Consider the following 57,671-nt stretch of genomic DNA (forward strand, 5'->3'; position numbering starts at 1 on the left):
GGGCAGAAGAACGATCAAGCGGGAAACCGTTCGGTCACAGTGGCTTCCACACCTACAACCGCTCACGACACCGCGCCAGTTCCCGACCCAACCACGCCGGTCACGATCGGCCCGACGGCTAAGCCGAGGCCCGAGCTGCCCGCCCAGATGCTGACGGCCTCGGTGCGCTCGCGTGGGTCGGCGAACGTATGTGCCAGCACCGCCAGGCTGCTGGGCAGGATGGCCGCACCGCCGATACCGATGATCGCCTGGCCGACGATCAGCAATGCTGTGTCGTTCGCAGCGAAGGCGACGACGCTCCCACCGGTGAAGAGCACGGCGCCGACCATGAAGATGACGCTGCGGCCCACGATATCGGCCAGTGTCCCGGCCGCCAGGATCAGGCTTGCGACGATGAGGCTGTAAGTACTTGTGATCCATACAGTTTCAGTCGGTGACGCGTGCAGCTCGTCCTGGATCCGGGCTAGGCCGGTGATCGTCGAGGATACGTTGACGAAGGCCGTCATCGAGCCCAGGCAGAGCACCGCCAGTGTGAACCAGCGTCTGATGTTCTGGCCCGATCGCCGCTCCCGCCTTCGTTCGACAAGAATCTCGATTTCTGCAACCACGGGTGTGTTCCTTTGCTCGAACTTCTGAGGAACGAAGTCGGGCTCGACGATAGCATGCTGACTATATCAAGTAATAGTCAGACGGATCGCTGATCCCGGTCCCACCAAAACGCGGCGGCCCGAGCGAGCACGAGGCACACCAGTAGCAGGTGCGGCTGCACCCCGCAGGGAGAACTAGATCAGGAGGCAACAGACGCCGAAGGGGTGTGTGCGCTTGCCTCTGCGGCTAATGCGGCATCGAGCAGTACCTCTGCGGCCGTGCGCGCCTGTGCTGCTGATTCCTTGAAGATCGAATGCATCTGCGCGCTGACGAAGACACCATTCATCAACTGGCCGGCAAGAGAACAACGATGCCATCGTCGAGACAACCGTCGGCACCATGGTCTCCATTCGCGACAAGATCGACATGGGAAAGAGGCTCACCCCGGGAGTGTCCCCGCGAGTGTGACGCATCGCTGGTAGTGATATTCGGGGACAACGATTCCCAGTTCCATCTCCAGATACAGCGGCCCGTTCCCGTGGAAGCGCGGATCGGGTTTGTAGCTGTAATTCCAGACGTGATGCGGGTGATCACAGGAATCGCAATCCCCGCCGACACGCGCAGATCAACGTGTGTCTTTCGAAGGACCCGTCGGTCCGTCCGTGCCGGTGGTGCGGCCCGTTCCGCGGCAGCGCCCACCAGCCTGCACGGGGTTGTGACCTGATAGGAGCATGTCGCGCCGATACCGCCGTCCCCTGACTGGCCTGTCCAACCCCTCTTCGGGCAGGTCGACGACCGGAAGGACAGCAACGAGTTGACGACGGCCACACAGCAACCGATCTTCGTGGGGGTCGATACCCGCGCCGACACCCATCACGTAGCGATCGTCGACGAACACGGCAAGAAGCCGACAGATCGCGAATTCCCCACGACCGCAGCCGGTTACGCAGGGATCGAAACTTGGCTCCGCTCATGCGGTGAGGTTGTTCGCGTCGGTGTCGAGGGCACCGGCTCCTATGGCGCGGAATTGACCCGCTATCTTCGCCGACCGGGTTACGACGTCGCCGAGGTGCCGCGGCCGAATAGACAGCTGCGCCGCACGCAGGGCAAGATCGACATGATCGATGCCTACGCCGCCGCGCGCCGGCTGCTCGACGGATCCGATGCCACGCCGCCGAAGAACCGCGATGGCGCCATCGAAGCCGTCCGTGCGTTGCGCGTGGCCCGCAATAACGCCGTCAAGGCCGTTACCGCCGCGCTCAACACACTGCGATCATTGATCACAACCAGCCCGGAAATTTTTCGTAACCAATTGCGTTCGCTCTCCCGCGCCAAACTGATCGCGACCTGCGCCGGGTTCCGGCCTGACTCCCTGCCTCACCGATCCGGTGCAGGCGACCAAAATGGCCCTGCGCTCGCTCGCGCAACGCGTTCTCGACTGCCAGGTCCACGCCGACCAACTGAAAAAGCACCTCGGCGACTTGCTCGAGCGGGTAGCTCCCCACACCATGCAGCTCTTCGCCCTCGGACCGGATACCGCTGCCGCCCTTGCTATTTCGACTGGCGACAACCCGGATCGACTCAAATCCGAGGCATCATTCGCCCGCCTTTGCGGCGTCGTGCCGATCCCGGCATCTTCGGGGAAGACCAACCGGCACCGCCTCCACCGTGGCGGAGACAGGCAGGCCAACCAGGCCCTGCACACCGCCGTCATCGTCCGGCTGCGATACCACCAGGACACGAAAACCTATGCGGCACATACCGCGACCGTCAGCAGCTCATGATCAGCGATCCGACAAAAGCCAACACGCAACGGATTCACGGCCCCGGTCGGCCGGTAACGGGAGTAGGTGCCTGCCGCGACCAGGCCGGTCGACAACCAGACATGCACTGCGGCGGCGGGTACGGCGACACCGATGACGAACGTCAGCCACAGGGCGCCCGTACCGTATCCGATCAGGACTTCCCGGGTTGTGGACGTGGGCCAGTTGATGTAGCACCAGTGCCCGAAAAGTATTGGGCTTCTGCTCCTGCCCACTCTGTCCAGCCCCTCCTTGATCGGATCCGCGCCGAGACAGATCGTCGGTCGGCCCGCACGGCGGATGGTGACAGCATCCCTGCTGGGATCGCAGATCGCGACGACAAACTACTGACGCAGATGGAATCACTCTCGGGCGGTGCGAGTCGGTTGCGGTCGTCCGATGCTTCCACGGACAGCCAGAGGGGAACGGGAAAATTTCGAAACAGAGTGAACCATCATGTGGTGCACAGCGTTTCTTCTGGTAAGCCGTCGACGGTGTGTCAATAGCGTCGAGCGCTGTTCGGAGATCTTGCGCTACCCGCGTACGCGAGACTGCACGTCAAGAAGAAGAGGTTTCTACGTGATCAACGCCAAGAAGACAATTGCCGTGTGTGCGAGCGTAATCGGAATCACTGCCGGGATGGCGGTATTCCTCCCCGCGACGGCATCCGCGGCCACCTACGGTGGTCAGTGCGGTAAGGGATATGACGTGATCGATTCGCACGACATCGTCGGTGGCACCGCCTTTCTGACCTTCAACGGTAAGAACAATTGCGTTGTCACCGTCCGGGACCGGCCGGGGAAACCTGTGCGGATGGGCGCCGGGCTCCGGCGGTCAGGGGATAGTCGCGCCGTAGTCGTCGACGACGCTGAATACACCGAGTTCGCGGGTCCGGTGAAGGTCGAGGCAAAGGGCGATTGCATCGACTGGGGCGGCCTCATCGGTGATGACGAGTGGCAGGTATTCAAAGTGCACTGCGGCTGAACGGCACGTGCCCGTACCTGCTCATATCAGGCCGGTACGGGCTCGTGCGCAGGGGTCTGGCGGCAGCACCGATGCGTACTAGCGCCACACGGACATACTCAATTCGGCATGTGCCTGCGTCGCCGGAGCTGGCTCTGGCAGTGTCCGAGATCGGTTGGCGGACAACCGCTCCACGGGTGTGTGTGAGTGTGCGCTTTGTCGTCCTCGAGCCTGCAGTGAGGCAGCAGTCGGCGAGCAAGAATCATGGCAGGCGTTCACGATGCTGGATGAGGAACTCGACCTGATCGCCGTCGGCGCGGACCACCGGCTTGTTTTCAAGCCGGCGATCCTATCGCCGCCACGTAGCCCTGGCCTCCGAACCCGCACGGCGCCAACGCTTATGTAATCCGTGTCCAAACAATACTGGGTTCAACGCGACGGTCACGAATTCATCGACCAAATGCTTGTACGCCTCCCCAGGCGCGGCCCGGTAGCGGGCGAGCTGGTCGGGCCAGCTCGGCACCGACACGAAACAACACTGGCGGCAACACGATTTCGGCCACCACACCCCGAACAACCCGAACAAATAGCCCTGACACCGTGCGCGGGACCAGTTCGCGGTGTGAAGCGGATAGATCGGGTGACGGCGCCCACCCATCGTGACCGAGGTGTCGCGGGCGATCCGCCCGGTCTCCTCGACATTGAACCCGACCGCGTGGATGTAGGGTTGGTGACCCAAATGGGTTGCGCGCCAGGCATCGAGTGGTTGCCCCTTCGCCTTGGCTGAGCACGTGCACTGCCCACTCAGTGTCGGCATGACACCGTTGCGGTGGTGCTCGGCACTGAGCGGGTAGAAGCCGTTTTCGTCCGGGTCGGGATGCAGCCGTAGCGGTGTGCGGGTGTCCTGCAAGACCACGATCCCGTCCGCGATGCTCGGACCCGCTCGCGCGACTTCGACCAGCCGCACCCGACGCTGAGCCAGCAACGGCAGGACATGCTCGGCGACCAGATCGCAAGTGCTCGACCACTCATCGCCGGTCTGGGCGACCATCACGATCAGATTCGACAGATCCTCCCGCAACTGCGGCGGCCGGAACCCCGGATCCAACAACGTCCGCACAACCGCTGCGGTGCTCTCCACCCCGAGACCGTAGGATCAGCAGACCGGCTTCGCGTCGTCATCGAAAAGTGAAGGCAAAGAAAACAATCCATCGACGTCGTCGAACATCGGCGCGCTCCTTTCATCCGCTAGTCCGATCCGGGTCAGGGGTTCCAATCGGCGATCGCGGGTATCGTCGTGCTGGCATTGGCTTCAGCGATGACCTCGGCCATGGACACATCCAGACGGAATCGGTGGCCGATGTTGTGCTCGACCGTGGCGTACTGAGCCGCCAGTTCCGGCTGGAGTTGGGCGGCACGCACGAGCCCGCTGAGAAGATGCGCAGAACACACACGGGGCCCTGGGAAAGCCAGCGGAGTAGGCAGGATGCGGGCGTGTGCCTGCGGCGGCGATGCGTGACCAGACGGTTTCGAGGTTCCGGGAATGGATCGGCGGAGCGCCCGTCGCGGTCCGTGTGTGGCGGGCGCGACCGTGTGGAGTACGAACCCGCTGATGCACCTGTCGGACCTGTTCGAGGCGCTGGTGCGGATGCTGGCGACTGTGGCGACGCTGGCTGCGCTGGATCGCGAGGGCGGTGGGGACGGCGGGCTATAGCGTGGCGGCGGCGCGGATCAGCGCGGACAATGCGTCGAAAGTCGTTGTCACGCGTACCACCGAACGGTGATCCGCACGGTCTGAAGGCCACCTCTTCTGCCACGGCAGGTCTCGAGATCCCACTCCGCCAGCGATGCCTGTGATATTCGTTACGGCCACAGGGACGCGATTCGACGACCGAGGGGCTCGATGAAACCGCATTACGTGTATCGGTGGGTGAACAATCATGGGTTGATCCGCCTGTTCAAGAAGATACCGCTCCGCCGTGGTGATCTGTTCGCTCAGTTGATCGGCAGCGCGAAGGGTATCGAGAATCCGTACGCTCTGATCGAGGAGATGCGCGGGGAGGGTGGGTTGCACCGTGCCGTTCCGGTATGGATCACCTTCGATCACGATATGGTCCGGGAGATACTGCGCGACAACCGTTTCGGTGTCGGTATACCGACCGTGTTCGGTATACCGCAGCCTGTTCTGCGCGCGCTGGAGCGTCGGCCCCTCCCGCCGACCCCTGTCGATCCGCCATCGATGCTGGTGATCGACCGACCCGAGCACACCCGGATGCGCAAACCGGTCAGCGCGGCCTTTAACCCGCGTGCCGTCGCTCGGCTGCGCGACAGGATCGAGACGGTCACCGAGGAACTGCTCGCGACGCTCCCCGACGACGGGCCCACCGATCTGGTGGCGCGATACGCGGCGCAGGTGCCCATCGCCATCATCTCCGAGATGCTCGGCTTCCCGGACTCTGACCGCGAGATGTTTCTGCGCTGGGGCGATGACATCAGTCCGTTGCTCGACCTTGGAATCTCCTGGCGCACGCACCAGCGGGCGATGGAATCCTCGGAGCGGGTGCACCAGTATCTCGTCGAGCACGTCGAGCACCTGCGCGCCGAACCCGGCGACGATATTCTCAGCAGCCTGGTCACCGCAGGCGATCTGTCCACCTACGAACTGTGCGCGTCGGCGACCCTGCTGATGGCCGCAGGCTTCGAGACCACGGTCAACCTGATCGGCAAGGGCATCATCTGGCTGCTTCGCCACCCCGATCAGCTGGACCGGTTGCGCGCTGAGCCGGAACTCTGGCCCAATGCGGTAGAGGAGATTCTCCGGATCGATCCGCCGGTGCAGACCACCGCTCGCACCACCCGGACAGCGTTGGAGGTCGGCGGTGTCCGGCTGCGCGCGGGGTCGACGGTGGTGCTGTCGCTGGCCGGTGCGAACCGCGACTCTGCCGTGTTCACTGACCCGGCACGTTTCGACATCACCCGGGACAACGCCAAGAATCACCTGTCCTTCAGCAACGGTAGCCATGCGTGCCTGGGCGCCGGTCTGGCCCGTATGGAAGCAGCGCACGCCCTGCGCGCACTGTTCGAGGCGTTTCCGGACCTGCGATTGACCGATCCGCCTACGCGGCGGCCGCTATTCACCCTGCACGGTTACCAGCACCTTCCTGCACACACCGGTCCGCGCGTCCGCAGCCACCAGCCCATCAGCTGATCTGCACCTGCAGCGCGTGCTCGCGGCAGGAAAAGGGTTCGTGCGCCGACGATCTGATCGCCGAGCTGACCCAGCTGTCGAGCTACCACACCGACCTAACCGCCCCGGGAACCATGTGGGGTCGGAGCCGAGTCTCGTGCACACGTCCGGGAAGGACGATCGAGGCTCGGCTCCGCCGGATCCGAATGGTGCGGTCAGGCGTAGGTGAAGGGTATCCCGGCCCTTGTGCCGACCGTTGTGGTGACTGTGACTTGCACCGTGCCGGTCCCAGGGGGAGTGACCGCGAGAATCAGCGTGTCGGACAGCACGAGATACAGGGTCGCCGGGGTGGTGCCGAAGGTTACCGCGGTGGCGCCGGAGAATCCGGTGCCGGTGAGAGCCACGGACCCGAGGACGGTGAGACGGCAGTTATAGCAGGCATGATGGTGCCTCCGTGTCGGTCAAGAGGGTGCGCAGTGTGCAACGGGTTGCTCTGCGCTGGGGTCGGCCGACTCTTGCCACGGTGCGGCAATATCCAGTAACGCCCCTGAACCGTCACTGGCGCAAGACATCTCGTGATCCGCTTTGGTTCGCTTTTCCGGATGTGCTGCCGGGCAGCCGAAGCTGGGGATCGACAGCCCTGAACACCGGCGGATTGCTGTCGACATGAGGGCGGGACGATGGAAGCGCGGTCGGTTGCGAAGCAGTGAACACGGGTGTCGGACGCGGATAGGAGAACTCGAGGCCACCGCGAGATCGGCTCGTTCACGGTCATGATGCGCGGCCTGCGCGGCGAGCAACTCTCCGAGTGGATCGCAGAAGTCCGTGCCGATGCCCCAGTACTACACTCGTTCGTCACCGGCCTCCAACACGACTTCGCGGCCGTGACGGTCGGATTGATGCTGCCGTGGAGCAACCGTCCAACTGACGGCACCGTCAATTAATGAAAGCACCTCGAGCGCCAGTGCTTCGGCAGGGCGAAGCTGGACTTGCGAAGCGGATCTGCCCATGCACCCCATGCCGGAGAACAACTGCGGCCGAGTTGATCACACTGTTTGCGCCAGAACCCATCACCGTGGCTGGTGACAACGACACTCCGATCATTGAGCCAGCCACCCCTCCGCACACCCGTCACCGGATGCAACCGCTTGCGCGACATGCAATTAGCTTATAGTGTGCCCGCAGCGCAATGATGGTTCGTATAGCGTTGCCCTTGCCTCAAAGAGAACTTCACGCGTCGCCGCTTCCAGCTCAGAGCTGAGCATGCCCGGGACTGTAATGGCCGCGCTCGATGTGTGATGCGCTGGATCGAATTCTACTGAGCATCAACGTATCTAGCATTGCTGGCTGGTGTTGGCATATGGCTGGTGAGCGACCCCATCGGGGATGTCATCCAGGAAACCGGGCCCGAAACACCACCTCCGACATAGCTCATGGCTATGAAGTCGGTAGACTGCTCGAGGAAGCTGTCAGATAGCTGTTGCATGTGAGCCTGTGTTGCTTTGCCAGATGTTCGAAGTGTCCGACTTTTCAGATTTCGAGATGCTGGGAGACGTCGACAAATGGGAGTTTTGGGGTTCCGTCGCACTAGAACGTCGGCGCCCGAGTTGATTCCAGGCGCGGACTTGGAGAGCCGCACGCTGTGCTGACCGGCGCGCTCCAGATCAGAGATTTGGGCGCTGCTTCGACCTAGATGAAGTGCAGATACAGGAAATTTCGGGCACGGGTAGGGGTGTGGTCTGCCGTGTTCCAGTGCCTCCGAGTCTGAGTGAGAGGTTTAGATGGATCTGAAGTCAGCCGAGACTGCTGACCCTCAGCTGGATTTGGAGTCAGCCGAAACTGCTGATCCTCAGCTTGATCTGATTCCGCTATCGCGGGCGCAGTACGGCATGTGGCTCGCGGACAACCTCTCGGGCAGGCCGGCGGTGAACATCGCACACTACATCGAGATCGAGGGGCCGATCGACGTCGACGCATTCACCAAGGCGGTGAACGACGCCGGTCAGGAAACCGAATCGCTTGGTGTTCGGGTAGTTGAATCGAACGGCGTCCCATATCAATTCGTCGACCGCAGCATTACGTACGACGAGTCCGTGCTCGACCTCAGCGGCGAGGACGATCCGTTCGCAGCGGCAATGGAATGGATGCGGCGCGACTACAACACCAAGGCTGTCGATTTGAGCCGTGACCGGCTCACCGCGATGCGGCTGATCCAGCTCGCTGAAGATCGGTACCTGTGGTACGCGCGTGCCCATCACCTCGTCGTTGATGGCTACGCCGCGTTCAACGTCGTGACCCGGATAGCCGAGCACTACAACGCCTTGCTCGAAGGCCGGCCGGTTGTACCGCTGAAGGCGGCCGGATTGCGCGACATCATTGAGGCGGAGCGCGCCTATCGAGCTAGCTCGCGGTTCGACACCGACAAGGCATACTGGCTCGACAAGGTTGCCGATCTGCCGACGCCGACAAGTCTGTCCGGTCGCACAGCCCGGTGGAGCAAGGTCGATAATGTTGCGAGCCTGCAGCTTCCGTCGCGATTGGCCGACATGCTCGACCGTTTCTGCGACAACCTGCACGCATCGCCCGCGCAAGTGGTCATCGCAGCCTTCGCTGCGTTCCTCGCCCGGATGACCGGTACCGACGATGTGGTGTTGTCGATGCCAGTAAGCGCTCGTGTGACGAAGCGCCTGCGCAATGCTGCCGCGATGTTGGCGAACATGGTGCCGATTCGGTTCACTATGGACGCGACGACCACTGTGGAGCAAATAATCCACGCGTCCGTATCTGAGCTCGTCTCCGCGATGCGGCATCAGCTTTATAGGTTCGAAGATCTGCGTCGCGATTCGAATGCGTTGGACGCGTCGGCGAACTCGTTCGGTCCGATTGTCAATATCCTCTTCTTCGACTCGGAGATTCGCCTCGGGTCGGCCCTCGGCCGCTATCGGGCACTGACGTCGGGTGCGCTGGATGATCTGCAGCTGAATCTGTACCGTTCCGGAGCCGACGCTCCACTGCTGATCGAACTTCACGGCAATGCGAATTTGTACAGCCAGGATGAACTCGATGCGCACGCAGGTCGGTTCGTCGCTTTCTTGCAGCGATTGATGGATTCGCCCATCGCAACCTCTTTGGTCGAGATCCCGATTGTGGACGCCGCCGAAGAGGCGCGCATCGTTGGGCAGCTCGCCGGGCGTGACGGCGCAACAGGCACAGCGACGCTCGTAGATTTGCTGACGCGGCAGGCCGCCGCCACACCATCGGCAGTGGCCGTCACTTCGGGGGAGACCGCCCTGACCTATCGCGAGCTGGACGAGCGATCCAACCGGTTCGCCCGCACGCTCATCGCTCTCGGGGCCGGGCCGGAATCACTGGTAGCCATCGCGATGCCACGGGACGCCGATCTCATCGTCGTCACGCTGGCCGTCCTGAAGTCGGGCGCGGGGTACTTGCCGTTGGACGCCGCGCATCCGGCTGACCGGCTCGAATATGTGCTGAACGACGCCGATCCGATCGCCGTCGTTACGACTCGCAGTATGCGCGAATACGTGCCGAGAAATCCCGGACGGGTGGTGCTGTTCGACGGCGGGGTCGGCGACCAGTCAGCGGCACCGATCACGGACGCCGATCGGCCAAGCCAACTGTGCCCCGACAACGTCGCATACGTCATCTATACCTCCGGATCGACAGGTCGGCCCAAAGGCGTGGCGATCGCCCATCGCGCCGTCGCGACGTACCTGGTGAACGCGTGCGCTGAGATCGGTGTCCGGACTGAAGATGTGTGGACATTGTTCCATTCGTTTGCGTTCGACTACTCGGTGTGGGAGATCTTCGGCGCATTGGTCAGTGGTGGCCGAGTGGTCGTCGTGGACAGCCTCACCACACGCTCACCGGACGATGTCGTGCGCTTGGTGGCGCTCGAGAAGGTGACCATCTTCAACCAGACGCCATCCGCGTTCCACCAATTCGCCGTGGCGCGGCAGCGTTACGCGGACGCCGGTGAGCCCGACGGTGAGCTTTCGGTGCGACTGGTCATTCTCTCGGGCGAACGTCTCGACCCGGCGGGGCTGGCGGACTGGTACGGGCACAACCCGAAGCTTCCTGTGCTGGCCAACAGCTACGGCATCACCGAAACCACGGTCTTCGTCACCTACCTCGGCCTGACACCGCAGATCGCGATGCCGGGGGCGCCGAGCACGATCGGCCCGGCGCTGCCGGGGCTGCGCACATATGTACTGGACGAACGATTGCGCCCGGCGCCGCTGGGAGCCTGGGGGGAGATTTACGTCGCCGGAACGCAACTCGCTCGGGGCTATCTCAACCGGCCTTCACTTACTGCCGGACGGTTCGTGGCCAACCCGTTCGGCGAGCCGGGCGAGCGGCTCTATCGCAGCGGCGATATCGCACGATGGAATCACAAGGGTGAGCTTGAATACCGCGGCCGTGGCGATCGGCAAGTGCAGCTGCGCGGGTTCCGCATCGAGCTCGACGAGATCCGTAACGCACTGCTGACCCACAGCGCGGTCTCAGCGGCAGTCGTCATCGTGCATCTGCCCGGCACGGAGGCGGCCCGGCTCGTCGCCTATGTCGTGCTCACCGGCGAAATTGCCGCTGGGGCCGACGCCCTGCGCGCGCATGTCGCGGCGATGCTGCCGGAATACATGGTCCCAGCCGCCGTGGTGGAGTTGTCCGAGTTGCCGCTGACCGTCAACGGCAAGGTCGACTATCGGGCGCTGCCTGAGCCGGTCTTCGATTCGGCCGCGGCCTACGTTGCGCCGAGCACCGTTATGGAGGAGACGATCGCGGATGTCTTCGCCGAGGTGCTGGGTTTGGAGCGGGTAGGCGCGCGGGACAGTTTCTTCGAACTGGGTGGCAATTCGCTCACCGCGACCAGCGCTGCCGTACGGATCGCCGAGCTGACCCGATCCGATGTGTCGGTCCGGGATCTGTTCGGCAAACCGACCGTCATCGAACTCGCCGCGCACGTCGACGCCGAGCACCGCCCCGGCCGGCTCGCGTTGCGCGCGCAGCCACGCGTCGAGCCGATTCCGTTGTCGCCGGCGCAGAACCGAATGTGGCTGATCAATCAGGTCGATCCCGCCTCGGCGGCCTACAACATTCCAGTGGTGGTTCAGCTGAGCGGCCGTCTCGACGTCGCTGCGCTGCACGCGGCCCTGACGGATGTGATCGATCGGCACGAATCCCTGCGCACCGTCTATCCAGTCGTGAATGGAGTAGGGACACAGCTCGTTCTGCCGGTCGAGCACGTTGTCGCGGGTCTCGATCTGTCGCCGGAACCGATCGACTCCGCCGACATCGCGCATCGGCTCCGTGACTTGGCGTCGACCGGGTCCGACGTGCGTACGAGTCCCCCGATCCAGGTCACGCTTCTCACGTCCGCGGACCGGCGTCGGCATGTGCTGGTTATCGTCTTGCACCATATCTGCTGCGACGGATCGTCGCTTCGACCGCTCGCGGCCGATGTCGTGACGGCCTATGAAGCGAGGTCGGAAGGAAAGACACCGGACTGGCAGCCCCTGACGGTGCAATATGCCGACTACAGCATCTGGCACCGCCGCTTGCTCGGTGACGAGAACGATCCGGAGTCTTTGGCGGCACGTCAGTTGCGTTTCTGGGCAGCGCAGTTGGCGGGGATGCCGCCGTTGCTGGAGCTGCCCACCGACCGTCCGCGCCCTGCTCACCAGTCCATGCGCGGCGACGTCGCCGACACCGTGATACCGGCCGAAACCTTCGCCGGGATCGAGCGGTTGGCTCGCACAGCCAACGTCACTACTTTCATGGTCGTCCATGCCGCCCTGGCGGTTGTGCTGGCCCGGCTCTCGGGCTCGCAGGACATCACCATCGGGACGCCCGTCGCGGGCCGCGGCGAGCGGGCGTTGGAACCGCTCATCGGCATGTTCGTGAACACGGTGCCGCTGCGCACCCAGGTACGTTCCGGCAAATCGTTCACCGCGTTTCTGGCGCAGGTCAAAGAGATCGATGTCGATGCCTTTGCCAATAGCGACCTGCCCTACGAACGCGTAGTGGATGAAATCGATCCCACGCGGTCGACTGCGCATGCCCCGCTGTGTCAGGTATATCTCGCGTTCGAGAACATGGACCGCCCGCGTCTGGAGTTATCCGACCTCGCAGTCGAGGTCCTGGATCCTGGGCCGCAGCCGGCCAAGGTGGACATCATCGTCACCGTCGCCGAAAACACCGCCGCGGGAGGCGATGTCGCACTGCGGATCAATTACGCCACGGATCTGTTCGATCGGGCGACGGTCGAGGAGCTGGCCGCGCGGCTGAATCGGGTACTTGATGCGGTCGTGTCCAACCCGCAGGCCCGGTTGGGTGGTGTGAATGTGCTCTCGAGGGGCGAGCGAGCAGGGTTGGTGCCCGCGTCGGGTGGCCATGCCGAGGCACCGAGGGCGTTGGCGGAGGTGTTGTCGGTACGGGACCTGGGCGCGGCGGCAGTGGTTTTCGGCGAGCGCACGGTGTCGTATGGGGAGTTGGATGCCTGGTCGAACCGTCTTGCGCGGCAGTTGATCGGGTCGGGGGTAGGCCCGGGGGATCAGGTCGCGTTGGCGATGGCGCGGTCGGTGGAGTTCGTGGTGGGGATATGGGCGGTGACCAAGGCGGGCGCGGCGTTCGTGCCGGTTGATCCGAGAAATCCGGCCGATCGGGTCGCGCTCATGGTGGCCGATGCCGATGTCCGGGTGGGAATCACCGTCGAGGCCGCCCGAGACCTGCTTCCGGATTCTGTCCGGCAGTTGGTGCTCGACGATCCAGACACCACGGTCTGCATCGCCTCGCAGTCCTCGGCGGCGGTGACCGATGCAGATCGGGTGCGGTCCTGCCATATCTCGGACACGGCGTATGTGCTGTACACCTCGGGTTCGACGGGGACGCCGAAAGGTGTCGCAGTCACCCACGAGGGATTGGCGAATTTCGCAGCCGAGCAGCGGGAGCGTTACTGGGTCGACAGTTCCTCGCGGGTGTTGCAGTTGGCGGCACCGGGTTTCGACGCGGTTGTTCTGGAGTTGCTGATGGCTCATGCGAACGGTGCGGCGTTGGTGGTGTCGCCGCCGGAAGTCTTCGCAGGGCAGGACTTGGCGGAATTGATTCGGGCGCAGCGGGTGTCTCACGCATTCGTGACGCCGAGCGTGCTGGCGACGATGTCGCCGGCCGGTTTGGATTCGCTGCGGGTGCTGGTGGCCGGTGGGGAGGCGGTGTCGGCGGAGACGGTCGCGGTATGGGCACCTGGTCGGCAGTTGTTCAATGGGTATGGGCCGACCGAAACCACGATCATGGTCGCGATCAGCGACCCGTTGGGTGTCGGAGACCGCGTCACCATCGGTGGCCCGATTCGTGGTGTCGAGGCCGTGGTACTGGATGCCGACCTGCAGCCGGTGCCGGTCGGCGTGACAGGACAGCTCTATGTGTCCGGAGCGCAGCTGGCCCGCGGATATCTCAACCGGCCGGTCGCTACGGCCACCACCTTCTTGGCCAATCCGTACGGTCCCCCCGGTACCCGTATGTACCGGACCGGCGACCTGGTCCGCTGGACACCGCAGGAAACTCTGGAATACCTCGGTCGCACCGACTTCCAGGTCAAGATCCGGGGCCAGCGCATCGAGCTCGGCGAAATCGAGGCCGTCCTCGCCGCGCACCCCGACGTGGCGGTAGCGGTGACGGTGGGCGTCGCGACCGACGGCGGGTCGAGACTGGCCGCCTACGTCGTGCCGATCGACACCGTCGATACCGCGGAGCTGCTGGGCTACGCTGCCCAACGCCTGCCGTCGCACATGGTCCCGGATGTGGTGATGGTGCTGGACACGCTGCCGCTGTCGTCGGTGGGCAAGATCGACCGTGCGGCATTGCCCGAGCCGGTATTCGCCGCCACCACAATCGAATTCGTTGCACCTCGCGATGCTGCCGAGCAGATCGTCGCCGACGTGTGTGCCGCGGTGCTGGGGATCGAGCGCGTGGGCGTCTTCGACAGTTTCTTCGATCTGGGCGGAAACTCGTTGTCGGCTACACGGGTAGCGGCACAACTGAGCGCTGCGTTCGGTGTCGATGTTTCGTTGCGCGCGATCTTCGATGCGCCGACCATCGCCGCTTTAGCGGAGAATCTCCGGACCAGCGACGCGGCGAGACGGGAACCCCTTGCGCCGCAGGAGCGCCCGGTCCGAATCCCGCTGTCGCCCGCGCAGGCGCGCATGTGGTTCCTCAATCAGTTCGACACGAGCTCTGCGCTGTACAACATTCCGATGGTCGTCCACATGTCGGGAGACCTCGACGTGGCCGCCATGCACGCGGCGATCGCGGATGTGCTCGACCGGCATGAATCCCTGCGCACCGTCTACCCGGACAGCGACAGCGGACCCCACCAGGTGGTCGTCTCGGTGGAGACGGCACTGCCCAGGCTGGCGCCGTTGCCGGTCGCGGCGAGCGAGGTCGAGGCAAGCATTGCCGCGGAGGTGAGCGCCGGGTTCGATATCACAGCCGAGGTTCCGTTCCGGACCACCTTGCTGCGCAGCGCACCTGACGACCACACCCTGGTGCTCGTCGTCCATCACATCAGCTTCGACGGGTCATCGCTCGCGCCGCTTGCCGCAGATCTGATGGCCGCATACAAAGCCCGCATCCGGCAACAGGTACCGCTGTGGGCGCCGTTACCTGTGCAATACGCGGACTACGCTCTGTGGCAACGAAAATTGCTCGGCACCGAGAGCGACCCGCACAGCCAGACCGTCGCCCAAATCGACTACTGGCGTGCGGCTCTCGCCGATTTGCCCGAGGTGCTCGACCTGCCTACCGATCGCGCGCGTCCGGCGAAACAGTCGTTCCGTGGTGCGACGGTGTCGATGATGGTGCCCGCAGATCTGCATCGTGAGGTAATCGCGCTGGCCCGCCGCCACGACGCGACGGTCTTCATGGTGATGCACGCGGCTTACGCCGCGCTGCTGGCGCGGCTGTCGGGAACCGGTGACATCGCGGTCGGCACACCGATCGCCGGCCGCGGCGAGCCTGGACTCGATGCTCTGGTCGGAATGTTCGTCAATACGCTGGTATTGCGGACACGCATCGAGCCTGCCGCGTCCTTCCTGCAGGTACTCGATCAAGTCCGGGCCACCGATCTGGCCGCCTTCGAGAACTCCGACATCCCGTTCGAGCGGCTCGTCGAGGTGCTGAATCCGCCGCGCACGACAGCACATGCGCCGTTGACCCAAGTCGGATTCTCGTTCCAGAACATCGAGATCCCGACGATGGGGTTCGAGGGCCTGACGGTTTCGGCCCGAATGGTTGATCCGAGCGTAGCCAAGTACGACCTGCATCTGAATCTCGTCGACGCGCTGGGGCCGGACGGTGAACCGGACGATATGGCAGTCGAATTCGGTTATGCGACAGACCTGTTCGATGAGGCGACGATCTCCTCGATCTTCGACCGTTACCTGCACCTGCTGCAGGCAATCGTCGTCGATCCCGCCCGCGTTGTCGGTGATATCGATCTACTGACCGCAAGAGAGGTGCGCGAGCTGACCGCGCGGTCGACCGGTGACACGACGCCTCCGTCGTCCGCGACGATCGCGCACCTGTTCACCACGCAGGCGACGGCGACCCCGGACAGCACCGCGGTGGTTGATGCAGAGGGAGGCGGCCGACTCAGTTACCGACAATTCGCGGCGAGGGTGAATTCGCTGGCACGCGCGCTGATCGGACGGGGCGTTGGCCCGGGAACCGTTGTTGCCGTCGCGATGCGTCGCTCCGTTGATCTGCTGACCACGCTGTACGCGATCCATGCGGCGGGCGCGGCCTATCTGCCTCTGGATCCGGAACACCCAGTCGACCGGGTGCGCGCGGTCCTCACCGACGCGATGCCGAATGCTGTCCTCACTCGGCCGGTCGACGAGGCGAATTTGCCCGATGACGTGCCGGTGTGGACGTTAGAGCAGTTCGGTATCGAGCACGTGGATACGTCGAAGGTGACCGACGCCGACCGGACCCGTGCTTTGCGTCCGGACGATCTGGCCTATGTCATTTACACCTCGGGTTCGACGGGCGTGCCGAAGGGTGTGGCGGTAACGCATGCCGCGGTGGTGAATCAACTGCGGTGGCTGCGGGATCAGTATGGGCTCGGCGGCGACGACGTGATGCTGCTGCGCACGCCGTTCACCTTCGACCTGTCGGTCTGGGAGCTGTTTTCCGCATTGACCTGCGGCGCGGCGGTGGTTGTCGCGGGTCCCGACGCGCACCTCGACCCGGACGCCGTGGCCCGACTGATGGGCGACTATCGAGTCACGACTATGGATTTCGTGCCGTCACTGCTCTCCGCATTCCTCGAGCAGGCTGCTGGGCGCGAGTTCCCAGACCTGCGGCGGGTACTGTGCATCGGCGAGGCGCTGCCGGCTGACACCGTTCGCCGCTTCCGGGATCTCAGCCCGGCGCGCATCGACAACCTGTACGGGCCGACGGAGGCCGCGGTCAGCGTCACCTACCATCGCATCGACGCACTCGACGGCGTCGCAGTGCCGATTGGCGTCCCCGAGGCGAATGTGGTTGTGCGCGTTCTGGATTCGCGGTTGCGTCCAGTTCCGGTCGGGGTTACCGGTGAGCTTTACCTGGGTGGGATCCAGCTGGCTCGCGGTTACCACGAACGTCCTGGTCTCACGGCAGCGACGTTCGTCGCCGACCCCTGCTCCGGTGCGAGTGGTTCTCGGCTGTACCGCACCGGCGACCTGGTCCGCTGGGACGCGGATGGCAGCCTGCGCTATGTCGGCCGCGCCGACACCCAGGTCAAGATGCGCGGTCTGCGGATCGAACTCGGTGATATCGAAGCCGCGCTGATCGCCCACGAGCAGGTGAACGCGACCGTCGTGCAGGTGCGCACCGATCGCGGCGAGCAGCGCTTGGTGGCCTACGTGGTGGCCACAGAGGCGTTGGATATCAAGCGGGTCCGCAGCTTTCTGCTCGAACGGCTGCCAGCGTATATGGTGCCAACCTCGCTGATCCGGATCGACGCGATCCCGCTCACGGCCAACGGCAAGGTCGACTACCGAGCGTTGCCGGTGCCGGATCCGAGAAACCAGGAAGCCGGGTATCGCGCGCCGCAGGGACTCGTCGAGCAGGCGGTCGCCGGGATCTTCGCCGAGCTGCTCGATCGCCCGGAGATCGGCGCGGACGACAACTTCTTCGCCGTGGGCGGAAATTCGCTCATCGCGACGCGCGCGCTGAGCCGGATAGGCGATGTCGTCGGCGTGGCGGTACCGGTGCGGGTGATATTCGAGGCGCCCACCGTTGCCGACCTCGCCGAACGTATCTCGCGGCTGCGTGCGGTACCGAACCTGCCCGAGCCGACTCCGAAGCCGCGTCCGGACCGTGTTCCACTGTCGCAGGCACAAGCAAGGATGTGGTTCCTCAACCAGTTCGATCCGGATTCACCCGGATACGTTGTGCCGCTGGCGATCCGACTCGACGGTGTGCTCGACATAGCTGCCCTCACGGCGGCCGTCGGTGATGTGATCGAGCGGCATGAGAGCCTGCGCACGGTGTATCCGGCTGTTGATGGCACGCCAACGCAGGTTGTGCTCGACGCGGCCGACGTTGTCGGGACCTGGGATCTCACGCCGCAGCCGGTCGGTGAGCGCGCGCTGTCGGACCGGTTGGCCGAGTTCTCGGGTGCCGGATTCGACGTGTCGAAGGGCGCGCCACTGCGTATTGCGTTGTATCAGCTGTCCGACCAGTCATGGGTGGTTGCGTTAGCCATCCACCACATCAGTTGCGACGGCTTTTCGGTAGCGCCATTGGCTGCCGATATCGTGACGGCCTACCGTGCGCGGTCCAGTGGTAACCCGCCGGACTGGGCTCCGCTGGCCGTACAGTTCGCCGATTACGCCCTCTGGCAGCGGGAGGTGCTCGGCTCGGCGGACGACCCGGACTCGTGTGTGGCCCGCGATATCGGCTATTGGCAGACTCAACTCGCGGGTATCCCCGATGTGATCGAATTGCCGACCGATCGGCCGCGGCCGATTGTGCAGACACAGCGTGGTGCGGTCGAGCATGTCACGATCCCCGGTGAGCTGCAGGGCCGATTGGAGGCGCTGGCGCGGCGAGCCGAGGCGACGACGTTCATGGTCGTGCACACGGCGCTGGCAGTATTGCTGTCGAGGCTTTCGGGCAGCGACGACATCGCCATCGGTGTGCCATATGCGGGCCGCGGTCACCGATCACTCGACAACCTTGTCGGGATGTTCGTCAACACATTGGTGATGCGCACCCGGGTCACGGTGGATCAATCGTTCTCGAGCCTGCTGAACCAGGTGCGGCGCACAGATATCGAGGCATTCGACCATGCCGCCGTCCCATTCGAGCAGTTGGTCGAGGCAGTCAATCCCGCGCGGTCGACAGCCCATACACCGTTGTTCCAGGTCATGCTCGCCTACCAGAATATGGTGCAGGCGCGTGTCGAACTTCCGGGCCTCACCGTCGAGAACGTGGATCCGGGCGACAGGGCCGCGATCTACGACCTGCTGCTGATGATGACCGAGGGCCACGGCGCCCACAACGAGCCGACCGGCATGACGCTGCGCCTGACCTATGCCACGGACCTTTTCGACGCGGACTCCGTACGGCGTTTCGCCGAACAATTCGTGCGGGTACTCGACGCGGCCGCGACCGATACCGATACGGCGGTCGGCGCGATAGAGCTGCTCGATGCCGCCGAGCGGCACCTGGTGCTGGAGCGATGGAACGACACCGCGGCTCCCGCCGCGGCAGGCCGGACCCTGGTTGACGCCTTCGACCAGCAGGTCATTCGCACTCCGGACGCTCCGGCTATCCGCGTCCCCGACGGCACCGTGTTGACCTACCGGGATTTCGATACCCGCGTCAACCGTGTCGCCCGATGGCTCATCGCGCGCGGTGCCGGCACGGAAAGTGTTGTGGCGGTGTGCATCCGGCGATCGATTGAGCAAATCACGGCGCTGTACGCGGTGGTGAAGGCGGGCGCTGCGTTCCTTCCGCTAGATCCGGATCATCCAAGCGCGCGAATCGCTGATGTGCTGAACGCGGCGCGGCCGCTGATGGTGCTCACCACATCGGCCGACGGCGAGGAACTTCCGGATGGATTCGCGACCGCGCGGATCGATCGAGTGGACGTGGCCGGTCTTCCCGATGCCCCGATCACCGATTCGGAGCGCCGCGCGCCGCTGCGGCCAGCCAATGTGGCCTACGTCCTGTTCACCTCCGGCTCCACTGGTGTTCCCAAGGGCGTCGCGCTGACCCATGCCGCGACCGTGAGCCAGTTGGCATGGGCACAGCAGCAGTGGCCGCACGACGCCTCCGACATGATCCTGTACAAGACACCGATCACGTTCGACATCGCGGTATGGGAGTTGTTCTGGCCGTTACAGACCGGTGCGCAGATCGTGGTCGCCGAACACGACGGGCACCGCGACCCGGCGTACCTTGCCGGTGTCATCGCGCGACACCGGGTCACTACCGTGCATTTCGTACCCTCGATGCTCGACGTTCTCCTCGAAACCACCGCTGTCACGGAGCTGCCATCGATCCGGCGAGTACTCGTCGCCGGTGAGGCGCTGGCGCAGCGCACTGTCGACGCCGCGGCGCGGGTGTTCACGAATGCCGAGGTGGTGAACTGGTACGGCCCGGCCGAGGCGGAAGTCGTCACGGCTGCACGCTGCTTGTCGGGTGTGACGACCCGTGCGATGGTTCCGATCGGTACGCCGGTATCGGGAATGCGGATCTACGTCCTGGACTCGCGGTTGCGGCCGGTGCCGGTGGGTGTGGTCGGCGACCTGTACATCTCCGGTATCCAGCTGGCGCGCGGTTATCACGCTCGCACCGACCTCACCTGCAGTGTATTCGTAGCGAACCTGTTCGGTGCTGCAGGTGAGCGGCTCTATCGGACCGGTGACCTGGTCCGGTGGACGAAAGCTGGTGAGCTGGATTACCTGGGCCGCAGTGATTTTCAGGTCAAGGTCCGTGGTCAGCGGGTGGAACCAGGTGATATCGAAGCGGCGCTGTCCGCGCTCCCGGATGTCGCACGCGCCGTCGTCGTTGCCACGGCCGAACGCATCGTCGGATACGTGACGCTCGTATCCGGTGCGGTGACCGATGGGCGCGCGATTCGCGACCAGCTCAACCGCTCACTTCCTTCGTACCTGGTTCCGGCCGCTGTACAGGTGCTCGATGCGATGCCGCTGACACCGAACGGCAAGCTCGATCGAGCTGCCCTGCCGCAGCCAGTGTTCGACGATGGCGAGGAATTCGTGCCGCCCCGCACCGAATACGAAGCGGCCCTCGCCGAAATCGTTGCCGCGCTTACGGATATCGACCGAGTGAGCGTGACGGCGAACGTTTTCGAGATCGGGGTCAACTCGCTTACCGCTGCCCGCATCGCGGCGCGAGCCGCCGCGGCGCTCGGTGTCGATGTCGGCATCCGCGATGTCTTCGAGGAGCCGACGATCGCCGGATTGGCCCAATGCCTCGGCAGGCGAACCGGTTCCACGGTGGTTCCGCTTGCAGCCCGGCCACGCCCGGCGGCGGTCCCGTTGGCGGCGGCGCAACGGCGGATGTGGTTCCTCAACCAGTTCGACACCGCTTCGGCGGCATACAACATCTGTTTCGCGGCGCGGTTGACAGGCCAGCTGAATGTCGATGCATTGCGGGCGGCATTACTCGATGTGGTATCCCGGCACGAGCCCCTGCGCACGCTGTACCCCGCTGTCGACGGCGAACCGTGCCAGGTCGTGCAGGACATTGCGGCTGTGGCCAGGGGCCTGGTGTTGGAGCCGGCGTCGGTCGCCGACGAGGCGGAGCTGGCCGACCGGATTCGGCATGCCGTCGGGACGGGTTTCGATGTCGCGGAATCGGCGCCCGTACGGGCCAGGCTGTATCGCACCGGCACCGACGAGCATGTGATCGTGGTCGTGGTCCATCACATCGCCGCCGACGGCTCATCTATGGCCCCGCTGGCCCGTGATGTCTTCGCTGCCTACCAAGCGCGTGTGAATCACGAAGCGCCGCAATGGGAACCACTGGAAGTCCAGTACGCCGACTACGCGATATGGCAGCGCGAGATACTCGGCACCGAGGACGATCCGGCGTCGCTGATAGCGCGCCAGATCGCCTACTGGATCGAGGTTCTCGGTGACGCCCCGGAACTGCTCAACCTGCCGACCGATCGGCCACGGCCCGCCACCATGTCGATGGCCGGTGGCATCGTCCGCTTCGCGATGTCGGCGCGGCTGCACGATGACATCGTGCGGCTGGCACACCGTGAGGGCGTCACCGTGTTCGTCGTGCTGCACACGGCATTGGCGATCCTGTTGGCGCGCACCGCGCACAGCGAGGACATTACGGTCGGCACCCCGGTCGCCGGTCGAGGCAACCAGGTGCTGGACGATCTGGTCGGCATGTTCGTCAACACCGTGGTGTTGCGCACGCGTATCCGCGAGAACCTGTCGTTCCGGGAACTTCTGGCCCAGGTGCGCGATGTGGACCTCGAGGCCCTCGCGCACGCCGATGTGCCCTACGAACGACTGGTCGATGTCCTCGACCGTCCCCGGTCCACGGCGTATACGCCGCTGTATCAGGTGATGTTCGGGTTGCAGAACATGCGCGCTGCCCGGTTCGACCTGCCCGGTATCGATGTCGAACTGCTCGACCCCGGCTTGGCGCAGGCCAAAACCGACCTCACCGTGCTGGTGACTGAACGCGTCGACGGTGAGCGGCCGGCTGGCATCGATGGCGAGATCACCTATGCGAGGGACCTTTTCGTCGCATCGACAGCGGAGTCGTTCGCCGAGAGGTTCGTCCGGGTCCTCGAAGCGGTCGCCGTCGATCCGGGGCGCGCGGTGGGCGATATCGATCTGCTCGGTGCAGCGGAGGCCCAACGGCTGGTCCCGGCACGTGGTGGTGCGACCACGTCGCCGTGTCTGCTGCCTGAACTGTTGGCCGAGGCCGTGGCAACAGATCCGGCGGCGATGGCCCTGCTCGGGGATACTGAGACCCTCACCTACCTCGAGCTCGATCGCCGGTCCAACCAGCTCGCCGCGCACCTACTCGCCCGAGGGGTCGGACCAGGGGTATTCACGGCGCTGGCCGTGCCGAGGTCGGTCGACTACCACGTCGCCATGTGGGCGATAGCGAAGACCGGTGCCACGTTCGTCCCCGTGGATCTGCGATATCCCGTGGAGCGGATTGCGCACATGGTGAACGATTCCGGTGTCACCGTGGGGATCACAGTCGCGGCCGCGCACACCTCGCTTCCGGGAGATGTCGGATGGGTGGTGCTCGACGACCTGGATTCGGCCGCCGAGATCGCCGCGCAACCGAGCCAGGCCGTCACGGATGCGGATCGCGCGCGGGCACTGCAGATTCAGGATGCGGCGTATGTGATCTACACGTCCGGTTCGACCGGGATACCGAAGGGTGTCGTGGTGACGCATGCGGGATTGGCCGGATTCGCGGCCGAGCAGCGTGCGCGTTATCGCGTGGACGCCACCTCGCGTGTGCTGCAAGTGGCGGCGCCCGCCTTCGACGCGGTGCTGCTCGAAGCGTTGATGGCGTGTGCGGCCGGCGCTTGCCTGGTCGTGTCGCCGCCGGAGGTGTACGGCGGCCCGGATCTGGCCGCACTTGTTCGTGCGCATCGGGTGACGCATGCGTTCCTGACACCCAGCGTGCTGGCGACGATGGCACCTGCGGACTTCGCGTCGGTGCGGGTGCTGGCGGTCGGCGGTGAGATGGTGTCGGCGGACCTGATCGCGGCTTGGGGGCCGGGGCGGCAATTGCACAACATCTACGGCCCGACGGAGACGACGATCGTGACCACGATCAGCGATCCGGTGCAGCAGTCCGAGGTGATCACCATTGGTGGTCCGATCCGTGGTGTCGAGGCTGTGGTGTTGGACTCGCTGCTGCGTCCGGTGCCGGTTGGGGTGACCGGGGAGCTGTACCTTTCCGGTGCCGCATTGGCGCAGGGCTATCTGAGTCGCCCTGCCGCGACAGCGGGTGCGTTCGTGGCCAATCCCTACGGCGAGCTGGGATCACGGATGTATCGCACCGGCGACATCGTGCGCTGGACGGCGAAGGGTGCGCTGGAATACATCGGCCGCATCGACTTCCAGGTCAAGATCCGTGGCCAGCGCATCGAACTCGGCGAGATCGACGCCGCACTGCTTTCGCATCCGAAGGTGGCTGCTGCTGTCACGGTGAGCCATAAGGGATCCGGTGGGCAACCGATGCTCGTCGCATACGTCGTGGCCGAACCCGCGTCCGTCGTCGAGCCGAGCGCCGTGCTCGAACACCTCGCCGCGGTATTGCCTGCGTACATGGTGCCGTCGACGATTACCGTGCTCGACCACATGCCGCTCGCCTCGACTGGCAAGGTGGACCGAAAAGCGCTGCCGGACCCCGTTTTCGAGATCGATGACGACGATGCCGTCGCCGCGGCGACCGAACTGGAACGCACTATTGCCGCCGCCTTCGCGGACGTGCTCGGCATCGCGTCGGTGGGCGCGACGACCTCGTTCTTCGCGCTCGGCGGTGATTCCATCATGTCGATCCAGTTGGCATCGCGGCTGAAGACAGCGGGTGTCATCGTGACGGCTCGCGATATTTTCGAGCGCAAGTCCGTTCGGGGGCTCGCACAGGTCGCCGCGGCTGCGGAACGGGTGACTCTGGCGGAACTGCCTGGCGGTGGCGTGGGCGAGATCCCCTTCACGCCGATCGTGTCGTGGTTTGTCGAGCGGCTCGGGCCAGCCGATCGGTTCGCGCAGTCCATGCTGGTGCGCTTGCCGAGGGACGCACGAGTCGGTGACGTTACCGCGACCGTGCAGGCGGTGCTCGACCAGCACGACATGCTGCGCTCGCGGCTGCGCGAACGATGCATGGAGGTGCTTCCCGTGGGCGCCGCCGATGCCGCAGGCTCGGTGTTCGTCCGAACCTTCCGGGCGCATGAGGTGCCGGGCAGCGACGGCTTCACCGCTGTGGTGGAAGCGGCGCTGGCCGAGGCGTCCGACCGACTCGATCCCGCCGAGGGCCGGATGCTGCAGGTCGTATGCCTGCTTCCCGAATCGGGCGTCGAAGCCGATGCCCGCGCCCTTATCGTGATTCATCACCTGGCTGTCGACGGGGTGTCGTGGCGGATTCTGTTGCCCGACTTTGTCACCGCCTGGCAGCAGATCAGCCAGGGACGCGCAGTCGAGTTGCCGACACAGGGCACATCTATGCGGCGGTGGGCACACGCGTTGAGCGCCGCCGCGGCTGCCCGCGGCGGTGAGTTCGAGCTGTGGCAGCGGATGAGTGCGGCGGCCGATCCGCTAATCGGGAGTGCGGAATTGGATCCCGCCGTGGACACCCAGGCGACGGTGCGGCATCTGACGGTGTCCATCCCGACCGCAGTGACCTCGGCGTTGCTGGACACGGTGCCGCGAGCCGTGCGCGGCAGCGTCGATGATGCGCTGCTGGCCGCTCTGGCCGTGGCGCTGGCCGGTTGGCGCCGCCACCGCGGCATCACGCACCCGGGTATGAAAGTCCTCTTGGAAGGACACGGCCGCGAAGAGCAGATCGCCGCAGGCGCGGATATCTCACGCACCGTGGGCTGGTTCACCAATGCATACCCAGTCGCGCTCGACCTCAGTGGAATCGACTGTGCGGACCTGCGCGCGGCAGTGAAGTCCGTCAAAGACCAGCTGCGCGAAATCCCCGACAAGGGCATCGGTTACGGCCTGCTGCGCTATATGAACACCGACACGGCCGACCGGCTCGCGTCGGCGTCCCAGCCGCAGATCAGTTTCAACAATCTGGGCCGGGCCGGCGTCGACCTCACATCGATGTCGGACCTCGCGTGGGTTCCGACCGACGAGCAGTTCGATCGGCGGGCCGCCTTCGATCCGGATATGCCTGCCGCAGCGGTGATCACGATCGATGTGAACATCGTGGACACCGCGGCGGGACCTGAGCTGTCGGCACATGTCGGCTACGCCTCGCGGCTACTCGAACACGACGACGTGGCCGAACTCGTCGACGGATGGGTCGCCGCCGTGACCGAGATCGCCAGCATCGCTCGTGCAGACGACGAATGGGGACTGTCGCGCGCAGATGTTGCGCTGGTCGACCTCACGCAGCGCGATCTGGATATGTTCGCCGACCGGTACGGTCGGCTGAGCGAGGTATGGTCGCTGGCGCCGCTGCAGGAAGGTTTGCTGTTCCACGCCGAATTCGCGGCGGGCCAACTCGATGTCTACACGGCGCAATCGGTACTCACTCTTACCGGTGCGGTCGACGAGAATCGGCTCGAGCGTGCCGCGAAAGCCTTGCTTGGGCGGCATCCCAACCTGCGGGCCGCATTCACACGAACCGCCGATGGTGTACCCGTGCAGGTTATTCCGGCTACCGCCACGGTGCGCTGGCTCAACGTCGATCACTGTGGCAACAAAAGGGAGTTGGATGAGCTGATCGAAGCCGAGCGGGCGGTCGTGTTCGATCCCGCCGACCCGCCGCTGCTGCGGTTCCTGCTTGTTGCCGTCGGGCCGCACGAGTTCCGGCTGGTGTTGACCGCGCACCATCTTCTGCTCGACGGCTGGTCCTTGCCGCTGCTGTGGCGTGAATTGATCAGTTTGTATGCCGTGGCCGCACAGTCGGAGCTGCTTCCCCCGGCGACCTCGTACCGCGATTACTTGGAATGGCTGAGCCTGCGCGATCGCGCCAGCAGCATCGAGGTGTGGCGGGACGCGCTGCGGGACTTCAGCGAGCCCACATTGATTGCGGATCCACACACGGCGACGACCGCGGACACCCCGATCGATCTGCCGATCGTTCTCGATCGTGCCGCGACGGCAGAGTTGGTGAAATTCGCGCGAGAACGAGCGGTGACGATGGCGACGATCGTGCAGTTCGCCTGGGCCGTGGTGCTGGGCAATCTGCTCGGTGTCGAACGGGTGGCCTTCGGCGGCACGGTATCCGGCCGCCCGGCCGAACTGCCGGGCGTCGAGTCGACGATCGGTCTGTTCATCAATACGATTCCGGTCGCCGCCGATGTGCGGCGGGATCTCCCGATCGAGGACGCGCTGCGCCTACTGCAAGCGAATAACACCCGCCTGCTCGACCACCACTACCTCGAACTTTCACAGATCATGGTGGCCGCAGGCAGCAGTCAACTGTTCGACACTCTGGTCGTGTTCGAGTCGTATCCGGTCGACAGCAGTGGCCTGGGCGATGCCGACATCGACGGTATGCGGGTGGTCGCGGCGGATGGCCGCGACGCAGCGCACTACCCGATCACCGTGCAAGCACACAACACCGACGAGTTGCACGTCCGAGTCCGCTACCAGCGGGCCCGCGTCGACGAGGTGACAGCGGCTGGTCTCGCGGACCGTCTCGAAACTGTGCTGCGTGCGGTGACGACCGATCCGACCAAGCGACTCGGTGCGATCGATCTGTTGTCCGCGGACGAGCGGCGGGAGCTTGCGCCTGGTTCCGGTGGCAGCGCAGTGGCACCGTGCGTAATGGCGGAGCTGCTGTCCGCGGGCGTGGCGGTCGGTCCCGATGCGGCGGCCGTTGTTTTCGGCGGGCGTACCGTGTCCTACGCGGAATTGGATGCCTGGTCCAACCAAGTGGCGCGCCAGTTGATCGCGTGGGGCGTCGGCCCGGGAGCTCAGGTCGCGCTGATGATGCCGCGGTCGGTGGAATTCGTGGTCGGCCTGTGGGCAGTGACGAAAGCGGGCGCGGCGTTCGTGCCCGTCGATTCCCGGAATCCATTCGAGCGCGTCGCGCACATGGTGGCGGATGCCGAGGTGCAGGTGGCGGTCACAGTCGAGGCGTTGCGGGAGCTGCTGCCGGACACGGTGCGCCCGCTCGTCCTCGATGACGCGGACACCGCGAAGTCGATCGCCCTGAGATCGGCGGCCGCCGTGACCGACGGTGAGCGCATGCGTACGCCGCACGTCCGAGATGTGGCATACGTGATCTACACCTCCGGCTCGACCGGAACGCCGAAGGGCGTCGCCGTCACCCACGAGGGGCTGGCGAATTTCGCAGCCGTGCAGCGGGACCGGTTCGGTGTGGACACTGGTTCGCGAGTGCTGCAGACCGCTGCTCCGGGCTTCGATGCGATGGTCCTCGATATGCTGCTCGCCCACACCGCCGGTGCCATGCTCGTGGTGCCGCCGCCAACGGTATTCGGGGGCGACGAGCTGGCCGAACTGATTCGCGCACAGCGGATTTCGCATACTTTCATTACACCGAGCGTGCTGGCGACGATGTCGCCGACCGGTATGGATTCGCTGCGGGTACTGATGGCCGGTGGAGAGGCGGTGACACCGGAAACAGTCGCGACGTGGGCGCCGGGCCGGACCCTGTTGAACGGGTACGGTCCGACCGAAGCCACGATTCTGGCGGGTATCAGTGCTGCGCTGCTCCCGGGTGGTGCGGTGACCATCGGCGGACCGATCCGTGGTGTCGAGGCTGTCGTGTTGGATGCGTGGTTGCGGCCGGTGCCGGTCGGGGTCGTAGGAGAGTTGTACCTCGCGGGTGTGCAGCTGGCGCGCGGATATGTGAACCGGGCCCCTGCTACAGCCGGTGCATTCGTGGCGAATCCATTCGGTGCGGCCGGTTCGCGCATGTACCGCACCGGCGACCTGGTCCGCTGGACACCGGAGCACACGCTGGAATACCTCGGACGGCGCGATTTCCAAGTGAAGATCCGCGGTCAGCGCATCGAACTCGGTGAGATCGAAGCTGTTCTGGCCGAACATCCCGGGGTCGAACACGCGGTCGTGCTGTTGCGGAAGGACCAGCGCGGCATAGATCGTCTCGCCGGTTACCTTGTCGTCGGCGAGGATGTGGATCCGGACGAGGTTCGGGCCACCGCGCGGTTGCGACTGCCCGCGCACATGGTGCCCGACGTGTTCATGGTGCTCGCCGAGATTCCACTCACAACGTCCGGCAAGCTCGACCGCTCGGCGCTTCCCAGCCCGGAATTCGCGGCCGGTCGGAAATGGGTCGCGCCACGCACTGACGCAGAGCGGCGCATCGCCCACGTGTTCGCAAGCGTATTGGGCGTCGACAGCGTAGGGGCGACGGACAGTTTCTTCGACCTCGGTGGCGATTCGCTGTCGGCGACACGGGTGACTGCCCAGTTGAGCACGGCACTCGGAGTGCGTATCGGGGTCCGAGACCTGTTCGAGGCACCTGTGGTCGCCGAACTCGCCTCCCGCCTGCAGACTTTCGACCACAACACCCGAATGCCACTGACGCCGCGACTGCGGCCCCCGCTCGTACCGCTGTCACCGGCGCAGCAGCGGATGTGGTTCCTCAATCAGTTCGACACCACGGTCGGCGCGTACAACATCCCGCTGGTGATCCGGCTGCGGGGCGAACTCGACACCGATGCGCTGCGGCGCGCGTGCGAACTGGTCATCGACCGCCACGAGTCGCTGCGGACCAAGTTCCCGATGACCAACGGACAGCCGTATCAGGTTGCGGTCGCCGCGGATGAGATCGCATCCGTACCGACTCCCGTCCGGGTGGACGAAAAGCATTTGCTGGAACGAGCGATCGCCGTAGTCTCGACGGGCTTCGATGTGCGCCAGGCACCCCCGTTGCGTATCGAATTGTTCTCGGTCGATGACCGGGACCATGTTCTGGTCATCTGCGTGCACCACATCTGCGCCGACGGCCAGTCGATGATGCCGCTCGCGCGGGATGTAGCACTGGCGTACGAGGCGAGTAGGCAAGGGACAGAACCGATGTGGCCGGCCCTTCCGGTCCAGTACGCCGATTACGCTCTGTGGCAGCGGGAGGTGCTCGGCTCGGCGGACGACCCGGACTCGGTCATGTCCCGGCAGTTGCGATTCTGGAAAGACACCCTCAACGGGTTGCCCGAGGTGCTGGAACTGCCGACCGACCTGCCCCGGCCACCGGTAGCGTCCATGCGCGGCCGCGCCGTCGATTTCGAGCTTCCCACGCAACTGCACGAACGGATCATTGCTGTCGCGCGCGCCGCGAACGCCACAGTCTTCATGGTCCTGCACGCCGCGCTGACCGTCCTGCTGTCCAAGCTGGCCGGCGTCGACGACGTCGCGATCGGCACCCCGGTGGCCGGCCGTGGCGAGCGTGAGCTCGATGATCTGATCGGTATGTTCGTCAACACGCTGGTATTGCGGTCACGGGTGCGGACCAGCCAGCCGTTCGCCGAATTGCTCGCCGCGACCCGTGACACGGACCTGGCCGCGTTCGCGCATGCGGAAGTTCCCTTCGAACAAGTCGTGGAAGCGATGAATCCGCCCCGGTCGACTGCGCATCTTCCGCTGTATCAGGTGACCCTCGACGTCCAGAACCTGAGCAAGGCCGCGTTGGAGCTGCCGGGCCTGCGCATCGAGCCGCTGGAAAACGGCTTCGAGCAGGCACAGGCGGATCTGAGCATGAAGCTGGTCGAGCAGCTCGATGATCGAGGCCGTCCGTATGGCGTGGTAGGTCGGCTCACCTTCGCTACCGATCTGTTCGTCGAAGAGACGATGACTCGGGTCGCACACGCATACATACAAATTCTGGAGGAGGTGACCGCGAATCCGGCGGGTGCGGTCGGCGATATCGAGATCGTCGATGCGAAGCAGCGCCGCGAATTGCTCGACTCGGCAGGGGAAGACGGCGTCGTGGTCGCCGACGCGACGCTCGTGGATCTGTTCGCTGCCCGAGTCCTGGCCCAGCCGGATGCGGTCGCGGTATCCGACGGTGCGTCACAGTTGACCTATGCGGAGCTGGATCGGCAGGCCACCCACGTCGCGGCTCGGCTGATCGAGCAGGGAGTCGGGCCGGAATCACTGGTGGCCGTGGCGTTGCCGCGCTCGATCGAGTTGGTCGTGGGCCTGATCGCGGTGGTGCGAGCGGGCGCTGGGTATCTGCCACTGGATGTTGCGTATCCGCCGGACCGATTGCGGTTCATGCTCGACGACGCACGTCCGGCCGCGGTGTTGACATCGGTCGAGATGGCATCGGCGGTGCCGCAGTACGCCGCGCCGGTGGTGCTCATCGAGGATAGTGCGGACGCGACAGCGGACGGCTGCGATCCGGTGCCGCCGAACCTGCGACTGGACAACGTGGCCTATGTGATCTACACCTCAGGATCGACCGGCCGCCCCAAGGGAGTGACGGTCAGCCATCGCGAAGTGGTCACGTTGTTCGCCAACACGGCCGAACGCTTCGATTTCGGCCCGGATGACGTGTGGACGATGTTCCATTCGTACGCCTTCGATTTCGCGGTGTGGGAAATGTGGGGAGCGCTGCTGTCCGGTGGCAGGCTGGTCGTTGTCGACTACCCCACATCCAGATCGCCGGAGGCGTTCGTGGATCTTGTGGCCCGAGAGGGCGTGACAGTGTTGAGTCAGACCCCGTCGGCGTTCTACGGGTTCGCTGCGGCAGAGCGCGAGTATCGCGAATCCGCTTGTAGCGCTGGCAAACTCGCTTTGCGCTACGTCGTATTCGGCGGCGAGGCACTGGATGCGTCCCGCTTGACCGGATGGTTTGCAGCGCACGAGCCGGGATCGCCGCGACTGATCAACATGTACGGGATTACCGAGACGACGGTACATGTCACGTTCACCGAGATCGGTAGGAAAGACGTGGCCGGGATCGGATCGCCGCTGCCGGGGTTGCGCGTATACGTGCTCGACGACAGGCTGCGCCCGGTGCCGATCGGCGTCGCCGGGGAGATCTATGTGGCCGGTGAGCAATTATCGCGAGGCTACCTGGGGGCCCCGGCTTTGACGGCGGGACGATTCGTGGCCAATCCTTTCGATCCGCAGGGTGGCCGGTTGTATCGGACCGGCGATGTCGGCCGGTGGAAGAAGACCGCCACCGGGCTCGAGTTGAACTACGTTGGCCGGGCCGACGCACAGGTGCAGTTGCGTGGTTACCGCATCGAGTTGGGCGAGGTGGAGTCGGCGCTGCTGCAGCACCCGCACGTGACGCGGGCCGCCGTGGCGGTGCACCGCCACGCCTCGGGTGTCGATCAGTTGATCGGTTACGTCGTGGGCATCTACGGCCAACCGATCGATCCGGGCCAGGTCCGGGAGGTCGCTGCCCAGATACTGACGAGCTACATGGTGCCCTCGACAGTGATGGTGTTGCCCGATCTGCCGTTGACCGTCAACGGCAAACTCGATCGAAACGCATTGCCCGCTCCCGATTTCGATGTATCGGTGGACGAGTTCGTCGCCCCGCGGAGCCACACCGAGAAAGTGATCAGCGACGTTTACGCGCAGGTCTTGAGCGTCCAGCGGGTCGGGATATCGGATGGCTTCTTCGACCTGGGCGGCAATTCGCTGCTGGCCACGATGGTGGTCACCGAACTGCGTGCTCGCGGTGTGACGATCGCGTTGCCATGGATGTTCGATGATGCGACACCGAAGGCCCTGGCGCGCAAGGTCGATGAGGCCGAGGGCGGCTCCGGTCTGGAGGTACTGCTTCCGCTGCGTGCCAGCGGCTCGAAGCCTGCCGTATTCGGTGTGCACCCCGCCGGGGGATTGGCGTGGTTCTACGGCGGCGCGGTCGAACATTTGGACAAGGATCGACCGGTATACGGCTTGCAGGATCCGCACGTCGTGGCGGGCGAACCACGCGCGGACTCTGTGAATGAATTGGCCGAGCGGTATGTAGCCGAGATTCGCCGAGTACAGCCGAGCGGACCGTACCACCTGCTCGGCTGGTCGTTGGGCGGGCAGATCGCGCATGCGATGGCGGTAAAGCTCCAACGCGGTGGTGAACTCGTCGGAACGCTGGCCATGCTGGATACCTCCGTCGACCCAGCGGATCTGTCGGCCGCCTCGACGATCACCACCGTGGACGAGCCCGCTCCGGGACAGCTAATGGCGGACCTGCTCGGCGGTTGGCGGGAGCTGTTCGACCTTGGTGACGCGGTGAAGGTGGACACCCATGACCAAGCGTGGGCAGTCATCCGTGACCAGGTGGTCGGCACTGGGCTGTTCACCGCCGAACAGACGGACCGAGTGATGGAGAGTTTCGAGACAGCGGGCAAAATCGCGGCCGATCACCGGCCAGAAGTTTTCGAAGGAGACTTGCTCTTCTTCACCGCGGGCAAAGACCGCATGGACCACGACGCTCTCGTGCAGGCATGGCACCCGTACGTGACAGGCAACCTTCACAACAAGGTCGTCGACGCACGCCACCTCGAGCTCAGCCACCCGCATGCTATGGCCGTCATAGGCCCGATCCTGGAAAGGTTCATGAACGAATGCTGATCACCGCCCAACCGGCTCCGACTCAACGCCGACGGTTGTAGTGATCGCCGAAGGACGCCATCGCTACGACTGGCTGGGTTCGCCCTGCAGTTGGATCACTGTTCGGTTTGGGCATTCTTCCAAAGGATCCGCTGATGTCTCTGATGTCTCTGATGTCTCGTCGGTCGAGTAGGTCGGCGAAGACGGTCAGCGGGGCCGCCCACCGTTGACCTGGCTGGTGACGTGGTGGTGGTCGTCGCGGATTTTCCTGGCATAGTTCCAGGAGCCGGTGGCTCTGGCGTTGCCCAGACGCTGACTCCGCAGGCGGTTTCTGTTCGAAACGCCAAGGCCGTACCTGGGCGGCAATAGGTCGGCTGATGCCCCGTCCGTTCATGTGGCGGGTATCAGTTTCGACGGCACTACCGGTCTACCGCCATTCGCCACGTGCTGGCATCGGCCACTGGCCGCTGCTGATCGCGTTGGCCGATCACTTCAGACAGGCCCCCTGGTATCTGACGGACCCCGGCGATGCGCAGCGAGTCATCGATACGTACAGCCAGTTGGATCTGCTCCGCGCGCTCAGAGAAGCCAGTGTGCAGCGGGTCCGATCGGGTACGGGTTCGGCGGTGAATCCCTCGACGGCGATGTGGGCCACGGCGGCGTCGGTGAGGACGGTGCGGGCGTCGTGTTCGCTGACTTCGTCGGCGGCTGGTCCCCACGGATTTCCGACCAGAAACCAGCTGAACTTGCCGATCACCACCCGGCGCGTGCGGTCGGTGCGGGACTGACGTCCTCAGACGCCGACGATCGGGCCGCAGCGGACGTTGAATCGTTCCCGGATGGTGTCGAGGGTCTGGCGGTTGTGTTCCCGGTCGCGCCGATGTGTCCGCATGAAATGCGCGGCGTTGCCCAGGCGCCGGTGTATCGGATACCACCGGTCGAAATCGAGTCCGCACTGCAGGAACACCGACGGCCCGAGCGCGTCGTAAATGATGCTCAGATTGTGTAGGTGCAGCGTCAGAGCGGTGTATGCGAGTGCGGCTGCCGTCGCTGTCTTTGTCCGCATCTCTTCTGCGTCGAGGGCGTACAACGGCAGCTCCCGGAGCTTGTCCCGGAACATCAGGTGGGTGAGGAAATAACCGCCGAACGAGAGGAACCCGAATGTCCCCGAGCGTGTCTGAATCGACAGCACCGAGCCGCTGGGGGACACGTAGGGCTCATAGGGTGTGCTGGCCTGCAGCAGGTACCCGGTACAGTTCACGATCCAGCTGCCAGCCCTGGTCGCCGCGGTATCGCCGCTACGGAACAGCAACTCGACGGCGCCGTCGCGGGCGACCGCATCCTGGAAGTGATCCATGACGACCGTGTTCAGGCCCTGCTGAATGATCTGCTGCTCTGTCTGCGACAGCAGGCCGGCGAAGAAGTTACCCGCTTCCGGGGTCACGGACAGTCCGGCGGTGGCCAGCAGCCAATCCTGGACCTCGGACTCGTTGGTTCCGTCGAAATGGCGCGTGATGTCGGTGAACAGGCGGTTCGGCATGACACCGGCCCACCAGCGGCGTACGCCGGGCGGCATGATCTGCTCGCGATTGACAAAGATGGTCCCGGGCCCGGCAACGAGGTTCACTTCCCGGCCCGGGCAGGTCGTGATCAGCGCTAAAGCAGTGTCCATCGCGGTTTTACCGCCGCCGATAATCCACACCGGTGTGTCACTGCGGGCTATCTCGCCGCCCCGCACGTCGCAGTAGTTGGGTGACACCGACCGCACTCGGTTGCTCGACACATGTAGCGGTTCCTTCGGCACGACGTTGGTGCCGAACGCTTTGATCAGCCTGGTTGCCGTGATCACGAGCGTGGCGCCGTCGGGGCCGGTGCAGGTGACGCGCACGCCGCCACCGGTTTCCTCGTGCGACTGGTAATCCCAGCCGAAGTGCTCCTCGACCTGGACGCGTTGTTCGATGACCTGCAGGCAGTGCTCCAAATGCTCCAGGACCTCGCTCTTCGTCGCGAGGTAGGAACGATCCTTCCGGATCGTCCACTTGATGTTGCCCGCGGTGAACAGCGGATGGGGCTGATGCAGCCTGACGTACGGATACGTGTCGACCCACATCCCGCCAGCCCGCGTGTGCCGGTCCACAAGGATGACTTTCTGGTCGCGGCTCAGATAACGGCTCGCGACGAATAGGGCATTCAGCCCTGCTATCCCGGCCCCTATAACGCACACATCGCATGTCTGTGTCCGCACCGGCTTCATGTCGGACCATTTCATGGCAAACCCCCTGCTACCGCTGATGCAACCACCACCGAACGCGGATGTCAACGAACGTTGAAACCGTAAGTTTCTTGTTGCCGCGTATTCACCCCGTGCTGGAAACCCGCTGGCAGGGCGGCTGTAGGTCACGGGAGCGATCACGATCCAGTTCTGCTCAGCGGCAGTCAGCACACGTCCCGTCCCAACGAAGCTCCAACAGAAAGACATCTCATGTAGCTAAGAGTCAAACTTCGACGGCCTCGGAAGGCGGTGGGAAGGCTCGATTTTCGTTGTAGGGTTGGCCGGTTTGCAGTCAGTGGTGCAGTTGGTCGAGGAACTTGTTGAACAGGTGTCGCTGGGCTTGGCGATGCCCAGTCACCAAACTGCCGCGGTTAATCCAGCGCCGCTTCACAATCGGATATTGACCGGATGCTCCCGCACCGATGTCCGGTGCGGGAGTTCAACTTTCGCGTTTCAGCTGACGCCGGCCACCTGCGCGATTATTGGCGATGAACTGCTCGAATATTGCGAGAAGTGCTGGGGCGTTCAGCTTTCGCCATCGTATGTGGCCACGGTGCGTCCGGTCTTGTTCTCGTGTCCACCGGTTGTGCCATGTCGACGGTCAACCCCGAGTCGCGCGAGCGGACACGAGCGTTTGCGCGGGTGATCGGCCCGCATAGGCCTATTAGGTCGATTCGGCCGCGCGGGTGCGGGTGGCGGTCGGTGTCTCGCCAGTGTGCCTGCGGTAGATGCGCCGGAAGGCCGCCGGATCGGCGTAACCCACCGCGCCCGCGATCACGTCGACGGGTTCGCGCGTGGTTGTGAGTAGGGTGGCCGCCTGCCCGACCCGGAGGCGATGGACGTACTGGGTGGGTGAGACGCCGACGCGGTCGCGGATGCGGCGGGTCAGAGTGCGCGGAGAAACCGCTGCGACACTGGCCAATTCGTCCAGCGATAGTTGCCGGTGCAGATTGGCGTGCACGTGCTGTTGCACGGCGCGCAGCACCGGGTCGGTGGCCCGTAGATGCTCGAGCACCATGTAGCGCGACTGCGACATGCGGGCATCGAGCACCAGGTAGTGAGCCACCTGCTCGGCCAGTGCACCGCCGCCGAGGCGGGCGACCAGCGCCAGCAGCAGATCTGTGTGGGCGAAAGCCGCACCGGCGGTGAGTATTGCGCCGCTGTCGACCACCATGCGATCGGAGTGCACGGTGACATCGGGGAAGCGGCGGGCCAACAGCGGCGCCAGCCACCAAGTAGTGGTGGCGGCCCGGCCCGACAGCAGCCCCGAGGCCGCGAGCACGAAGACAGCCGAGCAGGAGGCAGCTACCGTAGCGCCGGAATCTGCCGCACGCCGGATGATTTCGACGGCCTGCATGGTCTGGGGTCGGGTCAGCAGTTCCTCGACAGGCGCTTCGCTGGACGCGGACGGCCCGGGCAGCACCAGAATATCGCCGGGTTCGAACTCCGCCGCGCCGAGCGGGGTTTCGGTATCGACGCTGATCAGCCGCCCACCGCTGGATCGGACCGGCAGCCCATCGAGTGATGCGACGCGCTGCCGCAGCCGCCCGCTCGTCGTGTCACCGGCGATCCCGGCTGCCGTGTCGACGATGTCGATACCGAGGCCGAGCGCACCTTCGAGCACACCGTCCAGCGCGAGGTGGGTAATCATTTGGCGAGATTAGACCGAAGAGTGGCGATCTTGCCAATGGCGGTGTGCTGACCTGCTGCGGCAGGGTTTGGGGTGTGCAGCAACCTCTCCCACAGGATTCTCTCGACGACGACCTCGCCGATTTCGCACCCCGGTCGATCACGCTCGACGGAGTAGCCCACACGGTGTACGTCAGCGGCAACGGACCGGCGGTCATCGTCATGGCGGAAATGCCCGGCATCAGTCCCGATGTGGCTCGCTTCGCCCGCTGGGTGCGCGACGCCGGGCTCACCGTCTACCTGCCGTCACTGTTCGGCCGCGACGGTGCCTATCCGGAGGCAGAGGCCGGCGTGGAAGTCTTCAAACGAGCCTGTGTCAGCGCGGAATTCCGGGCCTTCGGCGCGGGCAAGTCCAGCCCGGTCGCGGTGTGGCTGCGTGCGCTGGCAGCCCTGGCCCATCGCGAATGCGGCGGTCTCGGCGTCGGCGCGCTGGGTATGTGCTTCACCGGGAATTTCGCGCTCACCATGATGCTCGAGCCCGCGATGCTGGCGCCGGTGCTGTGCCAGCCGTCACTGCCACTGGATGAGCCTGGCGGACTAGAGATTTCGCCCGGTGAGCTCGCGGCCGTGCGGGAGCGACTCGATCGCGATGATCTCGTGGTGCGCGCCTATCGCTTCGAGGGCGACCGCTTCTGCACCGCGCAGCGTTTCGCCGCCTACGCCGCAGCGCTGGGTCCGCGTTTCGAGCCGAGAGTGCTGCCCGCCGACGCGGCGAACCCCTCTCCGCCGCCGTTCTTCTCGCAGATCGTCGGCTGCCCGCACAGTGTGGTCACCGCGCATCTGGTCGATACGGCGGGGGAGCCGACCGCCGCGGCCCGCGACGAGATCCTCGCCTTTCTCGTGGACCGGCTGACTGCGGACGTCCCGTTGCAGTGACATCGCGTCCACTGCTGGTCCAGCTTCGCGGCCACTTCCGACGTACAGGAATTCTCCAGCCCGCAACACGTTCTCGGCTCAGGTCCAGGCGTGTGTCCATGTCGAGCCGGAATCGGCCATAAGGGTTGATATTCGACCAGGACAACGGCGACATCGCCCGGCGTTCGTTGTCGCCGATCAGGTCGTGGAATTGCGGATTAGATCGTGCGCACCGCCCGTCCCAACTCTTCGAGGGCTTGATAGGTGGGGTGTTTCGGGCCGCCGCGAGTGAATCGCTGGACGACCCTTCGCACGCAAGATCGCATAGCAACGCCCCGCCCGATCCCCAGCAACCCAGCTGCATCCCTCACCGCAACCCCGGCATCGACCAGCCGCGCCAGCTGATCACCGAACCGAACCACATCCTCCGAAAACGACACGATCGCCGCAACCTCTCGAATCGAGAGTGTTGCGACGATCGTGTGAACCCAAGTTGCAGGGACCGGGGCCGAGGTTCGAATGTATACGCACCCAACTCAATTGGGGCACCGACCACACTACTGCTCTGCGGGTCCAAATCATCGAAAAGTCTCGTTGAGCGGTTTCGCTATCAATGGCCGGGCGATGGGCGGCACACTACCGCAGATAATTCGCGGCGGCTGGAAGTAGGGATGGTGCGGGTTCGGGAGGTGGCTGAGCAGGCGATCCGGGCCGCGGTGCAGATCAAGGACAATCCGGCCGACGGCCCAGCCGCACCAGCCGTCAGACGTAGGTGTAGGGCAGTGAGTTGCTGGTGCCGTCCAGCTCCACGGTGACGGTGACGTTCACCGTGCCTGTCCCCGTCGGGGAGATGGCCGTGATCTGAGTGTCGGAGTCGATGGTGAATGTGGTTGCCTGGCTACCGAACCGCACGGTCAAAGGACCGACATTACTGAACCCGGAGCCGGTGATCACCACAGAGCTGAAAACCGTCGCAGGGCCGGAAGAGGGTGTCAGGGAGGTGAGAACAGGTGCCATTGGTATCAATCCAAACGGAGAAGGTGAAAAAGGGTTGTACTGCAACGGTGTCGCAGATGACCTGTAGGCCCGGAGCTCCGGATCATCAGGTATTGGGGCCGACCAAGCATTCGGGGTGTTACCGGCAGTATCGGCACGCATGTTCACACCAGTAATTTCGCGTCGCCTACATTTCCCCCTCGCATAAATGGGATCAAATATAGACCCATCCACAAAGATACGTTGCCGAAGATCTCAGCACAACAGCCTTCTTTGGGCTACATCATCAAGTCCCCTATTAACGCCGGAATTTATTTCTTGAATTTTGACGATGTTTACTCACGAATCCCAGAAGCGTTTTCTCGAGAAGCTTGATCGCGTGTCCAGATCGAGTTATTTCGATGAGCGCCGCCGGAGGGGTACAGGTCCCGGATTCTGGACATATGTTCAGTCGCTGTGCTTCTGGGCTGCTCGATGGATGCGGAAGAGGTCGACCGGCGAGCCCCAGTTGTCGAGCAATTGCAGCTGAGCAGGCTCGATGAACATCGGCAGTGAGTCGCAGCTCGGGCCGATCAGTGGGGGGTCGTCGCACACAGGCTCGACTTTCGACATCTCAGACGTCGGCACGCTCCTTGTCTACGCACTCTTATACTCTTTACAGTTACATCATTAATCAACGGTGATGCCTGAATCCGTAAAATCTCGACTCCTCAACACGCCCGTCGAGATTCGTGAGCAACCGCCGTCACAATTAACGAACAATAGACGAGCCCAACCCGCACGACCAGATTCAAGTGCTCGAGGGCCAACCCGCAGACTCGGCAGATGCCCCTTCCGCTTACCGACACTTTTCGGCTCGCTGAACCCCGCGCGGGTACCCCTTCCATGAGCCGCGCGATATTCACCGCCATGTAGCGCCATCGCCGAGTCCTCCCCAGCGAAAGTCAATGCCTCCTTGATGAATTCGTCCCGCAGACCCTTGCCGGTCAGCAACCGCACCAGGTGGTGCAGATCGTCGAGGTTGCGGGCGAGCCGGTCCACATCGCTGGACCGTCGCAGCAAGCGCCATCGCGCGTGATGTTGGGTTGCCGGCGAGGCCGCAGCGGTCGTGGTGGTGGCTCATGGTGGCCACGGTCCACTCCGGACAGGATCTCGATCGCGGTCGGCTGGATCGAGCTGTCGTTCCGGTAGTCGATCCTTGTGGCCACCGCGCGCCGTGGGTTAATCGAATGCGGGCCGCAGATTGTTCATGAGTAGGCCAAGGGTGAACTCGAACCGGTCGGGTCCGGTGCCGGAGATCAGCTCGGCGGCATGACGTCGAGTCAGCGGGAATTTCTCGGCGGGCAGGGCGGTGAAGCGGTCCAACAACTCCTCGTGGCTGAGCACCCATTCCTGATCCTGGCGTCGGCGCCGTTGCTGAACCAGCGACTGTTCGAGCGCATAGGCGCTGACGTAGAGGGAGAGCGCGTCGCGGGCCCATCCGGCCGTCCTCGGCTCGATGCCACCCGCGAGCAGGATCGCCAGGATTCCTTCGCCGACGCGCAGTGTCTCGAGATTGGTCGGCACCGTGGCCAGCGCGGCACGCGAGACGCCGGGGTATTTCAGGTACTGGTCGCGGATCTGCGTGTACACCCCTAGTAGCTGCTCGCGCCAGGCAGTCGGGTCCGGTTCGGGGAGCGCAACCTCTGCGTAGAGCCTGCCGATCAGCAGATCGGCGATGTCGTCCTTGTTGACGATGTGCGCATACAGCGACGACGGACCGGTACCGAGCACGGCGGCGACCCGGCGGACGGTCAGGGCGTCATACCCCTCGGTGGCGACGACTTCCAAGGCGGCGTCAGTGATCCGTTCGACGGTGATCGGCTGCTTGCGTGGTGCTTCCGCGACGGACCCCGCTGCGGGCTGGGCGTGGCGAGCGGCGCGGCGTTGGCGGGGAGCGGCGGGCATGCCGGAACTCTACCTTGACACGATCTAAGTTCGTTAGGTAGAACTTTGATCGCAATAACGAACTTAGTTCGTATCGATGTTCGCGGAGGTGTGCGATGCGAGTTGCCGTTGTCGGAGCCGGTCTGGGAGGTCTGGCGCTCGCGCAGGGCCTTCGTGGTGCCGGGATCGAGGCCGAGGTGTTCGAACGCGACCCGGGGATTGTCGCGCGGTTCCAGGGCTATCGGCTCGTGCTGAACCCAATCGGTTTTCAGGCGCTGCGCGACTGCCTGCCGACGCGCTGGCACCCGCTGCTGAATGAGATCGTCATGGACGCCTCCGCCGAGCAGCTGATCCTGGACCCGCAATTGAACGAGATCGGCAGGCTCGGCGCGAGCCGGACTGGCATCGTCGTCGACCGCCAAGTGCTACGACACCTACTGCTGACCGGCCTCACCGTGCACACCGACGCCGCGCTCACCGGCTACGACGTCCTGGCCGGTGGCAAAGTCCGAGCCCAGTTCGCCCGCCGCGACCCGGCCACCGCCGACCTGCTCGTCGGCGCGGACGGCATCACCTCCGCGGTCCGCGGGGTGCTGTCGCCACAGACCACCCCGACCGACACCGGCGTCCGGTTCGTCATCGGCCGCACCCCACTGACCGACGAGTTCGCCGGCCTGTCCAAGGCCTACGGATCGAAGATCACCGGTGACGGCGTCAGCCTGCTGCTGGGCGCGATGCGTTTCCCCACCCCGCCCAAGCAGGCCGCCGAACAACTGGCCCCCGAAGTCTCACTGCCCGACATCGGGGACTACGTGCGCTGGGCCATGATCCTGCCGCCCAACGGCTCGCTCGAGGACCTGAGCGCGCAGGACGCCGTCCTGTCCAGGATGCAAGGTTGGCACCCGCGGCTGCGCGCGCTGATCGAACAGGCCGACCCGGACAACAGCACGCTGCTGTCCATCCGGGTGGTCGAGCCCGGCCAGCGCTGGGCGCCCGGCCCAGTCACGCTGCTCGGCGACGCGATCCACGCCACCTCCCCGACCGGCGGCAATGGCGCGAACACCGCGCTGCGCGATGCCGACCTGCTGCGCCGCTGCCTGATCGAGGCCATCGACGACCGCCAGGACCTGCACAGCGCGGTCGACGACTACGAGCGGCAGATGTTCGACTACGGCGCCGAGGCCGTGCGGGGCAGTCTCGAGAAGCTGCCCGCCTTCGCCCCCGAAGCGAAACTGTCCTGAGCCGAAATTTCACCTCGCAGAACAGCACTGCGGTCTTTCCTCGCATCGAAGGACTCATCTCGACTGGCTGGGGTGCCCTCAGGATTCGCCGGTCAACTGCGTCAGGATTCACCGATGTAGCCACCTCGGACAGCGGCGCGGGCCCGTCAGGCGAGTTTCGCGTCGATATGGCGCAGGGTTTCCTGCAGGGCGCTGACCTCGCCGAGCCACTGGCGATGACGGGCCTCGTCGAGGCAGGCGCGGGCATTGTGTTGCATTTGTTCGAGTCGGGGGCGTTGGGTGGGGTCTAGTCGCAGGAATGGGCAACGCACGCAAGCGTGTTCGTGGATGCAGGGTGTCCCGTAGGGGCGGAAGCAGTCGCCGAGTTCGACCCCGGCGCAGCAGGAAGTGCTTTTCGAACTCGGTCCATTCCTCGGGTGTGACGTGGCGGTATTCGTCGCTGTCGCGAGGGCGCGGCGGTGTGTGATGAATTGCTGGTGATGCCTGATGACATCCTCGGCGAAGACGGCGGTCCAGCCGCGGGTGGTGTCGAGATCGAGGTGGCCGAGTAGGGCCGCGGCGATGTGCAGCGGCAGCCCGGATCCGACGGCCTCGGTGGTGAACATGTGGCGGAAGTCGTGGGCCTGAAAATCAGTGGGTCGCCGTTGGGGTCGGTGAGCTGGGTCGCGGCGAGGGCGTTGATTAGCAGCTTGCGGATCGCGGTCGGGGTATAAGCCCGGCGTTCGTTGCCGGTTCCGCGCTGGAACAGCACCGGCGCGGGCGGGTTCCAGATTCTCTCCCTGACGTCGTAGGAGACGACCAGCGGGATCGAGCCGTCCGAATTGCGCAAGCGCTGGACGATGGTGCTGAGAATGTCGGCCAACTCCGGGCTAACCAGTAGCACGACGCTGTCGGCCTCGGCCGATGCCGCCTCGACAACTGTGGTCTGGAGGAACCACTCCACAGCGACGTTATGTCCGCGAACCAATTCCGCGAGGCGCTCGGCAGGTGCGTGCGCGGTCGTGGCGATCGAGAAGGAATGTGATGACGGTGTGCAGCAAGTGCACAACGGTGTCGATCTGGCCCAATGAGATCCGACGAGTGACCGCGTCATCAACATTGTCGAGCGCCCGCGTGATGTTCGGCCAGGCGCCGATGATGGCTCGGATATCGCCGGGGCCGGTCCGTGGCCGTCGTCGAGCGAGTCGTATAGACGCTGACCAGTTTTCTCGTGTTCATTTGGCTCGGTGTCTATTTCAGACTCGATTCGCGCGAGCATGGCTTGCACCGGACTGGCTTGGGCGGGTGTCAGCCCGTCGAACACCGGATCGGGAGGCCGCGAGTCCTCGATGATTGCCCGCAGGATCACGCTGTTCGAGGTTCGTTCATCGGTCGGCCTCGCTGTCGACCAGGTGCTGTACGCCTCCGCCTTACAGCAGTCTCCTTCTCGGCGGAAGGGGCCACGTCATCGTCCGAACTGCCTGGCGGCACAGGATCGTCGTGATTTGCCACCTGCCAAGCGTCCCAACTCCCAACGCTTCTGGCGCAAAACCGCAGAGGAAATCCTCGAATCACTCGCTAAATATCTTCAACGCATTTCAGGCGCAGGACACTAGATTGTCACGGTATGGGTGATGTCATCTATCCCGCAGTAGTTCTCGCTGTCAGGGTGGCGTCTCGCGCGCTGGGGCTGCGGATCCGAATCCGTGGCGACGTGAACATCCCCGCAACGGGCGGCGCGGTGATCGTCGCCAATCATGTGTCCTACCTGGACCCGTTCGCAGTCGCTTTGGGTGCAGCCGGGCGCTGTGTGCGGTTCCTGGCGTTGCAGGAGTTGTTCGACCACCGGGTGTACGGGCCGATGATGCGCGGCCTGCGACAGATTCCGATCCGGCCCATGAGCGGAGGCGCGGCATATGACGCAGCCACGGACGCACTGAAGTCCGGCGAGGTGGTCGGCGTGTTCGCCGAGGCCACTATTGCCCGGTCGTTTACCGTCCAGCGGCTGCGGACCGGCGCAGCCCGACTGGCAGGCGCGGCGGGTGTGCCGCTGATCCCTGTTGCGGTGTGGGGAACGCACCGGTTGTGGACCAAGGCCCGGCGTGAGCTGATCCAGCCACTGCTGCCGATCACCGTCCTCATCGGCGAACCATTGCGCCCGACATCCCAGGACGATCCCGAGGAGGTCACCGAGCAACTGCGCGTAGCTATGCAGGCACTACTGGACTGCGCACAACGCGAGTACCCGTGCTCTGGTACCGAGAAGTGGTGGCAGCCTGAGCATCTCGGCGGCACCGCACCCGGCCCTGAGGAGGCCGCGGCGCGGGACGCCGATGAGAACGCTAAGCGCCGTGGGCAGGTCTCGTGAGCTCGACCTGCGTGTTCCTGCACGCCCATCCAGACGACGAGTCCCTGTTGACCGCGGGCACGATGGCGCGCCTGGCCGCTGAGGGCCATCGGGTCGTCCTGGTGGTCGCCACAGACGGTGAAGCGGGACTCACGGATTCGCCTGCTGGGACCGAACTCGGCGCGCGACGGCGGCGGGAAACGATGGACTCGGCTGCCGCCCTCGGCTGCGCGCGGGTGGAGTTCCTCGGCTACGGCGATTCCGGATCGGATGGTGCCGCACCGAACTCGTTCTCCGCCACGCCAGTCGAGCAGGCTGCGGAGCGGATCGCCGCACTCCTGGTCGAGGAGCGCGCCGAGCTGGTCACGTCCTACGACCCGGCGGGGGGCTATGGGCATCCCGACCACGTTCATCTGCACCACGTGGGTTCGCTCGCGGCGCGGATCGCGGGCACCCCAGTACTGCTGGAAGCCACCGTCGACCGCGACATGTTGCTGCGGGCGATCCAGATCGCCGCCCTGTTTCGCCTGACACCGACCGGGCTGACGCCGGACCGGCTCGCCAGCAGCTACTCGCCCGGCAGCGCGATCACTCACCGGGTGAACGTACGCGGCTACGCAGCAGGCAAGCGGGCGAGCATGGCCGCGCATGCCAGCCAGGCGGCTGGCGGTGACGGAGTGCGCACGTTGGCCGCTCTGCTGCGGTTGCCGCAGCCGCTGTTCCGATGGGTACTCGGCACGGAATGGTTTGTGCGGCGCAATGTTTGATCTCCGCATCGAACGCGATCTGTCCATCCCGATGGCTGACGGCACGCTCTTGCTCGCCGATCTCTACCTGCCTGCCAACAGCCCGGCACAGGCGACAATCCTGGTTCGGTCGCCGATGGGCCGCCGCCCGATGGGCATCCTCTACGGCTGCTACTTCGCTCGACACGGCTTCCAGGTCGTCGTGCAGGACGGAAGATCCTGCGACGAGGTGTTGCCTTTGAGCACCGAGCGCGAGGATGGCCTTGCCACAGTGGCGTGGCTGCGCGGACAACCCTGGTTTCGCGGGCCCCTCGCGTTGCACGGCATGAGCGCGATGGGGTTCGCACACTGGGCTATTGCGGCCGACGTGACCGAATTACGCGCGATGTCGGTGCATGTGGCGTCGTCGTCGATCGCTGACACGATCTTTACCGGCGGGTCGACCGCACTGGAGTCGGTGCTCATTTGGTGCTCCAACCACAGCTTCACCACCGCACTGCTGGCACCCAGGCGGGCGCGCCGCGCCATTGCGTCCGGTCGGCCCGCGGCCGAACTCGACGTGGCGACCGGAGGCAGAGCGGTACCGTTCTACCAAGCCGTCATCGCTGACGGAGGGCCAGGCAGCCCGCTGCGAGCAAGATTGGATCACAGCCATGCGCCCCGATCCGGCGTCATGGCATCGGTGCATCTGGTCGGCGGATGGTATGACATCTTCCTGCCCGGCCTGATTCGCGACTTTCTCGCGCTGCGGGCGGCGGGCGCCGCACCACACCTGACGGTCGGGCCGTGGGGGCACTATCACCCCCAGCTGTTTCTCACCGCGAACCGCGAAGCACGGCAATGGTTCCGGGCGCATCTGTGCGGTGACCGCGCGGGTTTGCGGGAGCTTCCTGTCCGGCTGTTCGTCACTGGGGCACGGCAATGGCGCGACTACGCCGACTGGCCCCTGCCCGGAACCCGCCCCGTCCCATGGTTCTTGCGCACGGGCGGGGGATTGGCCCGAAATGGCCCTGACGAGTCTGGTGGTGACCGTTACCGCTATGACCCCGCCGACCCAACCCCGGCACCGCGCGGGCCGGTGATCGTTGGCCAATCTCGACCCGAGGACTGCCGGAGGATCGAGACCCGCGCAGACCTGCTGACCTACACCAGCGAACCGCTGAGTGCTGCGGTTGAGGTAATCGGCACTGCGGCGGCGCGGCTGTATTTCCACAGCAGTCCGCCAACGGGCGCAGACTTCGTGGTGCGGCTGTGCGATGTGCATCCCGACGGTCGCTCATACAACATCTGTGAGGGCGTGCGTCGGGTCGGCCACGAGACAACGGGCAAGGTCGAGGTCGAATTGTGGCCGATAGCCCACCAATTCGCGGCAGGTCATCGACTCCGAGTGCATGTTTGTGGTGCCGCGGTGCCGCGCTTTGCCCGCCACCGCGAGGTCGTGGAGCAGAAGGTTTTCCACGACCCGCAAAGACCGAGCGCGGTGGTGCTGCCGATCGTCACCACCACGTCTTGAACGTCTCGAACGCTACCGCCTCGTTGTGGCCGGAGCGATTCACCGTGTGATGCAACGCTCCCACGAACGCACCAGTGGATTCGAGTGGCGTGCCGCTCACGGGTACCACGAGCCGCGATATTCGCCGCCGGGCCAGATGCGCCGAGATCCACACATCATCCTGCCACCGCACCTCGCCGGGCCAACCTTCGAAATCATGCACAGCCTCGTCCAGCGATCCGGGCGGAATCAGATATCCCCACATGCCCATCAACACGTCGACCGGGACGTGCTCGAGTACCGCCGTCCCGCAAACATGCTCGAGATACCTTGGGTCACAACCGAATCGGACATGCTGGCCGCGCAATCCCAGCGCTGCGGTCGAATCCTGGCGATGGGCGGCGAGCAGGTCCTCGAGGAAGGTCTCAGGGTAGATCGCGTCGTCGTCGACGACCACCAGCACCGCGTTCGGCTCCGCCCGCAGCGCGGGCAGCAACTTCGTCGCCGGACCTTCGTCCTCGCACCGCACAATGTCCACCCCGGTGGGCAGCGACGGCGGGTCGGGGTAGGCAACCCCCAACCGGAGCGAATGCCGCGGCCAGGCCAGCAGCAGCCGATCGGCGGGGACGGTCTGGTCCAGAAGGCTGCGCAGGACCGGGCGCAGGTGCCTGCGTCGTCGCGGCACGGTCGACAGTGTCACGACGACGCGTTCGGCACGCGCAGGCACCATCCGCGGAGCCGGGTCGTTCCGCAGTAATCGGGCCGCCCGGGTCACGTCGCGAGTCAGGCTGGCAAGGGTGGCGTTACCGAACCGTTTGCGCAGATGATCAACGTTGCTCCAAGAGATCCGGGCAACATGCACAGGCGAAATCATCAGGCGGCCTTCCCCGCCGTCGTAGCGCGGGACATGCACGCCCGACGTTCCGCCTCGTCATAGCAATGGCGAAGCCGATCCAGCACGACCGGCCAACTGTGTTCCGACGGTGCCACCGTGCGGTTGTGCGAGGTCATCCGGTGGTGCAGCTGCATATCGCGCCCGAGCTGCACCAACGCCGTCACCAGCTCGGCTGCCGTGTCGCCCAATAACCCCTCACGCCCGTGCTCGACGAAATCGGCCACTCCCGTACCGGATCGGGCGACCACCGGCAGCCCCGCGGTGCGCGCTTCCAATGTGGCCAGCCCGAACGCCTCGCGACTGGTCACGTTCAGGTAGACATCCGCGGTGGCCAAGAGGTCACGGATGGTGTGCTGATCCTGTACCCCGACCAACTGCACCCACTCGGTCATGCCATGCCGATACAGGTACCGCCGCATCGCGTCCGTCCGTGGACCGGCGCCGACAACGGTGGCTTGCACCGCGACCTCACCATCGAGCCGTTGCTGCGCCATCCGAAGAACTTTCAGCAGGATCAACGGTTGCCGACGGGTCACCAACCGGCCGACGGAGACGACATGTAGTTCTCCCGATAGGCGAGAGGTGTTCTGCTGCAATGCCGGTGAAATGCCATTGGGAACAACAACGGTCGCGGTCCCGGGCAACGCGCGGGCGACCTGGTCGGCGACCACTGTGCTCACCGCGGTCAGCACGAACCGACGTCGCCAGTCACCGGCCCTTCCGATCAGGCGATAGCACGCTCGCACGGGCGCGTCCCACATACTGTGCACTGTCATCACGGTCGGAATCCGGAGCAGCCCTAGCTGTCTCGCGGAGCGCAACGCGAACGGTGAATAGACGCTCAGATGCACATGCGCCACCTGTGGTCGTAGGCGCAGCAGCAACGAACGCAGGTGCCCAGCCCGGGTGATGCGATGCACCCTGTACGGCATTGCCATATCGCCGTCGGTCCCGCTGGTCACAGTGATCACATGGACTTCCTCGCCCGCAGCTGTTTGGGCGCGCGCCAGCCGCTCGATCTGAACCTCGATGCCACCGACGCGGGGAGTGAAGACATCAGTAAGGTGCACGATCACGCGTCAACCCCTCGACTGGATCCAACGCACCCACTGTGCGCTGATCATGAATCATAGCGAAGGTAAATTATAATGATCAGTGTTCTTGCGGCACTGAGGCAAAGGTGGCGGCGTGAACGAAACTCGGGTGCTCGCCGACGATGGCACCGGACTGCATGTCGAGCTCGATGGCGATCGCGACGCCAAGCGAGTCATCATCTTCGTCAGCGGGATCAACACTGCACTTGTCTACTGGAGCCGGCAGCGCAAGACACTCGCGGATCTGGGCACGATCGTCCTATTCGACCATCGCGGTCACGGCCGCTCCGACGAATCCCCGGTCGACAGCGCTACTGTCGGCCAACTTGGCCTCGACATCGCCGCGATCATCGACTCCGTCGTGCCCGATCGACCGGTAGTCTTGATCGCGCATTCGTTGGGAGGTATGGCCGTATGCGCCTTGGCTGCGCATCGGCCGGAGCTCTTCGGCACCCGCATCGTGGGCGTCGCATTGTTGGACACCGTCCCATCACGATGGGGTGAAATCGCGCTGCGGCTGCCCGGTTTCGTGACCCGCGTGTTGGTCCGAGCGCTCTGGCGGGTGGTACCTCCGCTGCGCCGGCTGCTCACCGATACCAGCGAGCGACGACACCCGACATACGACTCGAGCAGCCAGGCGCGTACCGGTCCGCGTATGCGGCTCGCGCACATCGACCGTGCGCGCCGGCTCGTCACGTCAGTGCGAACCATGAGTCTGCTGGCATTGATCGCCGACACCGCCCTGTGCGACCACAGCGCAGGGTTGGCCACACTCGGGACCACTCCCGTGTTGGTGGTTGCGGGAGATGGTGATCGGTTCATCCCGCTTCGGTACAAAACCGATGCCGCCGCGAGTATTTCGGGTGCACAGCTCGTAATCATTCCCGACGCAGGACATCTGAGTTCGATCAAGAAACCCGAAGAGGTCGACCGGCACCTGCGTGCTTTCATCACGAGTCTGGATCTCGCAGAGCGCCGGGCATGAAGACCGCCTATCTCGTCCTGGGTCCGGAGAGCAGCGGGACGCGCATGTTGGCGCGGGCGTTCGTGGCTGCGGGCTGCTTCGGGGACGGCGGCAGCGGCGCATTACGGGGGGACACGAAGACCTCCGGATCGGTGAATGCGTTTGCTTGGCAGCTCCCACTTCACCCGGAGGTCTTCGCCAGGTCAGCTCGCCACGCCGTTACCAACGTCCATGGCAGAACACCTAGGCTGTGCTCCGGTATTTGTTGCCTCGGATGAACTTTCGTGACTATCGATGATCGGGCCAGGCGGCGCTACCTCGTCTGTCACACAGCTTGGTGGTGCGACCGTCGCATGGTCGACAAGGAATTCGTGGATATCGTTGTTCAGCTGCTCGGCGTGGGTGATGTAGAGGCCGTGCCCGGCGGTCGGGTATTCACGGAAGTCGGCGTGGGGCAACAGTTTCGCGACCCGCCGACTGGTGCGATCGACCGGCGCCGACTGGTCGACACCGCCGTGCACGATGAGCGTGGGCACGCTCAGCTCGCGCAGGTCGGGACGGAAGTCGGTGGCGAAGGTGGCCTGCCACACCGCGGTCAAGGCAAACGGGGCCGCAGACAGGCAGCGGCGGACCTCGTTGTCGACCACCGCCGGAGACACAGCGTTGAACTGGGTGGCGAAATAGGTTTGGGCGCGGCGGGCGAACCAGTTGGGGCGGTCGCGGCGCAGCTCGGCGACGGTGGCATCGCACAGCGCGGCGGGCACACCCTCGGGATTGTCTTCGGTCAGTTCGAGATACGGCAGGGTGGTGGCGAGCAGCACCATTCCGGCGACCCGGTCGTGGCCGTGCCGGGCCAGGTAGCGGACGGCTTCGCCGCCGCCTGCCGAGTGCGCGACCAGCATGATGTCACGCAGGTCGAGGTGATCGATCAAAGCGGCCACGTCGCCGGCCCGAGTGTCGGCATCGTATCCGCTCGACGGTCGATCGGAACGGCCGTGCCCGCGCCGATCGAGCAGTACGCACCGGTACCCCTGCTCGAGGAAATAGGGGACCTGGTATTCCCACATGTCGGCGTTGAGCGCCCAGCTCGCCAGGAACACCAGCGGCGTGCCGGTGCCGTAGTCCTCGTAGGCGAGTTCGGTTCCGTCGGCGGCGGTGAAGTAAGGCATGGCTACTCCGTGTCGGCTCAGTGTTATGCGGTGACAATGGATTTCGACAGTAGGTACGCCCGGGCGGCGGGGAATCTGCCGTCTGTAGGTAATTCGGGCCGGGGGCTACCCACCGACGAGCCGCGCGGCGATTGCCGAGCTCGTTGTCGACGGCGGAGCAGGGCGCGGCGACCGCGACCGTTCGCTGTGCCGCGACCGTTCGATATTCTGAGCCGCCCCCGGCATGCTCAGCGCCCGAGAACGCATTCGGCTGTTCAATGATGTCCGGCGGCGACCGATTCGAATTCGCGGTAGTCCGTCAAGCTGATGGCGTCGGCCTTCTGAAGCGACTTGGCCATCAGTGCGCGCAACGGTGCGGAGGTCATCGCCCGGACCGACAGGTTACGCATGGCGATGGCAGCGCGACTGGCGGGCAGGAAGCCGTTGACACCGCCGGGCGGCAGCTTTTGGCATTCGGTGACGTAGGGGCGCAGTACTTCCTGATAACGGGTGAACGCGGCCGAATAGTCGTCGCGGCTTCGAGCCAGCTCCCCGGCCAGGACATACGCTCCGACCATCGCCATTGCCGTGCCATTGCCGGACAGCGGTGAGCCGCAATACCCAGCGTCCCCGATCAGCGCGACGCGTCCGCGTGACCATCGATCGATGCGGGTCTGACTGATGCTGTCGAAGAAGAAATCCGGCGCCTGACCCATCGAACTCAGCAATTGCGGTGTGTGCCAACCCATTGCAGCGAACCGCTCGCGCAGAATCCGCTGCTGGCCCACCCGGTCGTGGCGGTCGTAGACCAGATCGGTCGCGGTGAAGCCGAACATGGCCTTGGCGCTGTTGGGCCCCTCGGGCCGGATCGCGGCGAGTAGGCCGCCGGGGGCGTTGTGCATGACAAACCAGTCTTCGAGCTGCAGCCCCTCGACCTGCACGGTGAAGTACGCCAGGTACGCACCCAGGTGGTGGACGAATTCGGACTCAGGTCCGAAAGCCAGCTTGCGCACGTTCGAGTGCAGGCCGTCAGCACCCACGACCAGGTCGAAGGCGCGTGATGCGTGGCGCTGGAAGTCGACCACGACGCCGTCGGGTGTTTCCCGCAGTTCGGTGATGGAATCACCGAACAGGTACTCGACGCCGTTGCGACTGGACGCGTACAGGATATCGGTGAGATCGCCGCGCAGGATCTCGATCTCGGCGACCGCGCCCGCACCGTCGAACAGTTCCGCAGGCATGCTCGCCTTCCATTTACCGTCGGCATCGACATAGGCCAGTCCGCGCTCGTGCACGCGCGCTCGTTCGATGGCAGGCAGTACACCCATCCGCTCGGCGACCTCCTTGGCCACGCCGCGCAGATCGACGGCCTGGCCGCCGGGACGAGGAGCGGGCGCTCGTTCCACGACGGTCACCTGGAATCCGTACCGGCCCAGCCAGTGGGCGAACGTCAGCCCGGCGATGCTCGCGCCGGAGATCAGAATGCTGCGATGAATCATGTTGTGAATCTCCTGAAGTCAAGGAAAGGGCAGTGGAGGTAGTAGGGGTGGCCAGCCGAACTCCTGAGTGCGGCGGCGCACCGATTCGGCGAGAGCACCGCCCGAGCCGCGGCCTTCGACGAGCAACCGGGCCGGGTCGGCGTCGAGTGCGGATGCGTGGTCGGCGGCCCACTCCAGGGTGTGCATCGCATCGGAGACGATCGCCGGATCCTGTCCGGAACGCGGCCCGTAGCGCACCGACAGCACGACGAAACCGTGGCTGCGGCAGAGTCTTCGGCACAATGCGTCGAAATCGTCTGCTGGTTCCGGGCCGCCGATCTCGAATTGCAGCAGTAGCGGCCGCGGCGGCGGGCCGGTGGGACCGGGCCAATAGACCTTGGCGCTCCGGTCTTCGACGGTGGTGCGCAGGTGCAACTCGGCGACCCGGCACGGTGCTGGTGCGAAAGGCATAGGCCAACGTTGGCACCCCGGGAGTACGGCAGGGAAGGTCCGAATGCGCATGGCAGTCTTGCGAGTAGGGCATGACCGCGGCGGCGGTGAATCGGCAATACTGCTGAGATGAGTTCCCAGTCGGATGAGAGTATGTCCGTTGCGCCGACCACGCTGCCGACCACGCCGGACGCGATCGAACTGCGCCACCTCCGGGCGTTCGTCACGGTGGCCGAGGAGCTCAACTTCGGCCGGGCCGCCGCCCGGCTCTACGTTTCGCAGCCGGCCTTGAGTAGGCAGATTCGCGCGCTGGAACGACTCATCGGCTGTGACCTACTGCGCCGCACCACCCATCAGGTGGAACTCACGCTGGCGGGCGAGGCGCTGCTGGACCGAGCCCGCCGCATCCTCGAGGGGGTCGACGAGGCGGTGGTGGCGACGCGAGCGGTCGGTGGAGAACTGCTGGCTCACATCACCCGCTACTGGGAGCTCTTAGGTGCGGCCGACGCCGAACTGCACGCGATGCGTACGGCATACGAGGATCTACACGCGCAATTCCCGGCACCGCCGGAGATTTCGATCCGGCCGATCACCGCCGGCGGGGTATCGAGTCTGCTGCTGACACCCGCTCGCCCCGATGCCGGGACCGTGCTCTATCTGCACGGTGGCGGCTACATCGCCGGATCGGCCTTCGGCTACCGCGCGCTCGCGGGTGCGCTGACAGCTGCCGCCAACACCACCACCCTTGTGCTGGACTACCGACTCGCACCCGAGCACCCCTACCCGGCTGCGGTTGAGGATGCCCTGCGCGGCTACCGCTGGCTGCTGGAAACCGGCACCGATCCCGGCCGGATCACCTTGACCGGCGATTCGATCGGCGCGCACCTGATCCTGTGCACCTTGCTCCGGATCAGGGAAGAGCAGCTTCCGATGCCCGCCGCGGCGGTACTGCTCTGCCCCGGTATCGATCTGCATTGTCCCGAGCCCTCAGAGTCCGAGCCTGCACCCGAACCTGCGCAGGCCCGATTCCATCAGCGCATCATCGGCGACTATCTGGCCGGGCATTCCGACGACAACCCCTTCGTGGCCCCACTGCTCGCCGACTTGACGGGCCTACCGCCCATGCTCATCCAGGCCAGTACTGGCGATAACCATCTGACCGACGCGCACCGGCTCACAGATCACGCCCGCGCCCACGATGTGGCCATCAGTTTGGAGCTCTACCCCGTGGATACCCACAACTTCCACATCTTCTGGTCCTTTCTGCCCGAAGCCGCCGACGCGCTCCGCGCCGCGGGCCGCTTCATCCAAGACCACACTGCCGATATTCACGCCCACCCTCGTGTTCGGCCGAGCGCTTAGGCTGAGTGTCCGCGTTCCACACCTCCCGGCACGGAGGCGACGAGTGATCACATCGCATCGTCGCCGCGGCGTGGCGTCGATGCCGTCGAGTCATTCGACCGGTGAGATACGCTGTCTCGCCCACGGGCCGGTCGGGGTTGGTGGTGGTCTTGCTGAGCTGCGACCAGGGCGGCGAGTTCGGCTCGGGAGGAGACGCCCAGCTTGGCGAACAGGCGGGTGAGGTGGGCTTCGATGGTTTTCTCGCTGACGTAGAGGTCTTCGGAGATCTGGCGGTTGGTTCTGCCCAGGACGATGCGGTTGACGATCTCGGTCTGTCGCTCGGTGAGATCGCCGAATCCGACGTTGGTCGCACGGGATCGGCTTCGGCGGCCGGACACGTGTCGCTCGCCCACTCGGCGCAGCGCCAGCCGCGCCTGTTCGGCCAAACGTGCGGCGTTCTGGCTCTCGAAGATCATGAGCGCGCTGTCGAATTCGCGTCTGGCGGCCTGCTTCCCGCCCAGTTCGGCGAGGGCATGACCGAGCAACAGACGCGCCCGGGCGACTTCGAGCGAGCATCCGCTGCGTTGGTACTCGGCGACCGCTTGCTCGGCATGGGCTGCGGCAGCACCGAACTCGCCTCGCGCGAGCAGTACGCGGGCGCGGGTACTGCGGGTGTGGCCGATTCGCATAGGCAGAAACGGCGATGCATCGGCGATGCGCTCGATCTGACGAGTCGCGTGCTCCGCGGCGTCGATCCGTCCGAGTGCCAGTTCGGCCTCGACGAGATACGGATGGAATTGCGGGATCAATGACGGGTAGATCTCGAATTGGCCCCCGGCGCCCAGGACCAGCCGACGGCCACGTCGATACCGACCGGCCTGGATCAGGACCATGCCGTATATCAGCGGTGGGTAGTAGGAGTAGCGGCCTCTGGGCAGTTGTTCGGTGATACGGACCGCGCCCGCACCGGCAGTGAACGCTTGATCCGTGTGGCCCTGCAGGGCCAAGATCCAGCAGCGTGTCGATTCGGCCATCGCCACCATCGGCGGGTTATCCAGCATCAGCGCTACCTCAACGGCCTCGTCGGCTACCGTGAGCCCGCGCTCGAGCTGCCCCTGCATCAGCAGAGCCAATCCCTGCAAATGCAGGAAGTCGACCAGACGTCTGCCATGTCCGGTTCGGCGGCAGAGCCGGATTCCCCGAGTCGTGTACTCGACGGTCATCGTGAACCGCTCCAGGGAAATCGCGGCGATCACCACATCGGCCAGTCCGTCGATCAACGCGAGTGGTATTTCGGCGTCGGTGAGGGTGTCGAGGGTGCGCACGGCTTCGTCGAGGTCGGAGCCCGCTTCCCGCAGGATGTCGCCGAGCTGCGTCGTCTTCAGGAACGCGCTTGCCGCAGTACCCAGGAAGTCCAGGTGTCGGTCGCCTCGCTTGCGCGCTGATTGGCGCACCTTCGCCGAGACGGCCACAGCCTCGGCCCAGTCCCGCATCACCAGGTCGGTTTTGGCGAGTTCCAGTTCGAGCGCGGCTGCCGCCACACTGTCGGGTGGGACGAGGGTGAGCGCTGTCGTCAACAGATGCCGACCCTCGACGGCGTTGCCGAGCCCCTGTTCGATCACGGCGAGCATGGCCATCATGCGGGCGCGTTCACCGGGGTCGACGGGCGCGGTCAGTTCCAGAGTCCGGCTCAGCACTTCTCGGCTCTCCCGAAGCCGACCGCAGGCATTCAACACCTCGGCCAGCGACATCGACAGGGCGAGTCGGCGATCGACGGATTCCTCGTTCGGCAGCAGATGCAAGGCTGCCCGAAACCACCGGGCCGCAGCGACGGGAGCTCGCTGCGAGGCAGCTTTCCCAGCGTCGACGAGTACCGTGATGGCCTCTTCGTCTCCTGCCTCGCCGCAGTGTTCGAGGTGGTGCGCTCGGATCGACAGGGTGGTGCTGCGGTTCGCGAGCGCCTTCGCTGCCCGCTTGTGCGCATTTCTGCGCCAGCCATATCCGCTTCGTTCGTAGACCGCACGTCGAATCAAGGGGTGGCGGAAGGCCAATCGTCCGGGAGTTTCCGTTTCGTAGATCAACCCACTCGCGACCAGCTCGTCCGTTGTCTGGAACATTTCGGTTTCGACCAGTTCGGCAATATCGCTCGCCAGCTCGAGATCGAATGGCTCGCCTGCTACCGCAGCGGCCTGCAGCAGGTTGCGTGCATGCGGGGACAGGGCATGTATTTCCTGTTCCAGAACATCATGAACGATCGTGGGAATACCGTACGAATCACCGATGCCGGTCCGATGCCCGCCGAGAAGGCCGTCGAGGCGAATTCGCGCACGCGAAACTTCCTGTAAATAGAATGGATTTCCACCACATTCGCGATAAAAGTCGGACAGGTCGGCCGTGTCGACATTGTCCGACAGTAGTTCGGCGGCTTCGGCAATCGACAATGGCCCGAGTTCGAGTGATGAAATGGTGTCGTCGTACACGGCTCGAGCCAGCGCTGTCGCGTGTGCAGTGGGGAGTTGCCGGGAGCGGTGTGCCAGCATCAACGCACATCGCGGCACGGGGTTTCGCAGCAGGTGTGCGATCACCTCGAGCGAGGCGTGGTCGACCCAGTGGATGTCGTCGAGAACCAACAACAGTGGGCGCTGGGCCGCCAGCCGTTGCAGCGCCATCCGCACACTGCGGTGACAGCGGTGCCGGTCTATTTGGGTGGATCCTGTCGGTGACCCGCTCCATCGGTGCAGGGATGGGAGAATTCGACTCAGTTCCGACAGACATTCCTCGCCGAGCGCCTTCAGGCTCGTTCGGGACAGTGAGCCGAGCGGTTCGTCGAATGCATCGATCACGACGGCGTAGGGAAATTCTCGCTCCAGTTCGGTGCCTCGGCCCTCCAGCACCTGGAAACCCTGGGCGAGTGCTTCTCGGCGGATCTCCTGGAGGAGGCGGGTCTTGCCGATACCCGGCTCCCCGGTCACCGCGATCGCGGATGTTCGTCCTTTCCGCGCGGCAGTGAGGACTCGGGTCAGCTCGCGCATCTCCTCGACCCGCCCTACCAGCGGCCGGGCCGCTCCACCCGCCGAGACCCCTGACATATCACCTTCCAGGCACTGACAGCCGGGTTTCGCGGGGCATTCGCGAAATCTCCGGGCTGCATCGTAGCCAGCTTCAGCACCGGTGTCTTGTCGATTGCGGAGCCCGATCCCGCTACGATCCCCGTCTCGGAAACGTTGTCCTCTGGTATACGTCGGCAACCGAACCGAGAAAGGTGATCGACTGTTGTCGACCTATAGGTGAGCTGAATCGTCCAGATGTGCGGGCGGTGCGGAATCGAGTCGCTAGCCGGCGTCAATCCGTGCTGAACAGCTTCTCCACTCGCCTGGCGAAGAGGACGTCACCCTTGACACGCAACTTGCCGGAAAGCATCGATTTCGTCCCCGACGCCTGCCCGGACAACAATCGGAGGAACAGGACATCTCCCAGCGTCAGGGACACCGTCGGTTTGACACCTGCCGTCGCCTTCGTCACGGTGCACGCACCGTCGCGAATCGTCACCAGCCACTCGTCGGGAGTCTGTCCCACTCGCCATAGCACGGTTGCATCGACACCGCGTGCTTCGTCAACACTCAACCGGTCCGGCATGCGCGCGAAAACGGTGTCGAGCATGGTGTTTCGTATGTTCGGATCAGCCAGCGCGGCGCGCAATTTTTCATCGGACGTGTTGGCGATGAGGTTCTTGAACTCACCCGGTGAGACTTGCTCGGGGTCGATCTCGGTGATGTCGTACATCGGATTCCCTTCATCGGCCGCCGAATGGTTGTTGCCCGTTCGTCGGCATGGTGTTCGTAGCTTGCCGACCGCAAGCTATTGGCGGGGATCGGCGACATGTACGGGACGGTTGACGGCGCTGACCGTCAGGTCGAGCACGGATTGCGATGCGGGATCCCCCTGACCGATCACCAG

The 57,671-nt window shown here is 64.8% G+C and carries 32 protein-coding genes and 2 pseudogenes (1 of these 34 running past the window's edge); 15 read left to right on the plus strand and 19 right to left on the minus strand.

What is annotated here, in order from left to right; translation table 11 throughout:
• Positions 1–62: 62 nt before the first annotated feature.
• A complete protein-coding gene (locus ACIBJI_RS13300; RefSeq protein WP_397084270.1) occupies positions 63–608 on the minus strand; it encodes an MFS transporter in 546 nt (181 codons plus the stop codon).
• 824 nt (positions 609–1,432) lie between these two features.
• Here ACIBJI_RS13300 and ACIBJI_RS13305 point away from each other — a divergent pair.
• The 3 genes and pseudogenes from ACIBJI_RS13305 to ACIBJI_RS13315 form a co-directional block, all read left to right on the plus strand.
• Positions 1,433–1,861, plus strand: a pseudogene (locus tag ACIBJI_RS13305) (transposase); the annotation flags it as partial.
• Between the two features lie 130 nt (positions 1,862–1,991).
• Complete coding sequence (locus ACIBJI_RS13310) at positions 1,992–2,372, plus strand: transposase (protein ID WP_397084272.1); 381 nt, start codon at positions 1,992–1,994, stop codon at positions 2,370–2,372.
• A gap of 597 nt (positions 2,373–2,969) precedes the next feature.
• Complete coding sequence (locus ACIBJI_RS13315) at positions 2,970–3,374, plus strand: spore-associated protein A (RefSeq protein ID WP_364354465.1); 405 nt, start codon at positions 2,970–2,972, stop codon at positions 3,372–3,374.
• A 328-nt stretch (positions 3,375–3,702) separates the two neighbouring features.
• On the opposite strand, the gene ACIBJI_RS13320 is transcribed toward ACIBJI_RS13315, so the two are convergent.
• Both ACIBJI_RS13320 and ACIBJI_RS13325 read right to left on the minus strand, forming a co-directional pair.
• Positions 3,703–4,494, minus strand: a complete 792-nt coding sequence (locus ACIBJI_RS13320) for a hypothetical protein (RefSeq protein ID WP_397084274.1) — start codon at positions 4,492–4,494, stop codon at positions 3,703–3,705.
• 122 nt (positions 4,495–4,616) lie between these two features.
• The gene (locus tag ACIBJI_RS13325; RefSeq protein WP_364354462.1) at positions 4,617–4,805 is read right to left on the minus strand and encodes a hypothetical protein; all 189 of its coding nucleotides are present in this window, start codon (positions 4,803–4,805) and stop codon (positions 4,617–4,619) included.
• Positions 4,806–4,896: 91 nt separating this feature from the next.
• Here ACIBJI_RS13325 and ACIBJI_RS13330 point away from each other — a divergent pair, with 91 nt between their 5' ends.
• Positions 4,897–5,067, plus strand: coding sequence for a hypothetical protein (locus ACIBJI_RS13330; RefSeq protein ID WP_397084276.1), 171 nt, complete (start codon positions 4,897–4,899; stop codon positions 5,065–5,067).
• 189 nt (positions 5,068–5,256) lie between these two features.
• Positions 5,257–6,561, plus strand: a complete 1,305-nt coding sequence (locus ACIBJI_RS13335; protein ID WP_397084278.1) for a cytochrome P450 — start codon at positions 5,257–5,259, stop codon at positions 6,559–6,561.
• Positions 6,562–6,755: 194 nt separating this feature from the next.
• Here ACIBJI_RS13335 and ACIBJI_RS13340 read toward each other — a convergent pair whose 3' ends face one another.
• Positions 6,756–6,944 (minus strand): IPT/TIG domain-containing protein, encoded by a 189-nt coding sequence (locus ACIBJI_RS13340; protein ID WP_364354453.1) that lies wholly within the window; start codon positions 6,942–6,944, stop codon positions 6,756–6,758.
• Positions 6,945–8,321: 1,377 nt separating this feature from the next.
• Between ACIBJI_RS13340 and ACIBJI_RS13345 the strand changes: the two genes are divergently transcribed.
• Positions 8,322–32,822 carry a non-ribosomal peptide synthase/polyketide synthase gene (locus ACIBJI_RS13345; RefSeq protein WP_397084280.1) on the plus strand — a complete coding sequence of 8,167 codons (24,501 nt, stop codon included), beginning with the start codon at positions 8,322–8,324 and terminating at the stop codon, positions 32,820–32,822.
• A 356-nt stretch (positions 32,823–33,178) separates the two neighbouring features.
• Complete coding sequence (locus ACIBJI_RS13350) at positions 33,179–33,589, plus strand: hypothetical protein (protein WP_397084282.1); 411 nt, start codon at positions 33,179–33,181, stop codon at positions 33,587–33,589.
• A gap of 5 nt (positions 33,590–33,594) precedes the next feature.
• Here ACIBJI_RS13350 and ACIBJI_RS13355 read toward each other — a convergent pair whose 3' ends face one another.
• Together ACIBJI_RS13355 and ACIBJI_RS13360 are read right to left on the minus strand one after the other, a co-directional pair.
• Positions 33,595–35,244, minus strand: a complete 1,650-nt coding sequence (locus tag ACIBJI_RS13355; protein ID WP_397084284.1) for an FAD-dependent oxidoreductase — start codon at positions 35,242–35,244, stop codon at positions 33,595–33,597.
• 493 nt (positions 35,245–35,737) lie between these two features.
• A complete protein-coding gene (locus ACIBJI_RS13360) occupies positions 35,738–36,724 on the minus strand; it encodes a helix-turn-helix domain-containing protein (protein ID WP_364354441.1) in 987 nt (328 codons plus the stop codon).
• A gap of 74 nt (positions 36,725–36,798) precedes the next feature.
• Here ACIBJI_RS13360 and ACIBJI_RS13365 point away from each other — a divergent pair, with 74 nt between their 5' ends.
• On the plus strand, positions 36,799–37,638 hold the full coding sequence (locus tag ACIBJI_RS13365; RefSeq protein WP_364354438.1) for a dienelactone hydrolase family protein: 840 nt from the start codon (positions 36,799–36,801) through the stop codon (positions 37,636–37,638).
• A 741-nt stretch (positions 37,639–38,379) separates the two neighbouring features.
• Here ACIBJI_RS13365 and ACIBJI_RS13370 read toward each other — a convergent pair.
• The 4 genes and pseudogenes from ACIBJI_RS13370 to ACIBJI_RS13385 form a co-directional block, all read right to left on the minus strand.
• Positions 38,380–38,775: an IPT/TIG domain-containing protein gene (locus tag ACIBJI_RS13370; protein WP_397084733.1), complete on the minus strand. Its 396-nt coding sequence runs from the start codon at positions 38,773–38,775 to the stop codon at positions 38,380–38,382.
• 285 nt (positions 38,776–39,060) lie between these two features.
• On the minus strand, positions 39,061–39,207 hold the full coding sequence (locus tag ACIBJI_RS13375; protein ID WP_364354433.1) for a hypothetical protein: 147 nt from the start codon (positions 39,205–39,207) through the stop codon (positions 39,061–39,063).
• A gap of 321 nt (positions 39,208–39,528) precedes the next feature.
• Positions 39,529–39,654: pseudogene (locus ACIBJI_RS13380) on the minus strand (recombinase family protein); the annotation flags it as partial.
• A 180-nt stretch (positions 39,655–39,834) separates the two neighbouring features.
• Positions 39,835–40,560, minus strand: a complete 726-nt coding sequence (locus ACIBJI_RS13385; protein WP_364354430.1) for a TetR/AcrR family transcriptional regulator — start codon at positions 40,558–40,560, stop codon at positions 39,835–39,837.
• 95 nt (positions 40,561–40,655) lie between these two features.
• Between ACIBJI_RS13385 and ACIBJI_RS13390 the strand changes: the two genes are divergently transcribed.
• Positions 40,656–41,780, plus strand: a complete 1,125-nt coding sequence (locus ACIBJI_RS13390) for an FAD-dependent monooxygenase (protein WP_364354427.1) — start codon at positions 40,656–40,658, stop codon at positions 41,778–41,780.
• 146 nt (positions 41,781–41,926) lie between these two features.
• On the opposite strand, the gene ACIBJI_RS13395 is transcribed toward ACIBJI_RS13390, so the two are convergent.
• Complete coding sequence (locus ACIBJI_RS13395) at positions 41,927–42,385, minus strand: site-specific integrase (RefSeq protein WP_364354424.1); 459 nt, start codon at positions 42,383–42,385, stop codon at positions 41,927–41,929.
• Between the two features lie 621 nt (positions 42,386–43,006).
• Between ACIBJI_RS13395 and ACIBJI_RS13400 the strand changes: the two genes are divergently transcribed.
• From ACIBJI_RS13400 to ACIBJI_RS13415, 4 genes are read left to right on the plus strand one after another with little or no spacing between them, the layout of a single operon-like run.
• Positions 43,007–43,375, plus strand: coding sequence for a hypothetical protein (locus tag ACIBJI_RS13400; RefSeq protein ID WP_364354421.1), 369 nt, complete (start codon positions 43,007–43,009; stop codon positions 43,373–43,375).
• Between the two features lie 11 nt (positions 43,376–43,386).
• A complete protein-coding gene (locus tag ACIBJI_RS13405) occupies positions 43,387–44,127 on the plus strand; it encodes a lysophospholipid acyltransferase family protein (RefSeq protein WP_364354418.1) in 741 nt (246 codons plus the stop codon).
• Entirely contained in the window at positions 44,124–44,873 is a 750-nt protein-coding gene (locus ACIBJI_RS13410) for a PIG-L family deacetylase (protein ID WP_364354415.1), read from the plus strand. The genes ACIBJI_RS13405 and ACIBJI_RS13410 overlap by 4 nt, the downstream gene beginning before the upstream one ends.
• The gene (locus ACIBJI_RS13415) at positions 44,866–46,365 is read left to right on the plus strand and encodes a CocE/NonD family hydrolase (RefSeq protein ID WP_397084288.1); all 1,500 of its coding nucleotides are present in this window, start codon (positions 44,866–44,868) and stop codon (positions 46,363–46,365) included. The genes ACIBJI_RS13410 and ACIBJI_RS13415 overlap by 8 nt, the downstream gene beginning before the upstream one ends.
• Here the strand turns inward: ACIBJI_RS13415 and ACIBJI_RS13420 are convergent.
• On the minus strand, positions 46,349–47,218 hold the full coding sequence (locus ACIBJI_RS13420; protein ID WP_364354409.1) for a hypothetical protein: 870 nt from the start codon (positions 47,216–47,218) through the stop codon (positions 46,349–46,351). The genes ACIBJI_RS13415 and ACIBJI_RS13420 overlap by 17 nt on opposite strands.
• Entirely contained in the window at positions 47,218–48,315 is a 1,098-nt protein-coding gene (locus ACIBJI_RS13425) for a glycosyltransferase family 4 protein (protein WP_364354406.1), read from the minus strand. The genes ACIBJI_RS13420 and ACIBJI_RS13425 overlap by 1 nt, the downstream gene beginning before the upstream one ends.
• Before the next feature lie 112 nt (positions 48,316–48,427).
• Between ACIBJI_RS13425 and ACIBJI_RS13430 the strand changes: the two genes are divergently transcribed.
• A complete protein-coding gene (locus ACIBJI_RS13430) occupies positions 48,428–49,318 on the plus strand; it encodes an alpha/beta hydrolase (protein ID WP_364354403.1) in 891 nt (296 codons plus the stop codon).
• Between the two features lie 182 nt (positions 49,319–49,500).
• Here the strand turns inward: ACIBJI_RS13430 and ACIBJI_RS13435 are convergent, their stop codons facing one another.
• The 3 genes from ACIBJI_RS13435 to ACIBJI_RS13445 all read right to left on the minus strand — a co-directional run bounded on the left by ACIBJI_RS13435 (position 49,501) and on the right by ACIBJI_RS13445 (position 52,394).
• Positions 49,501–50,466, minus strand: a complete 966-nt coding sequence (locus ACIBJI_RS13435; protein ID WP_364354400.1) for an alpha/beta hydrolase — start codon at positions 50,464–50,466, stop codon at positions 49,501–49,503.
• A gap of 254 nt (positions 50,467–50,720) precedes the next feature.
• Positions 50,721–51,944 carry an FAD-dependent monooxygenase gene (locus ACIBJI_RS13440; protein ID WP_397084292.1) on the minus strand — a complete coding sequence of 408 codons (1,224 nt, stop codon included), beginning with the start codon at positions 51,942–51,944 and terminating at the stop codon, positions 50,721–50,723.
• Positions 51,945–51,962: 18 nt separating this feature from the next.
• Entirely contained in the window at positions 51,963–52,394 is a 432-nt protein-coding gene (locus tag ACIBJI_RS13445; RefSeq protein ID WP_397084294.1) for an alpha/beta hydrolase, read from the minus strand.
• 108 nt (positions 52,395–52,502) lie between these two features.
• Between ACIBJI_RS13445 and ACIBJI_RS13450 the strand changes: the two genes are divergently transcribed.
• On the plus strand, positions 52,503–53,735 hold the full coding sequence (locus ACIBJI_RS13450; protein WP_397084296.1) for an alpha/beta hydrolase fold domain-containing protein: 1,233 nt from the start codon (positions 52,503–52,505) through the stop codon (positions 53,733–53,735).
• A gap of 47 nt (positions 53,736–53,782) precedes the next feature.
• Here the strand turns inward: ACIBJI_RS13450 and ACIBJI_RS13455 are convergent, their stop codons facing one another.
• The 3 genes from ACIBJI_RS13455 to ACIBJI_RS13465 form a co-directional block, all read right to left on the minus strand.
• The gene (locus tag ACIBJI_RS13455; protein ID WP_397084298.1) at positions 53,783–56,803 is read right to left on the minus strand and encodes an AAA family ATPase; all 3,021 of its coding nucleotides are present in this window, start codon (positions 56,801–56,803) and stop codon (positions 53,783–53,785) included.
• Positions 56,804–57,056: 253 nt separating this feature from the next.
• A complete protein-coding gene (locus ACIBJI_RS13460; RefSeq protein ID WP_364354385.1) occupies positions 57,057–57,497 on the minus strand; it encodes an SCP2 sterol-binding domain-containing protein in 441 nt (146 codons plus the stop codon).
• 75 nt (positions 57,498–57,572) lie between these two features.
• Positions 57,573–57,671, minus strand: partial view of an LppX_LprAFG lipoprotein gene (locus tag ACIBJI_RS13465; protein WP_364354382.1) — the final stretch only. Its footprint extends 576 nt past the window's final position; only the last 99 of its 675 coding nucleotides appear in the window; the start codon falls outside the window, past its right edge — the gene reads right to left on this strand; the stop codon is at positions 57,573–57,575.

It is taken from the genome of Nocardia sp. NPDC050408, from assembly GCF_044458905.1.
Taxonomy (GTDB): domain Bacteria; phylum Actinomycetota; class Actinomycetes; order Mycobacteriales; family Mycobacteriaceae; genus Nocardia.

Bases quoted from the DNA above. Each gene is read 5' to 3' on its own strand.
- ACIBJI_RS13310 (WP_397084272.1), top strand. From the start codon at position 1,992: ATGGCCCTGCGCTCGCTCGCGCAACGCGTTCTCGACTGCCAGGTCCAC.
- ACIBJI_RS13330 (WP_397084276.1), top strand. From the start codon at position 4,897: ATGGATCGGCGGAGCGCCCGTCGCGGTCCGTGTGTGGCGGGCGCGACC.
- ACIBJI_RS13335 (WP_397084278.1), top strand. From the start codon at position 5,257: ATGAAACCGCATTACGTGTATCGGTGGGTGAACAATCATGGGTTGATC.
- ACIBJI_RS13345 (WP_397084280.1), top strand. From the start codon at position 8,322: ATGGATCTGAAGTCAGCCGAGACTGCTGACCCTCAGCTGGATTTGGAG.
- ACIBJI_RS13350 (WP_397084282.1), top strand. From the start codon at position 33,179: ATGCCCCGTCCGTTCATGTGGCGGGTATCAGTTTCGACGGCACTACCG.
- ACIBJI_RS13360 (WP_364354441.1), bottom strand. From the start codon at position 36,724: ATGATTACCCACCTCGCGCTGGACGGTGTGCTCGAAGGTGCGCTCGGC.
- ACIBJI_RS13370 (WP_397084733.1), bottom strand. From the start codon at position 38,775: ATGCGTGCCGATACTGCCGGTAACACCCCGAATGCTTGGTCGGCCCCA.
- ACIBJI_RS13385 (WP_364354430.1), bottom strand. From the start codon at position 40,560: ATGCCCGCCGCTCCCCGCCAACGCCGCGCCGCTCGCCACGCCCAGCCC.
- ACIBJI_RS13390 (WP_364354427.1), top strand. From the start codon at position 40,656: ATGCGAGTTGCCGTTGTCGGAGCCGGTCTGGGAGGTCTGGCGCTCGCG.
- ACIBJI_RS13395 (WP_364354424.1), bottom strand. From the start codon at position 42,385: ATGTTCACCACCGAGGCCGTCGGATCCGGGCTGCCGCTGCACATCGCC.
- ACIBJI_RS13405 (WP_364354418.1), top strand. From the start codon at position 43,387: ATGGGTGATGTCATCTATCCCGCAGTAGTTCTCGCTGTCAGGGTGGCG.
- ACIBJI_RS13415 (WP_397084288.1), top strand. From the start codon at position 44,866: ATGTTTGATCTCCGCATCGAACGCGATCTGTCCATCCCGATGGCTGAC.
- ACIBJI_RS13420 (WP_364354409.1), bottom strand. From the start codon at position 47,218: ATGATTTCGCCTGTGCATGTTGCCCGGATCTCTTGGAGCAACGTTGAT.
- ACIBJI_RS13435 (WP_364354400.1), bottom strand. From the start codon at position 50,466: ATGCCTTACTTCACCGCCGCCGACGGAACCGAACTCGCCTACGAGGAC.
- ACIBJI_RS13440 (WP_397084292.1), bottom strand. From the start codon at position 51,944: ATGATTCATCGCAGCATTCTGATCTCCGGCGCGAGCATCGCCGGGCTG.
- ACIBJI_RS13445 (WP_397084294.1), bottom strand. From the start codon at position 52,394: ATGCCTTTCGCACCAGCACCGTGCCGGGTCGCCGAGTTGCACCTGCGC.
- ACIBJI_RS13450 (WP_397084296.1), top strand. From the start codon at position 52,503: ATGAGTTCCCAGTCGGATGAGAGTATGTCCGTTGCGCCGACCACGCTG.
- ACIBJI_RS13455 (WP_397084298.1), bottom strand. From the start codon at position 56,803: ATGTCAGGGGTCTCGGCGGGTGGAGCGGCCCGGCCGCTGGTAGGGCGG.
- ACIBJI_RS13460 (WP_364354385.1), bottom strand. From the start codon at position 57,497: ATGTACGACATCACCGAGATCGACCCCGAGCAAGTCTCACCGGGTGAG.